Raw genomic sequence first — 41,982 nt, forward strand, 5'->3', positions numbered from 1 at the left:
GGCGACGTGCTGTCGGGCATCGTCACCGGCTTGCTGGCGCGCGGCTTCGCGGCGCTGCCGGCCGCCGCCATCGGCGCCTGGCTGCATGCCGAAGCGGCCCGCCACTTCGGTCCCGGCCTGATCGCCGAGGATCTGCCCGACCGGATTCCGGCGGCGCTGCGGGGCCTCGGCGGCTGAACTTTCCGCTCGCAAGCCGGAAAGGGCTTTGCTAAGAGGGGCGCCGATCCGCCGCCCGGCGCGGATCGCGATGCGGGTGTGGCGAAATTGGCAGACGCACCAGATTTAGGTTCTGGCGCCGCAAGGCGTGGGGGTTCAAGTCCCTCCACCCGCACCAAGCAATCCCAGGCGGGATCCCACCGATCAGCCGGACCGGCCCGATTCCGCCGCCCGGCCGCACCGGCTTGCGCGGCTATTCGCCTTTGCCCGGCCGCGGCGGCGGGCGCGGGTTGATCGGCGCCGGGCCTCTGCGGTAGCCAATGGGAAGCGGCTTGCCGGCCGCCATGATCCGGCCGCGCCGTGATCGCGCATCCGGGTGCCGGACCGTTCCGGAAAAAAAGCCGTCTCGACAGGATCAGAACATGCTGGACGCCGTCGGAAGAGCTTGCAGGATCCTTGCCCAGGAAGGGGTTTCCGGGGCCGTCAACCGGCTCAGATACCGCCGCGACGGGCGGCTCATGCAGGGGCGGCGGGTCGGCGCCGGGCGGCAAGGCTTCGTCCTGCTGGGCGAAGGCAGGCTGATGGCGGGCTTTCGTCGCGAACTGGCGCGCCGGGGACTGCTTGGGCAGGTGTCGCGGCCCGGGGCGACGCGCAAGATCTTCTTCAACCCGCATCCGGCCGAATTCCACGATCCCAAGCTGGCGGCGGCGGTGCTGGACGACGATTATTTCGCCGCCCTGCATCCGGGCGACGAGGAGGCGCGGGCCGGGCTGTGCTCGGGCTGCCCGCTGATCGTCACCTCGGTGGCCGGGCTGCATCGCGTACAGGCCCTGGGCGCGGCGCTGCGCGACGTCACGCTGATCCCCGGCCAGACCCGGCGGCACGGGCTGCGGCTGGCGGTGGGGCGCTGGCTGGTCTATGCCGACGCGCTGGCGCCGGACGATTACCTGGCCGACCTGCTGGCGCTGACGCCGCCGATCCGCAGCCGCGACCGCATCTGCATCAGCCTGCCGGAATATACCGGACGGCGGGCGCATTTCGAAAGCGCCAATCCCTCGGACTTCCGGCTGTTCAACGGCATCCGGCTGCTGCCGGCCTGGCAGGGCTGCGCCTGGAGCTACAAGGCCATCGCCGTCAAGGCGTTGCAATCCGGCGCCCGGCGGCTGACCATCTGCGAGGACGACGCCTGGTTCGCCGCGGATTTCTCGGCCTGTTTCAAGGCGATCAACCGCTATCTGGACCGCAGCCGCTGGGACGTGTTCAACGGCGTCATGACCCGGATCGAGGGCGAGCCGGACATCCGCCTGCGCCGGCGCCTGGGCCGCAACCACATCATCCACACCCCGCACATGATGGGCATGGTGTTCAACGTCTACAACCGCACGGCGCTGGAATGGATGGCAGACTGGAGCCCCGATGCCGGCGGGGCCGGGACCAACACCATCGACGAATGGATGAACGCCATGCCGGGGCTGAAGGTGGTCTCGGCGGTGCCCTTCATCGCCGGCCATCGCGAGGATGCGCATTCGACGATCTTCGGCTTCAAGAACGCCCGCTACAGCGGCATGATCCGCGCCACCGAGCGCGAGATCCTGTCGCGGATCGAGCCGGTCTGAGGGCGCGGCGGCCGCGGCCGGCGGCGGATCATTCCGCGGCCAGCGCCGCCTCGCCCAGCAGATGCCGGCGCAGCGCCAGCGCCACCTCGGGGATCTGCGCCAGCCGGTGCAGTTCGGCGGGCCGGATCGGCTCGCGCCTTTCGGGCAGCTGCGACAGGTCGCGGTCGTAAAGCGCCAGGCCCATGGCCTGCTCCAGCGCCCGGGTCTCGGGCTCCAGCGCCCCCATCAGCGTCTGCGCCTCGGCCCGGGTCAGGAAATGCGCGCTGCCCTTGCCGTGTTTGAGCAGGGCGCGCTGCGCCGTCCGGATCTCGGCCGAGGCGCCGGCGCTGCGGGCCATGTCGGTCAGCAGCGAATGCAGATACAGCGCCTCGCGGCTTTGCGAGGAATTGGCCATCTTCGGCCGCTGGACCAGCCCGCCGGTCAGGCCGAGCGCGGCGAAGAAATCGTCCACCACGTCGCCCTTGTGCAGCAGCGCCCGGTCGAAACGCCGGATCAGCACGTTCTCGGGGCCGAAGACCTCGACATAATGCAGCAGGGTGCGGGCGAAGTTGACCTTGCCGCCGGCCACGATCCTTTTCAGGATGTCTTCCTGCCGGGACAGGGTGAAGGTGCCGCCGGCCTTGACATATTCGTTGGTCAGGCTGTGGACGAACTGGTCGGGCCGCCGCACATAGGCCAGCACCGTCACCCGCTGGCCCAGGCCGCGCAGGAAATCGGCCAGCCGCGCGATCTCCTCGGGCTCGGTCAGCTGCGAGGACAAGTGCTCGGCCGAGAAGACGATCTTGCGCACCGAATCGAAGGGCAGGCCCCCCTCATAGGCATAGTCCCCGAAGCTGGTCCGGGCCTGCCAGCGCGAATTGTCCCGCCAGCGCCGGCGCTGCGGCGTCTGGGCGGCCAGCACCAGCCCGACGCTGTTGCCCGAGGAACCCGGCGCGCTGGAGGCGAAATGGCAGTCGAAATGCACGCCGATCCGGGCGAGACCGGCGCTGTTGGCCTTCAGCGTCTGCTGGATCGAGGTGGTGCCGGTCTTTTCCAGCCCGATATGCACCACCACCTCGCGGCCGGCCGCGCCGGCGGGGGTTTTCCTGACTCTGGCGAACTGTCCCAGCATGGTCTTACCTTCCCGGCAGAAGATGGTGCTTTTCGGCGGTTTCCAGGACGCCGTTCCTGATCTTCTGGCGCGACAGGGCGTGCAGCGTGCCGCCGGTCCTTTGCGCCAGGGCCACCGCGACGCCGGCGCTGGCGCCGAGCGTCATCCAGATCGGCTCCATGCGGATCGAGCCGAAGGCGACGTGGCTGGCCGAGACGGCATTGACCACCAGCAGGTTGCGCGCCTCCTCGCGCCGGGGCAGGATCAGCTCCATCGGCAGCTGGAACTTCAGGATCTTCTTCGAGAAGAACTGCCCCTCGCGCACCGGGCGGGTGCCCTGGGCGTTGACATACCAGCGCGCCGGCTTGCAATCGAGGTGATAGGCGCCCTGGCCGAGCGAGCCCTCCTCGTCGGCGGTCTCGTCCATCAGGTCGTGCACGGTGACGACCTTTTCGCCCGAGAGCCTGCGCCCCTCGCGCACGTAAAGCGCCGGCGGGAAGCCGTCGCGATATTCGTCCAGCGGATACCAATAGCGGCGCATGATGGTCTGGATCTCGGCCGGGACGGCGGGGTCGGTGCGCAGGAACCAGATCACCCCCTGGGTATAGTCGCGGAATTCCTGCAGGATGTGTGCCCTTCCGGCGGCCGAGGCGGCGATCCAGCCCTGCGACAGCAGCGGGTTGTTGGTCGGGACCAGGTTGCCCGAGTTCAGGTCCACCTTCTGGTTGGGCAGCTGGGCGATGTGCAGATAGCCGTTGCGGATCGAATCGTTGCGAGCCGTGTTCACCAGCCCCGAGCCGGTCCGGTCGGCGCCGATCAGCCGCCGGAACAGCTCGTAATTCGCCGGGTCGTAGTTTTCCGGCGGCGCCAGTTCGCGCATGTTGGCCGGATCGCCGGTCAGCGTGACCCGAAAGCAATAGGCCTGGACCCGCCAGTCGCCGGCGCCTTGCTGCAGTGGCTCATAGGGTTCCAGCCAGGGCAGGGGCTTGCCGTCGCGGAACGGATCGACCGGCGCGGCAAGCCCGCCATACATCGGTCCCGGCTTGCCGACGCCGCCGCGGACCTCGTCATAGCTGTCGCGGGGTTCGCGGCCGACGACATGCGAGATCTGCGCCAGGGGCATCAGGTCGCCCTCATAGGTGCCGTCCACCCACCAGGTCGCGGAAATGCGCTGGCCGGTGCTGGTTTCCGCCTCGACCACCCGACCGCCGAGCTTGCGCAGCCGGTCCAGCCGGCAATCCGTCAGCACCCGCACCCCGGCCTCGCGCAGCAGGTCCTGAAAGATCTCGCCGCAGATCTTCGGCTCGTGCCGGATGGTCATGATGCGCTGGCCGTAATGGGCGCTGCAACGGGAAAAGAACTCGCGCACCAGCCCCTTGATCAGGCTGGGCACCGGCGCGTCCGTGGCGTTCAGCCCCGAGGTCAGCAGCCCGCCGACATGGCCGGTCGGCTCGACCAGAACCACGGACAGCTCCGAGCGGGCCGCGGCGATCGCCGCCATGATCCCGGCCGGGCTGGCGCCGTAGACGCAAAGATCGGCGGCGATCTGCCGTGGCCCCCGCGACGAGACCGCAGCCGGCTGGCTTGCGGCGGCGGCGGCCGGCGGGACGGGTTGGGCGGACTCGGCCGCTTCCCTGTTTGCCAGAAATCCCTGGCCCCGGAAGATGTTGCGAATGTTCATGTCTTTCCTGCTTCCGCCGTTCCGGAACCGTCCCGGCCAAGTCGCGCGGCTGCGCCTGTTTCGGTAAGGACCGCGTTTCGCGGAACGGTCCGGCTCAACCCTTGATCAGCACGCCGAAGCGCTTGTTCACGATGCAGACGAAATCGTGCAGCTCCATGCGCATCATGCAGCGGAAACCCTCGCGCGAGGATTCCGAGTAATAGAGGTCGTCCACGATGATGATGGATTGCGGCGCCATCCAGCCGATCAGCGACTTGAAGGCGCGCAGCATGCTGTCCTTGTCGTGCATGGCGTCGATGAAGGCCAGGTCGATCGCCGCCGTCCCGGCCAGATGGCCGGGAAAGCAGGCGAAATCGCCCTGCACCACCCGCGAGCCGGGATCGACCAGATTGACCGAGGCCTGGGCGATCTGCGCATAGTCGGAAATCTCGAAAGAGAGCAGCGTGCCGCCTTCGGCCCGGCGGGCGGCGGCGGCGAGATACATGGACGAGATGCCGAAGCCGGCGCCGTTCTCGACCAGCAGCTTCGCGTCGATGCTGCGCGCAAGATTGTAAAGCACCGCGCCATAGGCCGGCGAGACCGAAAGCAGGTCCGCCGTGACCTGCCCCTCGGCCCCGCCGCCGGCGTGATACTGGCCGGCATAGCTGGGATGCAGCGGCGCCGGCGCGTAATGGCGCAGCGCGATGCGGCGGCGGCCGATCTCGGCCAGTTCGGCCGGGTCGACCGGGGCCTCGAGCACCTTGCGAAACCGCGCGCGGTTCCAGCGGGGCGAGGATTCGCGCAGATAGGTGACCGCGACGCGGCTGCCCTCCGCCGCGGCCTCGGGGGCGCGGTTGGTTTCGGACGCACGGTTGTCTTCGGGTGCGCGGTTGTCTTCGGGGGTGGGTTCCGCATCGGCGGGCTGGGTCATGTCGGGCCTTTGTTCCGCGGCCGGGCGCCAGTCGTCATGCATCGGCGCGCCAGCTTTCCATCCATTCCTGCGCCGCGTGCCGGATGGCGGGCGCCGCCGCGAAGGGGGCCGCATCCAGCAGCGCCGCGATGTCTATCGGCTTGCGGGCGGACAGGAAGCGGTCCGGCGCGATGCTGTCCTCGTCGAGGCGCAGCAACTCGGAAAGATCCACCGCCTCCGGCGCCTTCTCGTGGCCGATGGAGCGATAATAGTCGTCGAACTTGATGCCGTCACCGTGGATCTGCGTACTGGAGCCGGTCACCGTGGCCAGGCAGGCGGGAATGCCATAGGCCTGCGCGATGATCACCCCGTGCAGCGAGGAGGAGATGATGCGCTCGCAGTCCAGCATCTCGTCCAGAAAGGCCTCGATCTCGTCATAGCCGATGCGGCGGATGTCGATGCGCTTGATGCCGGGGGCGACGGGCGTCGCCATGTCCTCATGGGTGAAATGCAGGATCAGCCCGGTCTTGCAGCGCGGCGGCGCCTTGCGCGGATACAGGACCGGCAGCAGCCAGGCCGGGTCGCCATAGATCTCGGGGCAGGTGCCGCCATTGGCCAGCACCAGGTCGCGGGTCAGCGGCCCGCGCACGGCGTGGTAATGCGCGCCGGCCGCCAGCTTGTCGCCCGAGTTCGGCGTGCCGCTGCCCCAGACATCGCTGCCGTCGCGGGCATATTTGATCACCGAGCCGATGGCGCAAAGGCCGACGCCGCGCCCCTCCCATTGCGGCGGGATGCCGGTCACATGCTCGACGATATAGGGGTTCACGATATCGCCCAGATTGCCCGGATAGGGCTGTTCCCACCAGAACAGCTTCACCCGTTCCCCGGGGGCGATGCCGCGCTCCTCGGCGCGTCGGTCCAGCGAGGCGCGGAACAGGCGGCTGCGCGAGAAGCTGATCACCGCCTCGTTGCCGGTGGCGGCGATCGCCTCGGCCAGCGCATCGGTCTGCGCCCAGTCCTTGGCGTCGATCGCCTGCAGCAGCCGGAAGCGCAGCGCATAGGGGTGCAAGTGCTCGTTGTCGCGATAGCGTTTCAGGTTGGCGGCCAGAATTTCGGGATCCGGGAACTTGGCCGAGATCTCCAGCAGCCGGTGATAGCTGGCAAAATCCTCGGGGTCGCGGGCCAGAAGCGCGTGGTAATAGTCGCAGACCAGGTTGCGCCGGCCGGCGCGGGCGGCGTCCGAGATCAGGTCCAGGATCACCGCCTTCTGGCTTTCCGGGCGCAGGATGTCGGGCCGGTGCTGCAGCACCTTGCCCTTGAACTCCTTCACGTTGCCGCTGTCGCCATGCAGGAAATAGGCGCCGGGATTTTCCGGGTCCTGCGGGCGGGCGATGTCGTTGGGCGACAGCACCAGCAGCCGCGGGCGGGCGGTGGTGCGGCGGAACGCTTCCTCCAGGATGTAGTCGTCGGTGAAGTCGCCGCGGGTGTCGCGCTCGACCCGCTTGCATTCATAGAGCAGCTCCAGCGTCTCGCGCGTGTAGTTCAGGATCAGGTAGCCCGGATGGAAGCGGCGGGCGTAAAGCGAGAAGTTCTCCTGCGGCAGGAAGCGGAAGCCGCGCATGAAGACCGCAAGGTCATAGGCGCGGCTGGCCAGGTTGTCGACGTTGCGCAGCAGCCTGGTGTCGACATCCACCCACATGATGGTGCTGCGGTGCTTGAGCAGCATCTTGCGGTAGAAGCGGACCTTGGCGCGGCAGATCTCGCTCCAGCTGGCGTTTTCGGGGAAGCTGATCGGCTGGATGTCGTGCAGCATGCCCAGCTCGTCGCAGCGGGCGCGCAGCTCGTCGGCCTTTTCCTCGTAATAGCCGCCCTCGGTATAGAAGCTGACGATGGTGATGCGCTGCCTGGGGATCTCGCGCCGGCGCCGCAGATAGCGCAGCACCGATTCCGGCAGGATCTTCTTGGCCAGGGTGATGGACAGCGGGGCCGGGGTCGCGCGAAAGAGATTGGTCTGGATATTCGTCTCGGTCATGGCTGCAGCTCTTTTCAAGAGGCTTGACCGCCGCGGAAAGTGCGGCCGGTCGGGAAGGCGGGACGGTCGGAACCGGAAACTCGTTGCACAACAGCGCCGGATCGCTCCGGCAGGGCCCCGGCGCGCCCGAGGAGGCGGCGGCGCGGCGCGGGCCCTTCCGGCCCCGGCATCCGGGGCCCTGAAGTCCGACCGTCGCGGCCGGGTGGAAGCGGGGGCCGGACCCCGGGGGATCGGCCGGCGGTCATCTTTGCGCCAGGTCGCGGTGCCATTTCGTCAGCAGCGCCAGGCCGGCGCCGAACAGCACCGCGGCCAGCAGCGCGACATAGAGCGGCTCGACATAGCCGGCCCGGTAGGTCGAATAGAAACCCGAGCGGCTGGTGCCGACGATGTGGATCAGCGGGTTGAACCAGAGATAGTCCCGAAACGGCATCGGGATGCTCTCGAACGAGATGAAGATGCAGGAGAGCAGGAACAGCGGTCGGGTGATGATCGCCCAGACATTCGCCCAGACCGGGAAGCGCCGCATCAGGAAGCAGTTCATGCAGCCTACGCCCAGGGCCAGGCCGGCCGACATCAGGAAGGCCAGCACCACCTTGGGCAGGTCCAGGATCAGCTCGATATTGTCGTAATAGATGATCCCGCTGACCACGATGACGAAGACCAGCGCGTGGATCATGCAGGCCAGGACGAAGCGGGCGATGATCGCATCGACGAAGGTCACGCCGGGATAGAACAGCAGCTGCTTCGAGAAGGACAGCGATTGCGCGATCTTGCGGCTGATGTCGAGGAACATCATGAAGGGCAGCAGCCCCGAGGCATAGAACAGCGCGAAGCTGGAGCCGATCGGCGGCACCCGCACCGCCAGCGAGAAGATGACCGTCAGCAGCGCGATGCCGCCCACCGGCTCGAGCACGGTCCAGATGAAGCCCCCCGGCGACTTGCCGTACGAGGTGGACATCTCGCGGAAGATCAGCGCCCCGATGGTCCGCAGGGCGGGCATCCGGCGCAGCGGGTGGGACTGGGGCATCAGGCCTTGCATCATCGGCTAGTCCTCGTCCTCTTCGTCGCCGCTGGTGCCCATGTTCGCCTCGTGCACGCGGATGGCTTCCTCGACATCGTCGAAATAGCTCAGCCGGCCCTGGTGCAGCACCGCGGCCGCGTCGCAGACCTTGCGGATCAGCCCCATCGAGTGCGACACCATGATGGCGCCGCTGGTCTTCAGCCGGTTGCGGAAATAGGTCTGGCTCTTGTCGCGGAAATTGCCGTCCCCGACCGAGGTCACCTCGTCCACCAGATAGGTGTCGAAATGGATGCCCATCGAGACGCCGAAGGCCAGCCGCGAGCGCATCCCCGAGGAATAATGCCCGAAGGGCAGATACAGGTGATGGCCCAGATCCGAGAAATGCGCGACGAAGGCCAGCAACTGCTCGGGATCGACATTGTAGACCCGGGCGATGAAGCGGGTGTTCTGGGCGCCGGTCAGTTCCGGGTGGAAGCTGCCGGCGAAGCCCACCGGCCAGGATACCGTGCCGGTGGTGACCACCCGGCCGCGATCGGGGCGCACCACCCCGGCGATCATGCGCAGCAGCGTCGACTTGCCGGCGCCGTTATGGCCCAGCAGCCCGACGCTGCGGCCGGCGGGGAAGGTCATGTTCAGATCGCGCGCGACGACGGTGGTCCGTCCGCTGACCGTGAAGCTCTTGGAAAGGTTTTCCAGCCGGATCATCAGTGGCGGTCGCGGTTGCTGTAGCCGATCAGCACCAGGCTGAGCCAACCGATGAAGATGAAGGTGACGGCCAGGACGGTGATCATCAGCCGCCGCGGCCGGGTCGCGGTTTCCGACAGGGTCGGCTCCACGAAGGTCGCCAGGTAGCGGCTGTCCTGCTCGGATTTCGCGCGCGCCGCCTCGACCCCCGACAGCGCCAGGCTGTAGCTTTTCTCGGCCAGTTCCAGGTCGAGCTGCAGCTTGGTGTACCTGTCCAGGATCTTGCTGAAGCTGGCATCCTCCGATCCCGGCGCCTCGCCGACGAAATTCTGCCGTTCCTGCTCGATGCGGCGCTTGAGCACGTCCACCCGCAGCTCGGCCTGGGTCAGGCGCACGTCGGCGGTGCCCTGCTTGCGCAGCGTCTCGACCTGGATCATCGCCTCGGTCAGTTCCTGCGACAGGCTGGTGACGACGCTGGCATTGATGCTCAGCACCGATTGCGGGTCGATCAGCTTGGACTGGTCGCGGAACTGCGCCAGCGCCACCCGGGCCTCGGCCAGCCGCGCCTCGGTCTGGGCCAGGTCGCGCTGCGCATAGCGCAGCGAATTCTCGCGCGCCTCGTCCGAGATGGCGTTGACCAGGTGGCCGGCGGCCTTGTGGATGCCCCTGGCGATGCGGTTGGCGTCCTCGGCGGTGAAGGCGCGCACCTCGATCTCGATCATGCCGGTGGCGGAATCGACGCTGATCGTCGCCATGCGCCGCCAATATTCCACCAGTTCCTCAAGGCTGGCGCCGTCATGCAGGGCAAAGACCGGGTCCATGCGCGGCTTGGTATAGATGGCGCGCAGGTCGATCTCGCGGTCGAGCTGGGCGACGAAATTCGGGCTGCGCAGGTGCTTGTAGACGATCTGCGCATCGGTGGTGGCATTGCCGACCGAAGACAGGCCGATCCCGGCCAGCAGGCCCAGGTTCGGGCTTTCCTCGTCGCGGACCACGAACGAGACCTCGGAGACATACTGGTCGCGCGCGATCAGGAACATGTAGCTGCCGACCAGCAGCGCCGGCAGCAGGAACAGCAGCAGGAAGCTGCCCAGCACCAGGCTGTGGACGCGGGTCCAGCCGGCCCGGCCGACCGGCGGCAGCACGCGCGGATTGGCGGCCGGGGCGCTGGCGGGCTTGCTCTCGGCGGGTTTGGCCGGAGCGGGATTGGCCGGCGCAGGTTTGGCCGGTGCGGGTTTGGCCGGCGCGGGCTTGCCGGGCGTCGGCTTGCTTTTCCCGGGCCGACCTTCGCCGGGCCGACTTTCGCTGGGCCGACCCTCTCCGGGCTTGCCTTCCCGGGCCTTGGTTTCCCTGGCCTGGCCTTCCTTGACCGGCGGGTTGCGGTCCGGCGTTTCAAGATCTTTCACGAAGACCACCGATCATTGTTTCCCAGCGCTGCGCGCCGCGCAATCATAGGCCGCGACGGCTTCGGCCAAGGCCGCCTCGACCGCGTCCATCACCGGGGCGGGGATGCGGTCATGTTCGACCAGCGCCGCCAGGTCGCGGTGGCGCAGGTCCGGACCGACGGCTTGCGGCAGGCGTTCGGGCAGGCCGACGCCGGCGGCATAGTCGCGGTATTTCATCTGGTCGCCGCTGACCGCGTCCTCGAATCCCTCGAAGGTGATCAGCCCGACCGGGATGCCATAGGCCTGGCAGGTGATGTAGACATGCATGGCGCTGGTCAGCACCGCGTCATAGCCCAGCAGTGTGCCGATCAGCGCCTCGATCTCGGGGCGGCGCGAGACCAGCACCGAAAGCTCGTCCACCTGTTCGGGAAGCCGCAGCGAGATCTTGCGATGCGCGAAATGCCGGATCAGCGCCAGGCGGCCGTTGGTCCGCCCGGACCGCGCCAGCGGGATGAGCCGCGGCAGGATCGCCGCCGGATCGCCGAAGCGGTCGATGCGGGGGCCGCCGGCCTCGGCCAGCAGCCGGGCCGAATGCGGGCCGCGCAGCGAGACATAGGTGGCGTCCGGCGCGATCTCGGCATCGGCGCGGCTGAAGCCGGCGCCGACCAGGATCGAGCTTTTCTGCGCAAAGCGCCCGATCGAGCCCACCGCCATCAGATGCGGCCCGGCCTTGATCTCGTCATGGCGCTGGAAGCGCACCGGCCGGCCCGTCACCTGCTGCACGATCAGCGGCGACAGCCAGTCGCCGTAATTGCCGGGATAGGGCTTGTCCCACCACAGCAGCGGCAGCGCCTCGCCGGTCCCGGCCTCGGCATGGTCCAGCAGCGCCCTGGCGGCGCCGATCACCGCGCGGTCGGCGTGGTTCAGCAGCCGGCGCGCGGCGATCTCCTCGATCCGGGCGTTCACCGCCTCGGCCCGGCCCTGGCGGGCGTCGTGGACCAGGTTGTAGATGCTGCGCTGCGAGATCCCGCGCGACGCCGGCAAGCTGGGCGAGAGATATTCGGTCAGCCCGATCTCGTCCGACAGCCGGCGCAGCGGAATGGCGAGGCGTTGCGGCAGCGCGCCCTGCACCCGGCGCGCGGCGCGCAACGCCGCCGAGCGGGCGCCGGCCGTGCCGCGGGGCTCGGCCGCGCGGCGGTTGCGGTCGTGCTGCGCCGCCTGTCCCTTGAAGGTGGCGACATTGCCGCTGGAGCCGAAATAGAAGAACGGCCGGCGCCCGGCCTCGGGCAGGTCGGCGCGTCCCAAGAGCATCGAGGAGGGGATCATCTGGAAGGTCAGCCGGTCGGCATTCTTGCGCCAGGCCTCCTCGAAGAAGAAATCGTCGGTGGCGCGCAGCCGCATGCTGTCGCAGGCTTCGCGCGCGTCGCGGATATAGCCGCGCGCCGCCGGGGTGATGTTGATGCCCCAGAAGCAGGGCTCCCAGAAGCGGGCGCTGTTGGCATAGCCGATGCGCATCGGATGGCCGAAGCCGCGCTGGAAGCCGATGATGTCGGCCGAAAAGCCGGAGACGAAATCGGGCAGGTAGTCGATGTCGCAATCGACGTCGATCCAGAACACCTTGCGCTGCGGGTTCCGTTCGCAGACCGCATGCAGGAAGGGGATCTTCCTGCGGCAGATCTCCAGCCATTCCTCGCCCGGGGCCTTGTCGACCTCGACGATCTCATGCGCCAGGCCCAGCCGGTCCAGCGACTGGCGCAGGTTCCGGGCGGATTGCGCGTAATAGTCGTCCGGAGTGTGGAATGAGCAGAAAAGCACATCTTCTGGAAGCGGCCCACCGAAAGCCATGATCTGATCTCGTTCTTGTTCTTGGTGCCCGTCAGGCAAGGACAAAAGGGCTGCAGCCGACCGTCACACAGTCGGCAGCCTTGCTAAACCGTCGCGTTCAGTTGGCGCAACCGGGGGTGGCGACCGTGGGCAGGATCGGGCGGATGCGGTCGATACGCCGCTTAAAGAATCGGCATCCCGCCGATGGCGGGGCTTGTCCTTGCCCGGCGGGCAGTATGGCAGAGCCCGGTTTTTGCGGGCCCGATGCGTCGCCGCCGGGGCTTTCCGGCCATAGGCGGGAACCTGCGCGAGCGGCGGGCCGCCACCCGGAAAAAGGCCGGGTCAATGCCCGGCGTAAAGCCGGAAAACCGGCGACGGCCGCCCCGAACCGTCGAAAAACGCCGAGGTGGACAGGCTGCGGCCGTCGCCGAACGTGCCGCCCGAGAACCAGCAATAGCCCCGAATCCACGGCGTGCGGTCCATATAGGCGAGGATGTCGGTCATGAAGCGCAGGCTTTCCTCGACCCCGTAACGGTTGCGCTTGCGCCCCTGGGCCGAGCGCCAGTCGGCCACGCCGATCTCGGTCACCCAGATCGGCCGGCCGTAAAGCCGCCAGGTATCCTCCAGCCGCTCGACCACCTGTTCCAGGTTCGGCGCCGAATAGGAATGGAAGCCGATGGAATCGATCTTCAGCCTGCGGCGTTCGGCCTGCAGCATGAAATTGGTCATCCAGCGGCCGCGCGAATTCACGCAGGAGGGCGAGACGATCTCGTCCGCCCGGTCCTGGAATTTCGGCCATGCGTCCAGCGCCTCGGGCACCGACAGGTTCGCCTGGTTGCGGCCGTCGGGCTCGTTGAAGCCGAACAGGATCGGCGCGCGGCGGTCGAGCAGCCGCAGCCGCTGCGGCGTGCGTTTGGGGTTCCAGCCCCAGACCATCGGCGCGAAGGGAATGTCGATGTCGGGATGCGGCGACAGGCTCCAGTTGTAATACCAGTCGCAGCCCAGATCGGGGCGCCAGGCGTGGGCGGGACCGCAAAAGCCTTTCTTGCCGGCGGGGCGGAAGGCGGCCCCGGCCGGCGCCGCGGCGAGGCTCAGCGCCGCGGCGGCGCCGATCTTCAGCAGCGCGCGACGGGAAAGGGGAAATCTGTGCTGCACTGTCCTGAACCGCTGACCTGTGGCATCATCGGCCCCATGACTTCGGCAATGGCGCCCCGGCGGTCAACCGCGGATTGAGAGGAAGGCGGCCGCTTCGCCAAACCGGCGGATATCCTCTCACACCGGGCCGGGGAACGGGCCGGCTTTCGCCGGCGCAGCGGCCCGCCGTTTCCAGCGGGCCGCGAGGGTGTCACTCCAGCTCGACCATCAGGTCTTTCGCGTCGATCTGCTCTCCCGCCCTGACGTGCAGGGCTTTCACCACCCCGGCGCGGTCGGCATGGATGCCGGTTTCCATCTTCATCGCCTCGATGGTCAGCAGCAGGTCGCCGGGATTGACCTTCTGGCCCTGCGTGACGGCGACCGAGGCGACGACGCCGGGCATCGGCGCACCCAGATGGCCCTCGTTCGCCGGGTCGGCCTTGGGACGGGCGGCGGTCTGCGACTTCACCAGCCGGTTCGGCACCCGGATCACCCGCGGCTGGCCGTTCAGCTCGAAGAACACCTTGACCTCGCCGGTCTCGTCGGTCTCGCCCACGGTCTGCAGCCGGATCTCCAGCGTCTTGCCGGGGTCGATCTCGGCCTCGATCTCCTCGCCCGGCTCCATGCCGTAGAAGAAGCTCCGCGTCGGCAGCGTCCGCACCGGGCCGTATTGCCGGTGCCGGCCCATGTAGTCCAAAAAGACCTTGGGATACATCAGATAGCCGTTCAGATCCTCGTCATCGACCGCCTTGCCTTCCAGCTGGCGGATCAGGTCGGCGCGGGTGGCCTCGAGGTCGACCGGCGGCATGGCGGCGCCGGGACGGGCGGTCAGGGCAGGCTCGCCCTTCAGCACCTTCTTCTGCAGGGCGGCGGGCCAGCCCCCGGGCGGTTGGCCCAGATTGCCCTTCATCATGTCGACGACCGAATCGGGGAAGGAGACCTCGACCGCCGGATCCTCGACCTGCGCCCGCGTCAGCCCCTGCGCCACCATCATCAGCGCCATGTCGCCCACCACCTTCGAGCTGGGCGTGACCTTGACGATGTCGCCGAACATCCGGTTCACCTCGGCATAGGCATGGGCGACCTCGTGCCAGCGCTCTTCCAGGCCAAGGCTGCGGGCCTGGGCCTTGAGGTTGGTGAACTGGCCCCCCGGCATCTCGTGCAGCCAGACCTCCGAGGCCGGGGCCTGCAGGCCGCTCTCGAAGGCGGCATATTGTTCGCGCACCGCCTCCCAGTAGTTCGAGATCCGGCGGATCGCCTCGATATCCAGGCCGGTGTCGCGCCCGGTATGGCGCAGCGCCTCGACCACCGAGCCCAGGCAGGGCTGCGAGGTATTGCCGGAAAACGCGTCCATGGCGCAATCCACCGCATCCACCCCGGCCTCGGCCGCGGCCAGGATCGAGGCGCCGGCGATGCCGCCGGTGTCATGGGTGTGGAAATGCACCGGCAGGCCGATTTCTTCCTTCAGCGCCCGCACGAGAACCCCGGCCGAGGCGGGCTTCAGAAGCCCCGCCATGTCCTTGAGCCCCAGCACATGCGCCCCGGCGTCGCGCAGCTCGCGACCCATCTTCAGGTAGTATTGCAGGTCGTATTTCGACCGGGCCGGGTCCAGCAGGTCGCCGGTATAGCAGATCGTGCCCTCGCAGATCTTGCCGCTCTCGATCACCGCATCCATGGCGACGCGCATGTTCTCGACCCAGTTCAGGCTGTCGAAGACCCGGAACACGTCCACGCCGGTCTTGGCCGCCTGGCGGACGAATTCCTGCACCACGTTGTCGGGATAGTTGGTATAGCCGACGCCGTTGCTGGCCCGCAGCAGCATCTGCGTCATCAGGTTCGGCATCCGCGCCCGGATGTCGCGCAGCCGCTGCCAGGGGCATTCCTGCAGGAAGCGATAGGCGACGTCGAAAGTCGCGCCGCCCCAGCATTCGACCGAGAACAGGCCGGGCAGGTTCGCGGCATAGGCCGGCGCCACCCGGATCATGTCGATCGAGCGCATGCGCGTGGCCAGCAGCGACTGGTGGCCGTCGCGCATCGAGGTGTCGGTGATCAAGAGCCGCTTCTGATCCAGCATCCAGTCGGCGACGGCTTTCGCCCCCCGTTCCTCCAGAAGCTGCCTTGTGCCCGGCGCCGGTTCGGCCTTGGCCACGGGCGGCACGGGAATGCGCGCCTCGGCCGGCGGCAGCGGCCGGCCGGCGGTCTCGGGATGGCCGTTCACGGTGATGTCGGCGATATAGACCAGCAGTTTCGTCGCCCGGTCGCGGCGCTTGCGGAACGCGAACAGGTCCGGCGTGGTGTCGATGAACTTGGTCGTATAGGTGTCGTCGAGGAAGGTCGGGTGTTTCAGCAGGTTGATGACGAATTCGATATTCGTCGCCACGCCGCGCACCCGGAACTCGCGCAGCGCCCGGTCCATGCGCGCGATGGCCTTCTCGGGCGTCTGGGCATGGGCGGTGACCTTGACCAGCAGAGAATCGTAATAGCGGGTGATGACGCCGCCGGAATAGGCGGTGCCGCCGTCGAGGCGAATGCCGTTGCCGGTGGCCGAGCGATAGGCGGTGATGCGGCCGTAATCCGGGATGAAGTTGTTCAGCGGATCCTCGGTCGTGACCCGGCATTGCAGGGCATGGCCGTTCAGGTGCACGTCCTGCTGGCTGGCGACGCCGGTGGCCTGCGCCAGCGTCGCGCCCTCGGCGATCAGGATCTGGCTCTGCACGATGTCGATGCCGGTGACCTCCTCGGTCACGGTATGCTCGACCTGGACGCGCGGGTTCACCTCGATGAAGTAGAACGCCTGGCTGTCCATATCCATCAGGAACTCGACGGTGCCGGCGTTCTGGTAGCCGACGGCGCGGCCGATCCTCAGCGCCAGCTCGCAGACCTCGGCGCGCTGCTCGGGGGTCAGATAGGGCGCCGGGGCGCGCTCGACCACCTTCTGGTTGCGGCGCTGCACGGTGCAGTCGCGTTCATAAAGATGGTAAAGCCCGCCATGGCCGTCGCCCAGAAGCTGCACCTCGACATGGCGGGCGCGCAGGATCATCTTTTCCAGGTAGCCCTCGCCGTTGCCGAAGGCGGCCTCGGCCTCGCGCCGGCCCTCGCGCACCTTCTCGGGCAGCTCCTCGGGGCCCATGATCGGCCGCATGCCGCGCCCGCCGCCGCCCCAGCTGGCTTTCAGCATCAGCGGATAGCCGATGGTCGCGGCCTCGGCCTTGATCGCCTCCATGTCCTCGCCCAAGACCTCGGTGGCCGGAATGACCGGCACGCCGGCGCCGATGGCGACGCGGCGGGCGCTGGCCTTGTCGCCGAGCGCCCGCATGGTGTCGGCGCTCGGCCCGATGAAGGTGATCCCCGCCGCCTTGCAGGCATCGACGAAATCGGGGTTCTCGGACAGAAGCCCATAGCCCGGATGGATGGCATCGGCGCCGGATTCCTTCGCGACGCGGATGATCTCGGGGATCGACAGATAGGCCGCCACCGGCCCCAGGCCGCCGCCGATGCGGTAAGCCTCGTCCGCCTTGAAGCGGTGCAGGCTCAGCTTGTCTTCCTCGGCATAGACCGCGACCGTCTTCTTCCCAAGCTCGTTTGCCGCCCGCATCACCCGGATCGCAATCTCGCCACGGTTCGCTACTAGAATCTTATGGAACATCCGTCCCCCCATGTTCGCCCGGCGGGCATCCTATCCATGCTGCGGTGCAGCGCAAGCACCCTTCGCGACGCTTTCGTGACACGGGGTTTCTCATTTCAGCGGCGTTGGCGAAAGAATTCTTGCAGCAGGCGGCGCGATTCTTCTGCCGAAATGCCGTCGATGATCTCTGGCCGGTGGTGGCATTGCGGATGGTCGAAGACCCGCGCGCCATGGCGCACGCCGCCCATGCGGGGATCCTCGGCGCCGTAATAAAGCAGCGCGATGCGCGCGGCCGAGATGGCGGCGGCGCACATCGGGCAGGGCTCCAGCGTCACCCAGAGCCGCGCGCCCGGCAGCCGTTCCGAGCCGATGGCGGCGCAGGCGGCGCGGATCGCCAGGATCTCGGCATGGGCGGTGGGGTCGCGCATCTCGCGCGTGCGGTTGCCGGCGCGGTCCAGCACCGCGCCGTCGGCCCCCACCAGCACGGCGCCGACCGGCACCTCGCCGCGCCGGGCGGCGGCACGGTCCTCATCAAGCGCTGCGGGCATGTGCGAGGCGAAATCCATGCGCGCTTTTCGCGCGGCGGCGACCGTCGCGCAAGAACTGCTTTCCATCTTCATGCGTTGGGCGTAGAGAGCCCGCTTTGCCACCGCAGCGATGCGCAGGAGATCGCCATGACCGAAGACCGTCCCGAAGACCGCCCCGAATCCGTCCCCAATCCGCAGACCGACCGCATCGCCAAGGTGATGGCCCGCGCCGGCGTCGCCTCGCGCCGCGAGGCCGAGCGCATGATCCTGGAAGGCCGGGTGTCGGTGAACGGCCAGAAGATCGACAGCCCGGCGCTGGACGTGACCCCGCAGGACAAGATCCGCGTCGACGGCAAGCCGCTGGACGAGCCGCAGGAGACGCGGCTGTGGCTTTATTACAAGCCGGTGGGGCTGGTGACCTCGGCCTCGGACGAGAAGGGGCGGCAGACGGTGTTCGACGCTCTGCCGCGCGACCTGCCGCGGGTGATGACCGTCGGCCGGCTGGACCTGAATTCCGAAGGGCTGCTGCTGCTGACCAATGACGGCGAGCTGAAGCGCCGGCTGGAGCTGCCGACCACCGGCTGGCTGCGCCGGTATCGCGTGCGGGTGAACGGCCAGCCCAATGACCTGACCTTCGCGCCGCTGCGCCGCGGCGTCACCATCGAGGGCGAGGAATTCGCGCCGATGGAGATCAATCTCGACAGCCAGCAGGGTGCCAATGCCTGGCTGACCGTCGGCATCCGCGAGGGCCGCAACCGCGAGATCCGCCGCGCCATGTCCCATGTCGGGCTGATCGTGAACCGGCTGATCCGCATCGGCTACGGCCCGTTCAAGCTGACCGGGCTGGAGGAGAACGAGGTGCGCGAGGTCAAGCGCAAGGTGCTGCGCGACCAAATGGGCGGGCTGTTGACCGGCGAGGCCGAGGAAAAGCCGCGCAGCTTCCGCGAACGCGGCGCCGCCCATGCGGAGGAGGGCGAGCGTCCGCGCAAGCCCTGCGCCGAGGCCGGCCGCAGGCCCTTCGCGCCGCGCGAGGACGGCGAGCGCCGCCCCTTTGCCCGCCGTGAGGAGGGCGACCGGAAGCCTTTCGCGCGTCGCGAGGACGGCGAGCGCAAGCCCTTCGCCCGGCGCGAGGACGGCGAGCGCAAACCCTTCGCCAAGCGGGCGGAGGGCGACCGCAAGCCTTTTGCCCGGCGCGAGGATGGCGACCGCAAGCCCTTTGCCAAGCGCGAGGACGGCGAGCGCAAGCCCTTTGCCCGCCGTGCGGAAGGCGATGGCAAGCCGGCCCGCGACGGGGCCCGCAAGCCCTTCGGCAAGGGACCGCGCGACGAGGCGCGGCGCGACGGCGATCGGCCGCAGCGCGGCGGCAAGCCGGCTTTCAAAGGCGGCGTGAAGGCCGAGGGCGAGCGCGGTTTCAAGCCGCGCGGCGACAGGCCCGAGGGTGGCTTCAAGCCGCGGGGCGAGGGCAAGCCCGACCGGCCCTTCAAGCCCGGCAGGCCCGGCCCGAAACCCGGCTCGAAACCCGGTGCCCCCAGAACCGGGCGCGCGCCCGGAAAAGGCCCGCGACCGGAGGGGAAAGGCCCGCGGCGCGGCTGATCGCGCCTTTTGGGGATAAGGTCAGGCTGCCTGCGCCGCTTTGCAAAGAGCGGCGATCACGGCGATCTGCCGGCGCGGCAGCGTCGCGCCAAGGGCGCCGGCCTCATGCGGCTGGCCGGGCCGCCCCTTTGCTGTTCACTTGGTCAGGATAAGTTTGCCGGCGCGGGTGATGCGCAGGTTGTAGACCTGATCGCCCAGGACGATCAGCGCCTGATTGCCGCCAGCGGTCAGCATTTCCGCATGATATTCGGGAAGGCGCTGCAGGGCGGTCACGCCGGGACGCGTGAATTCGGCGGGGCGGGTCGCGGTCATGTCCAGTTCCTCGTTTCTGTCGCGGTGATCGTAACCTGACAAATTTCCTAAGGGATGTCAAAGAAAAATAGTCGGGAATTGCCGCGCCGGTTAGGAAGTTGATTTCGAAACCGAAAAAGCGGGCGACTCTGCGTCGCCCGCCTGATCCGTCCCCCGGCTGCTGGTCGCGATCTGCCAATGCGATTCCGGTGCTAGCCCTGTCCCAGACAGTCGGTCAGGGTCTGGGCCATGCCGCGCAGGATCACCCCGTAAAGCGCCGCGCCGGACTGGCTGCCGCGGCCCTCGGGATCCAGCGGCGCGCCCTGGCGGACCGGGCTGCCCTCGGTCACGGCGGCGATCAGCTTGGGGTCGTGATTCGCCTCGGGGAAGGCGCAGACCGCGCCCTGCTCGGCGATTTCCTCGCGAATCGCCCTGAGCCGCGCGGCCGAAGGGGTCGAGGCATCGCCCAGGCTGACCGGGATGGCCGGCTCCAGCCCGTAATGGCCGGTGAAATAGCCATAGGCGTCATGGAAGACCACGAAGCGCTTGCCCTGCGCCGGGCCGAGGCCGGCCTTGAGCTCGCCATCCAGCGCCGCGATCTCCGCCGCCGCCTTTTCGGCATTGGCGGCATAGGCGGCTGCATGGTCCGGGTCGCGCTCGGACAGCGCGGCGGCGATGGCCTGCAGCCAGGCCTGGCCGTTGGCGGGGTCCAGCCAGGCATGCGGATCGGTGCCGGAATGCGGGTGGTCGTGCCCGTCCCCGGCATGGTCATGCGCCCCGCTATGGTCGTGGCCGTTCCCGCCGTCATAGTCGCGGCGATGCGTCTCGGGCCGGTCGAGCAGGGTCAGCGATCGGCTGCCCTTGGGCAGCGCCGAGGCGCCGCGTTCCAGCCAGGGCGTCAGCGCCGGCCCGACCCAGATCAGCAGCTCGGCATCCTGCAGGCTGCGGGCCTGGCTGGGGCGCAGCTGATAGTGATGCGGGTCGCCGCCCGCCTCCAGCAGCACCTCGGGGGCGCCCAGATCGCCCATCACCTGCTGGACGAGCGAGCCGATGGCGGGAATGTCGGTCACGACGCGCGGCACCTCGGCCCGGGCGGGCAGGGCGGTGGCGCCAAGCGCGGCGGCGAGAAGCAGAGAGGGATATCGGATCATGTCAGGCTCACTTGCGGAAACGCGAGAGTTATTTATGTTATATCGTAACTCGTCAAGCAGAATTGTAATGGTATAACATCATGCCCACCGATCCCGCCCCGGCCGATCCCTTTCACGAGCACGACCACGCGCATTGCGCCGCCGCCGTGCTGCGCCGCGCCGAGGAGCAGGCCAAGGCCGAGGGCGTGCGCCTGACCCCGGTGCGGCGCCGCGCGCTGGAGATCCTGCTGGAATCGCATCGCGCCATGGGCGCCTATGAGGTGCTGGAACGGCTGTCGGCCGAGGGGTTCGGCAAGCAGCCGCCCGTCGCCTATCGCGCGCTGGATTTCCTTGTCGAACAGGGACTTGCCCATCGCGTGCAGCGGCTGAACGCCTATGCCGCCTGCCTGTCGGCCGAGCGCGACCATTCCCCCGCCTTCCTGATCTGCCGCGGCTGCGAGCAGGTGGCCGAAGCCGACGGGCCGGAATTGCGCGCCGCGCTTCAGGGCCTTGCCGGCGCCGGGGGTTTCCGCATCGAGCGCTCGACGGTGGAACTGCTGGGCCTCTGCGCCCGCTGCACCGAAGCGGGGCTCTGATGGTCGACCTGATCCGCGCCGCCGATCTGTCGGTCAGCCATGCCGGGGCCGACCTGCCGGTGCTGAACCGGGTCGATTTCCACATCCGCCCGGCCGAGATCGTCACCGTGGTCGGCCCGAACGGCTCGGGCAAGTCGACGCTGGTGCGGGCGCTGCTGGGCCATGTGGCGCTGTCCTCGGGCCGGGTCGAACGGGCGCCGGGCCTGCGCATCGGCTATGTTCCGCAGCGCGTGCATGTCGAGCGCGCCATGCCGATGACCGTGCGCCGCTTCCTGTCGCTGCCGCACCGGGTCGGCGACGCCCAGGCCGCCGCCGCGCTGGCGCGGACCGGGGTGCAGGGGCTGGAATCGCGGCAGATCACCCAGCTTTCCGGCGGACAGTTCCAGCGCGTGCTGCTGGCCCGGGCGCTGCTGGGCGATCCGCAGCTTCTGGTGCTGGACGAGCCGACCCAGGGCCTGGACCAGCCGGGCATCGTCGCCTTCTACAAGCTGATCGAGGAGGTGCGGGCCGAGACCGGCGCCGCCGTGCTGATGGTCAGCCACGACCTGCTGGTGGTCATGCGCGCCTCGGACCGGGTGGTGTGCCTGAACGGCCATGTCTGCTGCGAGGGCACGCCGCAGGCGGTCAGCGCCGCCCCGGCCTATCGCGCCATGTTCGGCGCGGAATCGCAGGGCACGCTGGCGCTTTACCAGCATCACCACGATCACGACCACGACCATGTCGCAGAGGGCCACCTGCATGGCCCGGCCTGCGCCCATACGCATTGAGGCCCCATGCTTGACGATTTTCTGACCCGAGCCGTGCTGGCGGGGCTTGGCCTTGTGCTGGCGACGGGGGCGCTCGGCTCCTTCGTGGTCTGGCGCCGCATGGCCTATTTCGGCGATTCGACCGCGCATGCGGCGATTCTCGGCGTGGCGCTGAGCTTCGCCTTCTCGCTGCCGATCTATCTGGGCACGCTGGGGGTGGCGGTTGCCATGGCGCTGATCGTGGCGCAGCTGACCGCACGCGGCCAGTCGATGGACACGGTGCTGGGGGTGTTGGCGCATAGCGCGCTGGCGCTGGGCCTGGTGGGGGTCAGCTTCGTGCCCTCGCTGCGCACCGGGCTGGACGCCTTCCTGTTCGGCGACATCCTGGCGGTGACGCGGGCCGACCTGGCCTGGATCTGGGGCGGCGCGCTGCTGGTCCTTGGCCTGCTGGTCTGGCGCTGGCAGCGGCTGGTGACGGCCTCGGTGAACGAGGAACTGGCGATGGCGGCGGGAATCGATCCGGCGCGCGAGCGGCTGATCCTGTCCCTGGCGCTGGCGCTGGTGGTGGCCATCGCGATTCGCATCGTCGGCGCGCTGCTGATCTCGGCCATGCTGATCGTGCCGGCTGCGGCCGCACGGGGATTCGCAGCAACGCCCGAGCAGATGGCCGGTTCCGCCACCGCCATCGGGGCGATCGCGGTCCTGGGCGGGCTGGGGGCCAGCCTGTGGCTGGACACGCCCGCAGGCCCGTCGATCGTCGCGGTTTCAGCGGTGATTTATGCTTTCAGTCTGGTGGTTTGCCGGAAATAGCCCGCAGAATCCAGGGGCAGGGAACCGGCAGGTTTCGGCCGGTTCGGCGGCGGTATCTCGCCGAACTCGTAAGGTGTTGGCTATTATGCAACAGTTGCCTGTGACGCGCATGATTCCCCGATCAAGACCGCTTTCCAAGTCCTTGGGTTTATGCGACTGTCTCAGCGATGTTGCTGGAAACGGCAGCCTTCAAAGTACTGAACGGAGCATGATCATGACCAAATTCGCTACCTTCGCCCTGGCCCTCGGCCTGACGGCTTCGTCGGCTCTCGCCGGCGGCTACGTTGCCCCCGTCGTGGAAGTCGAGCCGGTCGTCGTCGACGAGAAGCCCGCTTCGTCGAACGCTGGCCTCGTCGTTCCGGCCCTGCTGCTGCTGGGCGTCATCGCCGCCGTCGCTTCGGACGACGACGACAGCTGATAACTGAGCGGGACTTCGGTTCCGCAAGGTTCTCAAAGGGGCTGACCTTGGGTCGGCCCCTTTTTCATGCGTTCTGCCGCCGGCATGGCAGGCCATTCGGGACAGGGCCCGGTGTTCCGCCTTTGGCCTGTCTGGGGACCGGTTTTCGGGCGCCCGGGACGGGTGCGGAAGCGGCCGGCCGTTCCGGGCGGCGGCGCCGTGCCGGGGCCGCGGGGCCATGGGATCGGGGAGCCGGAATGCGGCTGCCTGTGCGCCAAGCTGCATCAGACACGCAAGAAGCCGGCCCGGGGGCCGGCTTTCGCGTCCTTGCCGTCGCCTGGGGCCTGTTCAGGGCCGCAGGGTCTGGATGGTGACATAGCCCAGACGCGGCCCCAGCCATTGGCGCGAGACCGGCAGGTGGCCGCCCTGCGGCATGTAGCTGTTCTGGAAGCTGGCGCCGTGGCCTTCGCAGCTTTCCGCCACCACGCCGGCTTTCGGGCCGGGACCGACGGTGCAGTCGAAGCGCAACGGCCGCTCCAGCCCGTCGCCGCTGTAATAGCGCATCACCCGCGGGGCCGAGCCGGCGCGGCCGGCGCGGATCAGCGGCTCGGTCTGCGGCTCGGCCACCGACAGGTCGTTGCCCAGGCCGCGCGTGCCGACGACCAGGCCGTCGCGCAGGATCAGCGCCTCTTTCGAGGGCGCCATATAGGTCCGCATGGCGCCGTTCTGCCCGGTCATCGCCAGGACCTGGCTGCGGCCCAGCGATTCGAACCCGACCAGGATCAGCGGCGCCGGGTTCACGCGCAACGCCTCGGCGGCCATCTGCTCGGGCGTGCGGGCGGGGGCGGGGGCCTCGGCCTCCTTGTCGCCGCGCACCCGCGCCACGGTGCCGCCGGCCGCCTTGGCGGCGATCAGCAGCGGGTTGGTGTCGTTGCCGCTGTCGTCGTTGCCGCAGGCGGCCAGTCCGGCGACCAGCAGCGCCGACAGCGCCGCCTTGTGGATGCGGGTCGTGATCATCGCCAGAAGCCCCCCCAGCCCTGATAGAGTTTGACCGATTGCGCGTCGCGGACCTTGTCGTAGAGCCGGCCGTTCACGTTCACCCGGGCGCCGCCGTCGCGCGACAGCGAACGCAGGGTGCTGCCGGCCCGGTCGCGGGTCGGCGTGCCGATCGCCCAGGAGACCGGGATCGAGAGGGTGATGCCCTTGTCGAACGAGCCCTCGCCGAATTCCTCGTCGCTGAGGTCGGTCTTGGTGGCGAAGGCGCCGATGCGCCAGCCATTGGCGAATTCGCGGGTCAGGGTGAAGGTCGCGCCCTTGTCGCCGGCCAAGTACTTGCCGACATCCAGCTGCGCGGTGAAGCCGTTGGCGAATTCGTAATAGGCCGAGACATGGCCGGTGGTGACCTCGTAGTCGCGGAAGCCGAAGACATCCTCGAAGTCGCGCTTCTTCACCCGGTTGACCTCGGCGCCGAAGGCCAGCGGCGAGTTCGCCGGCTTCCACAGCACCTCGCCCGAGACGCCGCCATAGGCGCGCTCCAGCAGGCCGACGGTCATGCGGGTATAGACCGCCTCGGTCGGCTGGGCATACCAGGCCAGCGTCAGCTCGGGGATGGTCGGGCTGTCGTTGCCGGTATACATGCGGGTGTCCGACCGGACCCGCGGCACGCCGTTCAGGTATTCGTTGGCCGGGTCCGAGACATAGTCCTCGGGCGTGTAATGCTCGCCGCGCTGGCCGGGAATGCCCGGCCCGCGCTGTTCCATGCTGCCGAAGGCGCGCTGGCGCACGGTGCCCGACAGGATCAGGCCCGGCATCAGCTCGTAGCTGGCCTTCAGCTGCGCGCCGACCTCGTAGCGCAGCGGGTCCTGCGGGTCGAAGACCCCGATGTCCAGATAGGGCGCGAGGTTCCAGCGGAAGCGCGGGAACAGGCCCGGCGTGGTCACCAGGTCGCCCGGCCGCGGATCGGCATCGACCAGTTGCGAGGCGCTGGCGATGCGGCCGGCCTCGGTATTCTCCAGCCGCTCGACATCCGAGCGCTTCAGCACCACCGAGGAGGTCGCCATGCCCTCGGAATTCGAGGTGATGACCAGCGTCTCGACCGAGGGCGGCAGGGCGCGGCTCATCAGCCGCGCGGTGCGGCCGATGGCCTCGGATTGCTGGATATAGCGGGTGTTGCGGATGCGGACCTCGGCGCGGCTGCCGGACAGCGCCATGGATTCCAGCATCTGCCCCTCGTCGGCCAGCGCGTCGGCCAGCGCGGTCTGGATCGCCGGCTGCGCGGTCGGATCGGCCGACCAGGCGCCCGACCAGCCCTCGGGATCGGCCGAAGGCGCGGGGCGCGGCCGCACCGGCGCCGGGGCCTTTTCCAGCCCCGAGGGGAAGGGCGCGTTGCGCGGGTTCAGCGCAAAGCTGAACTGCGCCCCGAAGGTGTCGCCGCCCAGCGTGTACAGCCCGACCTGATAGCTGGGGCTGAAGGTGTAATAGGCGCCGACGTTGAACCGGCCCGGATCGCCGTCGCCCTGGGGCGCGTCGAAGACGTTGCCGTCGGCCCGGCGATAGAAGGCGGTGTATTTGTCGTTGGAATATTCGGCGACCAGCCGCAGCTTGTCCGTCGCCTGCCAGGTGACCGAGCCGAAGGGCCGCGCCTTGCCGCGGAACCACTGGTCCACGTTCGGCTTGCCGCCGGTGTCGGTGATGTCGATCACCCGCGAGTTGCCGGCCATGGTGCCCCAGCCGATGCCCAGGCTGGCGCGGATTTTCGGGGTGATGGTCTTGGTGGCGACGATGTATTCGCCGGAATAGATCCCGGTGCCCAGGAAGTCCTGCAGGCCGACCGCGACGGCCGGGCGCCAGCCCGCCTCGTCCAGGACCTGGAAGCGCAGGTCGAAGGAACGGTCCCAGAGATGGCCCAGTTCGTTGTGGTCGTTGATCCCCTCGACCCGCGAATAGCGCAGCGCCGTGGTCAGCCGCGGATGCAGCTGGAAGACGATGTTATGCCGCCGGCTGCGGTCGGTATAGGACACCGTGCCGCCCAGCGTCGCGTCCGGCAGCATCTCGGCCGTGGGGGTATCGACACCGCCGGGCAGGCCATAGCTGTTCAGCACATCGCCGATCATCGGATCGGTGCGGGCCGGGCCGCTGCCAAGGCCAAGCAGAAGCGCCACCGGCACGGTCGAGGCCAGCAGGCGACGGGTAAGGATCGAATGGGCGCGCATCGGCGGGTCCTTTCAGGTCGTGGCCCGCAGCCTGTGCTGGCGGGTTGGCCGGCGCCGCGCGGGGATCGGCCCGCGCGGCACCCGGATCTTGGCTTATTCGCTGTCGGTATCGGCGGCGGGCGGGGTCGCCGGCAGCACCAGCGCCGGCGCGGGAACGCCGCCGGTCGTGCCGGTGGTGCCGGTGCCGGAGGTTGCGCCGGCCGTGGTCCCCGAGGTCGTTCCCGTCGCCGTCCCGGTCGAGGCGTCCGAGCCGCCAGCCGCGCCGCTGCCGGTCGCGCCGGAGGGGGTGGTCGCGATCGTGCCCTCGGTGCCCGAGGCGCTGCCCGACCCCGCGGCCGGGGTCGTGCTGCTCGGCGGCGGGGTGGTCGGCGCCCCTGTCGTCGGGGTGCCGGTCGTCGGGGTGCCGGTGGACGGCGTTTCCGCCGCCGGCGTCGTGGTGGTGGTGCCCGGCTGCGCGGTGGGCGCGGTTCCGGTCGCGGGCTGCGTCTCGACCGGCTTGCTCTCGGCCGGTTTCGTCGCCGGCGCGGCCGGCTTCGGCTGGGTCTTGGGCTTCGGCGCCGCCGAGGAGGCGCGGGTCTGCGCCTTGGGCATGGCGTCGGTCGGGATGGCGCAGCCGGCCAGGCGCTGGCTGCCGACGCGCAGATTGGCGGTGAAGGGCGTCTTCCGGTCGCCGCTCTCGCAGGACTGGGCGCGGATGTTCAGCGCGAAGATCTGGCCGTTCATGTTGCCGATGAATTCCACGCCGCTGGCATAGGTCATGCGGCGCACGGTCACGCCGACGGATTTCGCGCCGGGCCGTTCATAGACCGCGGTCTTGTCGGCGGCTGTCACCGTCCAGCCGCTGCCGGCGGCGCGGAACATGGCGGTGGCCATGGTGCTGGCCTCGGCGGTGGCGACGGGCTTTTGCTCGGTCCCGGTCTCGATCGGCTGTTCCAGCGGCGAGACGCCCGGCGGGCCGGTATGGCCGGCGGCCTCGGGTTCCGCGGCTTTCTGGAAGGGCAGTTCGCCACAGGCTGCAAGGGCGACTGTCATCGACAGCACGGCAAAGGCCGAACGGAATTTCATCTGCTCTGTCCCGGTTCCATGGGTTTTGCTTATGATTATTGGCTACAGGAAGCCCATGGTTTGGGCAAGCGCCGAGAGGCCCCCGCAGCTTGCGGGGGCGGCGTTTGCGCGAAGTTTCGCAACCGTTTCAGCAGTTCGGCACGTTGACGGCGAGTCCGCCGAGCGAGGTCTCCTTGTACTTGTCGCTCATGTCGCGGCCGGTCTGGCGCATGGTCTCGATGGCGGCGTCCAGCGGCACGAAATGCTGGCCGTCGCCGCGCAAGGCCAGGCTGGCGGCCGAAACCGCCTTGATGGCGCCCAGGCCGTTCCTTTCGATGCAGGGCACCTGCACCAGCCCCCGCACCGGATCGCAGGTCATGCCCAGGTGATGTTCCAGCGCGATTTCGGCCGCGTTCTCGACCTGGGTGACGCTGCCGCCCATCGCGGCGCAGATCCCGGCCGCGGCCATGGCGCTGGCCGAGCCGACCTCGGCTTGGCAGCCGCATTCCGCGCCCGAGATGCTGGCATTGTGCTTGATCAACCCGCCGATGGCGGCGGCGGTCAGCAGGAACTCGTCGAGCTGGCGTTCCGAGGCGCCCGGCACATGGTCCAGCCAGTAGCGGATCACCGCCGGCACCACGCCGGCCGCGCCGTTCGTCGGCGCCGTCACCACCTGACCGCCGGCGGCGTTCTCCTCGTTCACCGCCATGGCATACATCGACATCCAGTCGTTGATGACATGCGGCGCGGTCAGGTTCATGCCCGCCTCGGCCTGCAGGGCCTCGCGGATGCCGGCGGCGCGGCGACGGATCGACAGCCCGCCGGGCAGGATGCCGCGGGCTTCAAGGCCCCGGTCCATGCAGTCGCGCATCACCTGCCAGATCCGGTGGATGCCGGCGGAAATCTCGGCATCGCTGCGGAACACCCGCTCGTTCTCGCGCTTCATCTGGGCGATGGACTTGCCCGATTTTTCGGCCATCTCCAGCATCTCGGCGGCCGAGGCGAAGGGGAAGGGCACCTTGGGCGAGGCGTCGGTGCGGGTGTCGTCGCCGCGCGCCGCCAGCTCGGCCTCGGTCATCACGAAGCCGCCGCCGATCGAGTAATAGATCTCGCGGAAGATCACGTCGCCCTGCGCGTCGGTCGCCATCAGCACCATGCCGTTGGCATGGCCGGGCAGGGCGCGATCGTAGTCGAAGATCAGGTCGCTTGCCGGGTCGAAGGCCAGATCGCCCAGATCGCGCGGCGACAGGATCTTCGTCTCGCGGTTCTTCTCCAGCGCGGCCTCGGCGGCCTCGGCATCCATGGTTTCGGGCAGGAAATCCGCCAGGCCCAGGATGGTGGCGCGGTCGGTGGCATGGCCCTTGCCGGTAAAGGCCAGGCTGCCATGCAGGCTGGCGCGCAGCCCATGGGCGCGAAACGGCTGCTCGCGCAGCGCGTCGAGAAAACGCCCTCCCGCAACCATCGGGCCCATGGTATGGGACGAGGACGGGCCGACCCCGATCTTGAAGATGTCGAAGACCGAAAGAAACATGCCGCGGCTCCTCTTGTCAGTGGCGTTGCAGTCTATCCGCGGGGCCGGCGGCGGACCAGAGCGGCTGCGACGGGAGTTAAGCAGCTTCGCGACATTTGACGAGTCGTGACCTGCACGTTATTTAGGCAGGCGGCACAAACAAGCGGCAAAACCGGTCGCGACGCCAAGGCCCGGAACGCGGGCAGAGGCCGTTTTCTTTCGCATCCCCTGAAGCCGGCATACGAGTTTTTCCATGACGCTGCCCGAACCCATCACCCTTGGCACCACGCGGCTTGGCCCGCCGATCTTCCTGGCGCCCATGGCCGGGATCACCGACCTGCCGTTCCGCCGCGCCGTCCTGCGCCATGGCGGGGCCGGGCTGATGGTCAGCGAGATGGTCGCCTCGACCGAGATGGTGACGCCGCGCCCGTCCACCCGCGCCGCGGTGCGCGCCAAGGCGCTGACCGAGGGCGCGCTGCCGGTCTCGGTCCAGATCGCCGGGCGCGAGGCGCGGGCGATGGCGGAAACCGCGCGCATCGTCGCCGGCATGGGTGCGCGCATCGTCGACATCAACATGGGCTGCCCGGCCAAGAAGGTGACGGGCGGGCTGTCGGGGGCGGCCCTGATGCGCGATCTCGATCACGCGCTGGGGCTGATTGAGGCGGTGGTCGCCGCCGTGCCCGATCTGCCGGTGACGCTGAAGATGCGGCTGGGCTGGGACGCCGATTGCCTGAACGCGTCCGAGCTGGCCGCCCGCGCCGCCGGGGCCGGGGTCCGGATGCTGACCGTGCATGGCCGCACCCGGGCGCAGTTCTATACCGGCCGCGCCGACTGGGCGGCGATTCGGGCGGTGGCGAATCTGCCCGGCCGGCCGCCGCTGGTCGCCAATGGCGACGTGGTGGACGCGGCCAGCGCCCGCGCCGCGCTGCGCCAATCCGGCGCCGATGCGGTCATGGTCGGACGCGGCGCCCAGGGCGCGCCGTGGAAGCTGGCGCAGATCGCGCATGAATTGTGGAACACCCCGGCGCCCGAGGTGCCGCAAGGCGCGCGGCTGGCCGAGGCGGTGGCCGAACATTACCACGACATCCTGTCGCTTTACGGCCGCGAACTGGGCCTGCGCGTCGCCCGCAAGCACCTGGGCTGGTATGCCGAGGCGAACGGCGCCCCGAACCGCGCCGAGCTGCTGCGCGCCCCCACGCCCGAGGCGGCGCTGACCGCGATCCGCGCCGGTTTCGGCGATGCCGATGCGGCGCTGGTCGATGCCGTTCATGCCAATGCCCAGGCCACCGAGGTGCCTTCATGACAATCCGGGGCAGGTCCGACATGCTGCCCGATCCCGAGATGGAAGCCGGCGGCGGCTTCGTCCCGGCCGAGGTCGGGCCCAACTGGTCGGCGCTTCCCCTGCCCGCGATCATCCTGGACGCGCAAGGCCGCATCGCGGCGATGAATGACCTGGCCGAGGCGTTCCTGAACATCTCCTGCCGCTCGTCGCTGGGCCAGGCGCTGGAGGGGGCCGAGATGCGCAAGCGTCTGCGCATCGTGCCGATGCTGGGCTCGATCCTCGCGCGGATGCACGAGGGGCACGAGGCGCTGAACCGCGCCGGCGTGCGCTTCGAGATCGGCGACCGCTCGGGCGGGCATTCCGACCGCATCGCCACCGTCCATGCCGGCCGGGCCCCCAGCCCGCGGGGCGGCACCGTCATCCTGCTGGCGCCCGCCGATGGCGGCGGCCGGCTGGGGCAGGGGCAGGCGGCGCGCTCGGCCGCGCGCTCGGCCATCGGCATGGCCGAGATGCTGGCGCATGAGATCAAGAACCCGCTGGCCGGCATCCGCGGCGCGGCGCAGCTGATCGGCATGAACCTGACCGCCGAGGACCGCGACCTTGCCGATCTGATCGTGGCGGAATCGCGCCGCATCGTCGAATTGCTGGACCAGGTGGAACGCTTCGGCGACACCTCGGCGCCGCGGCTGTCCGCCGTGAACGTGCATGACGTGCTGGAGCGGGTGCGCCGCTCGGCCGCCGTGGGTTTCGGCAAGGGGCTGCGCATCGTGCCCGATTACGACCCCTCGCTGCCGCCGGCGCTGGTCGATGCCGATCAGCTGGTGCAGGTCTGCCTGAACCTGGTCAAGAACGCCGCCGAGGCCATCGGCCGGGCGGGCCGGGGCGGCACCATCCGGCTGCGCAGCTTCTACGACGGCACCCTGCGCCTGGCCCCGACAGAGGCCGAGCCGCAGGGCCGCAGCCTGCCGCTGCAGATCGAGATCGAGGATGACGGCCCCGGCATCCCCGAGACCATCGTCGCCGAGGTCTTCGAACCCTTCGTCTCGGGGCGCGAGAACGGCACCGGCCTGGGGCTGGCGCTGGTCTCGAAGATCATCACCGACCATGGCGCCTGGATCGCGCTGGACTCCCGTCCCGGTCGCACCGTTTTCCGCATTTCACTGCCCAAAGCCTGAGGTTTTCCCATGGATGGCACCGTTCTGATCGCCGACGACGACCGCACCATCCGCACGGTGCTGACCCAGGCCCTGACCCGGGCCGGCTGCCGGGTCCATGCCACCGGCTCGCTGGCGCAGCTGCAGCGCTGGGTCGAGGAGGGGCGCGGCGATCTGGTCATCACCGATGTGATGATGCCCGACGGCAACGGCATCGAGCTGATCCCGGCGATCCGCAAGGCGCGGCCCGACCTGCCGGTGATCGTGATCTCGGCCCAGAACACCATTGTCACCGCCATCCGCGCGACCGAGGCCGCGGCCTTCGACTATCTGCCCAAGCCCTTCGACCTGCCCGACCTGATGACCCGGGCCGGGCAGGCGCTGTCGCGCCGGCTGCGCCGCGCCGATCCTGCCGCCGCCGGCGCCCCGGCGCCCGAAGCCGGCGCCGATCCGGCGCTGCCGCTGATCGGCCATGCCCCGGCGATGCAGAACCTGTTCCGCATGGTGGCGCGGGTGCTGAATGCCGACCTGCCGGTGATGATCGCCGGCGAGGCCGGGGTGGGCAAGACCGTGGTCGCGCGCTCGTTCCACGACCTGTCGGACCGGCGCGAGGCGGGCTTCGTGGTACTGACCTCGGCCGACCTGTCCGAGGAGACCCTCCATCATGCCGATGAACGGGCGCAGGGCGGCACGCTGCTGATCGAGGATCCGACCGGTTTCGACGCCGCCGCCCAGGCCCGGCTGATCGGCATGATCGAGGCCTGGGAGGCCGGGCCGGGCCGCCACCTGATGCCGCGCCTTTTGTCCACCACCGGGCCGGACCCGCAGGCCGATGTGGCCGCGGGCCGGTTGCGGGCGGATCTGTATTACCGGCTGGCCGGGGTGACGGTGACGGTGCCGCCGCTGCGGGCGCGGGTGGACGACATCCCGCCGCTGGCCCGGCACCTGCTGGCCCGCGCCGCCGCGCAGGGCCTGCCGCAGCGCAGCCTGTCCGAGGGCGCGACGGCGCTGATCCGCGCCTATCCCTTTCCCGGCAACGTGCGCGAGCTGGAAAACCTGATGCGCCGGCTGGCGCTGACCGCCGCGGCGGCCGAGATCGCCGAGGCCGAGGCCCGCGCCGCCCAGGCCGAGTCGAGCCCGATCATGCCGCCCGCCCCGGCCGCGGCCCCCGCCGCCCGGCCGGCGGCTGCGGCCGCCAGTCCCGCCGCGTCGGTCACGCCGCTGGGCGAGCCGGCGAATATGCGGCTGGCGCAATCGGTGGAAATGCATCTGCAACGCTATTTCGACCTGCATGGCGACGATCTGCCGCCGCCCGGCCTTTACGACCGCATCCTGCGCGAGATCGAAAAGCCGCTGCTGGAGATCGCGCTGGACGCCACGGGCGGCAATCAGCTGCGTTGTGCCGATCTTCTGGGCATCAACCGCAATACCTTGCGCAAGAAACTGACCGATCTGAATATCGAGGTGACACGGCGCCGCAAACTGATGTAAAACGGCCACAGATGGCCTTGCGAGAGTCGCTGAACGGCCACAGAACGGCCGCGGCACAGCGGCGAAACCGCGAGGACGGGCAAGTGGCGGGAACGCTGTCCAGGGATGCATGGGAACGTGTCGCGCGGCTGCGGCGGATGCGCTTTTATCGCAATGCCGCGACCTTGGGTCTGGTGGTGCTGGGTCCGGTGCTGGCCGGGCTGACCTTTGCGGTCATGGGCCCCTTCGCCAATGCCATTTCGGGCGGCTCGGTCTTGCGGCTGGTGCTGCTGGCCGACCTGCTCTACCTGATCGTGCTGACCGGGCTTGTCGTGGCGCGCATGGCGCAGATCGTCGCGGCGCGGCGCAAGTCGGCGGCCGGCTCGCGGCTGCACATGCGGCTGGTCGGCGTCTTCGCCACCATCGCGCTGGTGCCCACGGTGCTGGTGGCGCTGTTCGCCGGGCTGACGGTGAACATCGGCCTGGAAGGCTGGTTCTCGAACCGCGTGCAGCAGGTGGTCTCGACCTCGCTCTCGGCCGCCGAGGCCTATCAGGAGGAGCACCGCCGCGACCTGACCAATGACGCGCGGCTGCTGGGCGGGGCGCTGACCCAGGCGGCGCGGCAGAACCCGATGCTGGATGACGGCGACCTGCGGCTGCTGCTGACCGACTACCAGAGCCAGATCCAGCGCGGATTGCGCGAGGCCTATATCATCGACGGCCGCGGCACCATCCGCGCCCGCGGCGAGCGCAGCTATCAGTTCTGGTACGAACAGCCTTCGCCCGCCCAGTTCGACGAGGCGGCGACCCGCGGGCTGGTGCTGATCGAGGACTGGCAGAACAACGAATTCCGCGCCCTGGCGCCGCTGACGCCGCTGGCCGACCGTTATCTCTATGTCACCCGCGACGTGGACGGCAGCCTTCTGGGCCTGCTGGACGACACCCGCCAGACCGTCGGCGAATACCAGCGCCTCGAGCAGGAGCGCGGCCGGGTGCTGTTCGAGTTCTCGCTGCTTTACCTGGGCTTTGCGCTGCTTCTGGTGGCGGCGGCGATGTGGTTGGGGCTGTGGTTCGCCGACCGGTTGTCGCGACCCATCGGCCGGCTGGCCGAGGCCTCCGAGCGGGTGGGCGAGGGCAATCTGGACTTCCAGATCCCCGCCCCCGACACCGGCGACGAGATCCAGACCCTGGGCGAAAGTTTCAACCGCATGACCCGGCAGCTGAAACAGCAGCGCCAGGAGCTGGTGGAAAGCTACCGCGCCGCCGACGACCAGCGCCGGCTGTTCGATTCCGTGCTGTCCTCGGTCACCGCCGGGGTGATCGGACTGGATGCGGCGGGCGAGATCGACTTCCTGAACCGCTCGGCCACCCGGCTGCTGGGCCTCGATCCGGCGGCGGCGCATGACCGGCTGCTGTCCGAGGCGGTGCCGGAATTCGCGCCGCTGTTCGAGCGGCTGTCGCAATCGGTGAACGAATCGGTGCAGGACGAGATCCGCCTGACCCGCGAGGGCCGCGTCGAAAGCCTGCTGGTGCGCATGGCGATCCGCCGCGGCGCCGCCGGCGGGCTGGAAGGCTATGTGGTGGCGCTGGACGACGTGACCGATCTGGTGTCGGCGCAGCGCATGGCCGCCTGGGGCGACGTGGCCCGCCGCGTCGCGCATGAGATCAAGAACCCGCTGACCCCGATCCAGCTTTCGGCCGAGCGGCTGAAGCGCAAGTTCGGCCCCATCGCCGGCGAGGAACGCGAGGCGCTGGAGCAATATACCGAGGTGATCATCCGCCAGACCAACGACCTGCGCCGGATCGTGGACGAGTTCAGCCGCTTCGCCCGCATGCCGGAACCGGACCGCAAGGAAACCGACATCGTCAAGCTGCTGCGCGATGCCGAGCTGATGCAGCGCGACGCGCTGCAGGGCGCGCTGGTCTCGGACATCCCCGACGAGCCGGTGATCGTCGATGCCGATGCCGGGATGATGCGGCAGGTCTTCACCAACCTGTTGAAGAACGCCGGCGAGGCGCTGGACGAGCTGCGCGCCGCCCCGCCCGAGGGCTGGGCGCCGCAGGTCCGGGTCATGCTGCGCGCCGCCCCCGATGCGGTGACCATCCGCATCACCGACAACGGCCCCGGACTGCCCGAGGACCGCACCCGGCTCTTCGAGCCCTATGTCACCATGAAACCCGGCGGCACCGGCCTGGGCCTGCCGATCGTCAAGAAGATCGTCGAGGAGCACGGCGGCAGCCTGATGCTGACCGACGCCCCCGAGGGACGCGGCGCCATGGCCGAGATCCGTCTGCCGCGCGAGCGCCAGCCGGTGCGCCTGTCCGCGCGCCGCCAGAAACACGAGCAGGAAACATTCAAATGAGCGATATTCTGATTGTCGATGACGAGCGGGACATCCGCGAGCTGATTTCCGACATCCTGCGCGACGAGGGCTTCTCGACCCGCCTCGCCGCCAATTCCGACCAGGCGGTGGCCGAGCTGAACGCGGCCGAGCCGGCGCTGATGATCCTCGACATCTGGCTGAAGGACAGCAAGATGGACGGGATCGACATCCTCAAGCAGGTCAAGCGCAACAATCCCGACGTGCCGGTGGTCATCATCTCGGGCCACGGCAATATCGAGATCGCGGTGGCGGCGATCAAGCAGGGCGCCTATGACTTCATCGAGAAGCCCTTCAACATCGACCAGCTGCTGGTGGTGATCCGCCGCGCCATGGAGACGGCGCGGCTGCGGCGCGAGAACTCGACCCTCAAGCGCGGCGAGGCGCGGGCCTCGGAAATGCTGGGCAATTCCGCGCCCTTCCGCCGGCTGCGCGAACAGCTCGACAAGGTGGCGAAGTCGAACGGCAGGGTGATGCTGACCGGCGAGCCGGGGGCGGGCAAGGAGATCGCCGCCCGCTATGTCCACGCCCACAGCCCGCGGGCGCGCGAGCCCTTCGTCACCGTGCCCTGCGCCACCATCGAGCCCGACCACATGGAGGAGGTGCTGTTCGGCCGCGAGACGCCCGAGCGCGGCATCGAGCCGGGGCTGCTGGAACAGGCGCATGGCGGGGTGATCTATTTCGACGAGGTGGCGGACATGCCGCTGGGCACCCAGCCCAAGATCCTGCGGGTGCTGACCGAGCAGCAGTTCCAGCGCTCGGGCGGCACCGACAAGGTGCGGGTGGACCTGCGGGTGATCTCCTCGACCAACCGCGATCTGGCGGCGGAAATCGCCGCCGGCCGCTTCCGCCAGGAGCTCTACGACCGGCTGAACGTGGTGCCGGTGGCGGTGCCGTCGCTTGCCGACCGCCGCGACGACATCCCGATGCTGGCCGGGCATTTCATCGAGCTGTTCCACGCCGGCCAGGGCCTGCCGCTGCGCGCCCTGCCCGAGGAGACCTGCGCGGCGCTGCAGGCGATGGGCTGGCCGGGCAACATCCGCCAGCTGCGCAACGTGATCGAACGGGTGCTGATCCTGGGTGACGGCATCGGGCCGATCCAGCCCTCGGAACTGGAGACCCAGAACGGCACCACCACCACCGGCGAGGCCCTGGCGCTGGGGCCGCAGATCACCAGCCTGGCGCTGCGCGAGGCGCGCGAACTCTTCGAGCGGGAATACCTGCTGGCGCAGATCAACCGTTTCGGCGGCAATATCAGCCGCACGGCGCAATTCGTCGGCATGGAGCGCTCGGCCCTGCATCGCAAGCTCAAGTCGCTGGGCGTCGTCGGCGGCATGCGCGTCGAGGAAGAGGTGATGGGGAAATGACGGTGCCGCCGCGTTTGCGGCGCGGTCGCCGGGGTATTTGGAAAACGGTGAAAGCGTTAGGCTTTTCTTAACTTCACCGGGGTATTCAGGTTGCGCGGGACAGGCTGGGGAGCCGATGACCGCAAACGGTGAAAGCGCCCCGGACCGCCCTGGAATGCCCGGGGGTTCCCGGTTGTCCGGGGCGCCGCCTCCGCCCTTCACCGTTTTCCAAATACCCTGGCGACGGCGAAGCGCGCAGGGTGACCGCCGATCAGGCCGCGGCGTTTTCGCTGTATCCGCCACGCGCGGCGCGCGTTAGGATCGCGCTTCACGAAGGGCATGAACCGGGGCCGGAATGAAGATCATCATCTGCGGGGCGGGGCAGGTCGGCTGGCACATCGCGCGCCATCTGGCGGGCGAACGCAACGATGTCACCATCATCGATACCAATGCCGAGCTGATCCGCCGCGCCACCGATGCGCTGGACGTGCAGGGCGTCACCGGTTTTGCCAGCCATCCCGACGTGCTGGACCGCGCCGGCGCCCGCGATGCCGATCTGATCATCGCCGCCACCCATTCGGACGAGGTGAACATGGTCACCTGCCAGGTGGCGCATTCCGTCTTTCAGGTGCCGCGGAAGATCGCGCGGCTGCGCAGCTCGGCCTATCTCGACGCGATCTGGTCCGATCTCTACCGCACCGACCATCTGCCCATCGACGTGGTCATCAGCCCCGAGCGCGAGGTGGCGCGGGCGGCCCTGCAACGGCTTTCGGCGCCCTCGACCTTCGATGCCGAGACCTTTCTCGACGGGCGGCTGCACCTGCTGGGCATCCTGCTGGATCCCGACAGCCCGGTGCTGAACACGCCGCTGCGGCAATTGAACGAGATGTTCACCAGCCTCAGCGCCATCGTCACCGGCGTGCGGCGCGGCGGCCGGCTGTTCGCGCCCGAGCCGGGCGACCAGCTGTTCGAGGGCGACCAGATCTATGTCTTCACCCTGAGCGAGGACGTGCCGCGCACGCTGGAGATCTTCGGCAAGCCCATGGCCAAGCAGGAAAGCGTCGTCATCATCGGCGCCGGCAATGTCGGCCTTGCCGTCGCGCAATCGCTGGAGGCGCGGCCCGAGCGGGTGCGCGTCAAGCTGATCGAGCGCAGCCGCGGCCGGGCCGAGGACGCGGCCGACGCGCTGAACCGCACCATCGTGCTGAATGGCGACGGGCTTTCCGCCGAGCTGCTGGAGGAGGCGGCGGTGCCGCGTGCCGATGCGGTTCTGGCGATCACCGACGACGACAAGACCAATATCCTGGCCGCGGTGCGTGCCAAGCAGGCCGGCGCCAAGCTGGCGATCTCGCTGGTCAACGACCCGACGCTGATGTCGCTGATGGAACCCCTGGACATCGACGCCTTCATCAACCCGCGCGCCAGCACCGTGTCCACCATCCTGCGCCATATCCGGCACGGCCGGGTGCGCGACATCTATTCCATCGGCGATGCCGAGGCCGAGGTGATCGAGGCGCAGGTGCTCTCGACCTCGCCGATCTCGGGCCGGGCGGTGCGCGACATCGAATTTCCCGAAGGCGCGCTGATGGGCGCGGTGCAGAAGGGCGACCGGGTGGTCAAGCCCACCGGCGACCTGCGCATCGAAGAGGGCGATATCGTGGTGATCTTCGCCCTTGCCTCCGACATTCCCGAGGTCGAGCGCCTGCTGCAGGTCTCGATCGACTTCTTCTGAGGCCCGGGATGCGGCTGCTTCTGCGACTGCCCCTGATGGTGATCCTGGCCGGGATCGGCGGCGCGGCCATGGTGGTGCCGGGGCTTTACGCCCATGCCATCGACAGCCACAAGATCGGCGCGATCTTCCTGGGCTGCGCCGGGCTTTTCGTCCTTCTGGCCGCGATCCTGGGCCTGGCCACCGCCGAGGAACCCGAGGGGCCGCGGGCGCGCAGCGTGCTGCTGACCATGCTGGGCACCATGCTGCTGCTGCCCGCCATGCTGGCGGTGCCCTTTGCCATTTCCCTGCCCGATACCGGCTTCTTCAACGCCTGGTGGGAGATGATTTCCTGCCTGACCACCACCGGCGCCACGCTTTATGCCGCCGACCTGCTGCCGGCGCCGCTGCATCTGTGGCGGGCCGTGGTCGGCTGGCTGGGCGGGCTGTTCATGCTGGTCGCGGCCATCGCCCTGCTGGCGCCGCTGCGGGTCGGCGGGTTCGAGATCCTGTCCTCGCCCTATGGCCGCAGCGAGCGCTTCGAGCGGCTGCCGCGCTCGGCCGAGAGCGTCGCGGTGGTCACCCACCTTTCCACCCCGGCCTTCCAGACCGAACTGGTCGATCCGGTGCATCGGGTGATGCGGGCGGCGCGGGCGGTGTTCCCGCCCTATGCCGGGCTGACGCTGCTGATGTGGACGATCCTGCTGATGCTGGGCGAGAACGGGCTGGTGGCGCTGACCCGCGCCATGGGCACGCTGTCGACCAGCGGCATCAGCCCGGTGGGCGGTCCGGCCGGGCAGGGCAGCGGCATCGCCGGCGAGGCGGTGATCTTCCTGTTCCTGGTCCCGGCCCTGTCGCGGCGTTTCTGGCCCGGCGGCGGCGAGCTGAACACCAGCGAAAGCTGGACCGGCGATCCCGAGCTGCGCATGGCGGCGGGCGTGGTGCTGCTGGTCTCGGCCATGCTGTTCCTGCGGCATTTCGCCGGCGCCATCGGCGTCTCGCCCACCGGCGCCCAGGGGGTGCTGGACACGCTGGACAGCGCCGCCTCGGCCGCCTGGGGCGGGATCTTCAACGGCCTCAGCTACCTGACCACCACCGGCTGGAACTCGGTCGAATGGCAGGGCGCGCGCAACTGGTCGGGGCTCAGCTCTCCCGGGCTGATGCTGGCCGGGCTGGCGCTGATGGGCGGCGGCGTCGCCACCACCGCCGGCGGGGTGAAGCTGTTGCGGGTCTATGCGCTGGCCCGCCATGCCGAGCGCGAGCTGGACAAGATCGTGCATCCCAGCTCGGTCGGCGGCGGCGGGCTGATGGCGCGGCGGCTGCGCCGCGAGGGCGCCTATCTCGCCTTCATCTTCTTCATGCTGTTCGCCAGTTCGATCGCGGTGACGGTCATGCTGATCTCGTTGCAGCGGATCGAATTCGATTCGGCGACGATTCTGTCCATCGCGGCGCTGACCAATACCGGGCCGCTGGCCGGGGCGATTCCGCTGACCCCCAGCTTCCAGGGCTCGGCCGGCATGGCCGGCGCCCCGTGGGAGGGCTGGGCCGGCCTGCCGGCGCTGACCAAGGCGGTGCTGGCGGCGGCGATGGTGGTCGGCCGGGTCGAGACCCTGGCCATCCTGGCGTTGTTTTCACCGGAATACTGGCGCCGTTAGCGCCGATCACATGCTTGCAAGCCGCTGCCTGCTCGCCTAAGTCTTGAAAACCAGCGATAAGAACAAGGTGCAACGAATGGCCGGCGACAAACAGAACCTCCAGGACGCTTTTCTGAACCATGTCCGCAAGGGCAAGGTTCCGGTGACGATTTTTCTTATCAATGGTGTGAAACTGCAGGGTGTCATCACCTGGTTCGACAATTTCTGCGTGCTGCTGCGCCGCGACGGTCAGTCGCAGCTGGTCTACAAGCACGCCATCTCGACCATCATGCCGGGGCAGCCGATCAGCCTTTATGAGGGTGAGGACTGATTGGCCGAACCCTCGGAAACCCGCGAGCGGCCGACCCGCGCCTATGTGATCCATCCCGATCTGGGCAATTCGCGCACCCGCCGCTCGCCCGAGCTGGCGCTGGAGGAGGCCGTGGCGCTGGCCCATGCCCTGCCCGCCATCGAGGTGACCGGCGCCGAGGTGGCGCGGCTGCGCAATCCCGATCCGGGCATGCTGTTCTCCAAGGGCAAGCGCGAGGAGATCGGCCAGCACCTGCAGGCCGCCGCCGAGGGCGAGGGGGCGGAGCTGGTGCTGATCGACGGGCCGGTGACGCCGGTGCAGCAGCGCAACCTGGAAAAGGACTGGGGCGTCAAGATCCTCGACCGCACCGGGCTGATCCTCGAGATCTTCGCCGACCGGGCGCAGACCCGCGAGGGGGTGCTGCAGGTCGAGCTGGCGGCGCTGGCCTATCAGCGCACCCGGCTGGTCCGGGCCTGGACCCACCTGGAACGCCAGCGCGGCGGGTTGGGCTTCGTCGGCGGTCCGGGCGAGACGCAGATCGAGGCCGACCGCCGCGCCATCGACGAGCAGGTGATCCGCCTGCGCCGGCAGCTTGGGCGGGTGGTCAAGACCCGCGAACTGCACCGCAAGGCGCGCGCCAAGGTGCCCTATCCGATCGTGGCGCTGGTGGGTTACACCAATGCCGGGAAATCCACGCTGTTCAACCGGCTGACCGGGGCCGAGGTGCTGGCGCAGGACCAGCTTTTCGCCACGCTGGATCCGACCATGCGGCAGATGCTGCTGCCGGGCGGCCGGCGGGTGATCCTGTCGGACACGGTGGGCTTCATCAGCGACCTGCCGCATGAACTGGTCGCCGCCTTCCGCGCCACGCTGGAAGAAGTGCTGGCCGCCGACCTGATCCTGCATGTGCGCGACATCAGCCACCCCGAAACCGAGGAGCAGGCCGGCGACGTGGGCGAGATCCTCGATTCGCTGGGCGTCGAGGAAGACGTGCCGCTGATCGAGGTCTGGAACAAGATCGACGCGCTTTCGCCCGAAACCCGCGCGGCGCTGCAGCGTACCGATGCCCGCACCGCCGGCGTCCAGACGATCTCGGCCCTGTCCGGCGAGGGGGTGGACGCGCTGCTGGCCGCCATCGAGGAACGCCTGGCCGAGGCGCTGGACGAACCGCGCCTTGATGCCGAACTGCTGCTGCCGCATTCCGACGGCCGCCGCCGGGCCTGGCTGCACGAGCACGGCGTGGTGGTGGCCGAGGAGTCGGCCGAGGAGGGCGTGCATCTGCGCCTGCGCTGGACGGAACGGCAAAAGGCAGCCTTCGAGGCGCTTTGACCGGGCCGGTCCCGCGGGCGGCGCGGGCGGCAGGGGTATTTGGAAAACGGTGAAAAGCCGCGGTCCCGAGAGTCGGGCGCGGTCGATTCCCGGTTGAATGGCCGCGATCTGAGCATTGGGAGACGGCGGCAGCCGGTCCGGTCCGCAGGGCGCGGCCTTTTCGCTTTCACCGTTTTCCAAATACCCGAATCTCTTCCTGACGGTCTGTTCCGGGCCATGGCGGCTTCGCTGTTCCCCGGACACCCGTGTCGCGCCGGGCGGCCGGGGCGGGTTTTCCGCCCGGGGGGCGTCAGGCCGGCAGGGCGGCGAGTTCGCCCGCCCAGGGCGGGTTGGCGCCGGGGCGCGAGACGGTGATCGCCGCCGCGCTGGTGCCGA

32 protein-coding genes, 1 tRNA gene and 1 pseudogene are annotated in these 41,982 nt (G+C 69.1%); 17 read left to right on the forward strand and 17 right to left on the reverse strand.

Annotated features, from left to right (window positions below; all coding sequences use genetic code 11):
• The 3 genes and pseudogenes from ACFOMP_RS07860 to ACFOMP_RS07870 form a co-directional block, all read left to right on the forward strand.
• Positions 1-177: pseudogene (locus tag ACFOMP_RS07860) on the forward strand (bifunctional ADP-dependent NAD(P)H-hydrate dehydratase/NAD(P)H-hydrate epimerase); the annotation flags it as partial.
• Between the two features lie 72 nt (positions 178-249).
• Positions 250-334: transfer RNA gene (locus ACFOMP_RS07865), tRNA-Leu, on the forward strand.
• Between the two features lie 244 nt (positions 335-578).
• Entirely contained in the window at positions 579-1,772 is a 1,194-nt protein-coding gene (locus tag ACFOMP_RS07870; protein WP_379029242.1) for a hypothetical protein, read from the forward strand.
• A gap of 28 nt (positions 1,773-1,800) precedes the next feature.
• On the opposite strand, the gene ACFOMP_RS07875 is transcribed toward ACFOMP_RS07870, so the two are convergent.
• From ACFOMP_RS07875 to ACFOMP_RS07925, 11 genes are all read right to left on the reverse strand, one after another.
• Complete coding sequence (locus ACFOMP_RS07875; RefSeq protein ID WP_289895789.1) at positions 1,801-2,883, reverse strand: hypothetical protein; 1,083 nt, start codon at positions 2,881-2,883, stop codon at positions 1,801-1,803.
• A 4-nt stretch (positions 2,884-2,887) separates the two neighbouring features.
• Positions 2,888-4,543, reverse strand: a complete 1,656-nt coding sequence (locus ACFOMP_RS07880; RefSeq protein WP_379029245.1) for an FAD-dependent oxidoreductase — start codon at positions 4,541-4,543, stop codon at positions 2,888-2,890.
• A 94-nt stretch (positions 4,544-4,637) separates the two neighbouring features.
• Positions 4,638-5,453: an O-methyltransferase gene (locus tag ACFOMP_RS07885; RefSeq protein ID WP_379029248.1), complete on the reverse strand. Its 816-nt coding sequence runs from the start codon at positions 5,451-5,453 to the stop codon at positions 4,638-4,640.
• Between the two features lie 34 nt (positions 5,454-5,487).
• A complete protein-coding gene (locus ACFOMP_RS07890) occupies positions 5,488-7,464 on the reverse strand; it encodes a polysaccharide pyruvyl transferase family protein (protein ID WP_379029251.1) in 1,977 nt (658 codons plus the stop codon).
• Positions 7,465-7,705: 241 nt separating this feature from the next.
• A complete protein-coding gene (locus tag ACFOMP_RS07895) occupies positions 7,706-8,506 on the reverse strand; it encodes an ABC transporter permease (protein WP_019352681.1) in 801 nt (266 codons plus the stop codon).
• 3 nt (positions 8,507-8,509) lie between these two features.
• Complete coding sequence (locus tag ACFOMP_RS07900; protein ID WP_289895784.1) at positions 8,510-9,190, reverse strand: ABC transporter ATP-binding protein; 681 nt, start codon at positions 9,188-9,190, stop codon at positions 8,510-8,512.
• A complete protein-coding gene (locus tag ACFOMP_RS07905; RefSeq protein ID WP_379029256.1) occupies positions 9,190-10,575 on the reverse strand; it encodes a hypothetical protein in 1,386 nt (461 codons plus the stop codon). Before ACFOMP_RS07905 ends, ACFOMP_RS07900 begins: the two co-directional genes overlap by 1 nt.
• A 12-nt stretch (positions 10,576-10,587) precedes the next feature.
• The gene (locus ACFOMP_RS07910; protein WP_379029259.1) at positions 10,588-12,369 is read right to left on the reverse strand and encodes a polysaccharide pyruvyl transferase family protein; all 1,782 of its coding nucleotides are present in this window, start codon (positions 12,367-12,369) and stop codon (positions 10,588-10,590) included.
• Between the two features lie 351 nt (positions 12,370-12,720).
• Positions 12,721-13,533 carry a glycosyl hydrolase gene (locus ACFOMP_RS07915; RefSeq protein ID WP_289895781.1) on the reverse strand — a complete coding sequence of 271 codons (813 nt, stop codon included), beginning with the start codon at positions 13,531-13,533 and terminating at the stop codon, positions 12,721-12,723.
• 190 nt (positions 13,534-13,723) lie between these two features.
• Positions 13,724-17,158 carry a pyruvate carboxylase gene (locus tag ACFOMP_RS07920; RefSeq protein ID WP_379029262.1) on the reverse strand — a complete coding sequence of 1,145 codons (3,435 nt, stop codon included), beginning with the start codon at positions 17,156-17,158 and terminating at the stop codon, positions 13,724-13,726.
• 95 nt (positions 17,159-17,253) lie between these two features.
• Complete coding sequence (locus tag ACFOMP_RS07925; protein ID WP_379029265.1) at positions 17,254-17,703, reverse strand: nucleoside deaminase; 450 nt, start codon at positions 17,701-17,703, stop codon at positions 17,254-17,256.
• Positions 17,704-17,811: 108 nt separating this feature from the next.
• On the opposite strand from ACFOMP_RS07925, the gene ACFOMP_RS07930 reads away from it, so the two are divergent.
• Complete coding sequence (locus ACFOMP_RS07930) at positions 17,812-19,257, forward strand: pseudouridine synthase (RefSeq protein ID WP_379029268.1); 1,446 nt, start codon at positions 17,812-17,814, stop codon at positions 19,255-19,257.
• A 135-nt stretch (positions 19,258-19,392) separates the two neighbouring features.
• Here the strand turns inward: ACFOMP_RS07930 and hemP are convergent, their stop codons facing one another.
• Positions 19,393-19,569, reverse strand: a complete 177-nt coding sequence (gene hemP / locus ACFOMP_RS07935; protein ID WP_289895778.1) for a hemin uptake protein HemP — start codon at positions 19,567-19,569, stop codon at positions 19,393-19,395.
• A 191-nt stretch (positions 19,570-19,760) separates the two neighbouring features.
• Positions 19,761-20,699, reverse strand: a complete 939-nt coding sequence (locus ACFOMP_RS07940) for a zinc ABC transporter substrate-binding protein (protein WP_379029271.1) — start codon at positions 20,697-20,699, stop codon at positions 19,761-19,763.
• 80 nt (positions 20,700-20,779) lie between these two features.
• On the opposite strand from ACFOMP_RS07940, the gene ACFOMP_RS07945 reads away from it, so the two are divergent.
• From ACFOMP_RS07945 to ACFOMP_RS07960, 4 genes are all read left to right on the forward strand, one after another.
• The gene (locus tag ACFOMP_RS07945; RefSeq protein ID WP_289895776.1) at positions 20,780-21,274 is read left to right on the forward strand and encodes a Fur family transcriptional regulator; all 495 of its coding nucleotides are present in this window, start codon (positions 20,780-20,782) and stop codon (positions 21,272-21,274) included.
• Complete coding sequence (locus ACFOMP_RS07950) at positions 21,274-22,041, forward strand: ATP-binding cassette domain-containing protein (RefSeq protein ID WP_289895775.1); 768 nt, start codon at positions 21,274-21,276, stop codon at positions 22,039-22,041. The genes ACFOMP_RS07945 and ACFOMP_RS07950 overlap by 1 nt, the downstream gene beginning before the upstream one ends.
• Positions 22,042-22,047: 6 nt before the next feature.
• Complete coding sequence (locus tag ACFOMP_RS07955; RefSeq protein ID WP_289895774.1) at positions 22,048-22,830, forward strand: metal ABC transporter permease; 783 nt, start codon at positions 22,048-22,050, stop codon at positions 22,828-22,830.
• Between the two features lie 214 nt (positions 22,831-23,044).
• Positions 23,045-23,248 carry a hypothetical protein gene (locus tag ACFOMP_RS07960; RefSeq protein WP_379029276.1) on the forward strand — a complete coding sequence of 68 codons (204 nt, stop codon included), beginning with the start codon at positions 23,045-23,047 and terminating at the stop codon, positions 23,246-23,248.
• A gap of 327 nt (positions 23,249-23,575) precedes the next feature.
• Here the strand turns inward: ACFOMP_RS07960 and ACFOMP_RS07965 are convergent, their stop codons facing one another.
• The 4 genes from ACFOMP_RS07965 to ACFOMP_RS07980 all read right to left on the reverse strand — a co-directional run bounded on the left by ACFOMP_RS07965 (position 23,576) and on the right by ACFOMP_RS07980 (position 29,014).
• Positions 23,576-24,244, reverse strand: coding sequence for a YjbF family lipoprotein (locus ACFOMP_RS07965; protein WP_289895773.1), 669 nt, complete (start codon positions 24,242-24,244; stop codon positions 23,576-23,578).
• On the reverse strand, positions 24,241-26,439 hold the full coding sequence (locus tag ACFOMP_RS07970) for a YjbH domain-containing protein (RefSeq protein WP_379029279.1): 2,199 nt from the start codon (positions 26,437-26,439) through the stop codon (positions 24,241-24,243). The genes ACFOMP_RS07965 and ACFOMP_RS07970 overlap by 4 nt, the downstream gene beginning before the upstream one ends.
• A gap of 93 nt (positions 26,440-26,532) precedes the next feature.
• Positions 26,533-27,504, reverse strand: a complete 972-nt coding sequence (locus tag ACFOMP_RS07975) for a hypothetical protein (protein ID WP_379029282.1) — start codon at positions 27,502-27,504, stop codon at positions 26,533-26,535.
• 127 nt (positions 27,505-27,631) lie between these two features.
• Complete coding sequence (locus tag ACFOMP_RS07980; RefSeq protein WP_379029285.1) at positions 27,632-29,014, reverse strand: L-serine ammonia-lyase; 1,383 nt, start codon at positions 29,012-29,014, stop codon at positions 27,632-27,634.
• A 232-nt stretch (positions 29,015-29,246) separates the two neighbouring features.
• On the opposite strand from ACFOMP_RS07980, the gene dusB reads away from it, so the two are divergent.
• From dusB to hflX, 9 genes are all read left to right on the forward strand, one after another.
• Positions 29,247-30,296, forward strand: a complete 1,050-nt coding sequence (gene dusB, locus ACFOMP_RS07985) for a tRNA dihydrouridine synthase DusB (protein ID WP_379029288.1) — start codon at positions 29,247-29,249, stop codon at positions 30,294-30,296.
• Positions 30,293-31,450: a two-component system sensor histidine kinase NtrB gene (locus ACFOMP_RS07990; protein WP_379029291.1), complete on the forward strand. Its 1,158-nt coding sequence runs from the start codon at positions 30,293-30,295 to the stop codon at positions 31,448-31,450. The genes dusB and ACFOMP_RS07990 overlap by 4 nt, the downstream gene beginning before the upstream one ends.
• A gap of 9 nt (positions 31,451-31,459) precedes the next feature.
• Entirely contained in the window at positions 31,460-32,920 is a 1,461-nt protein-coding gene (locus ACFOMP_RS07995; protein WP_379029294.1) for a response regulator, read from the forward strand.
• Between the two features lie 137 nt (positions 32,921-33,057).
• Positions 33,058-35,262, forward strand: a complete 2,205-nt coding sequence (locus ACFOMP_RS08000) for a sensor histidine kinase NtrY-like (protein ID WP_379029479.1) — start codon at positions 33,058-33,060, stop codon at positions 35,260-35,262.
• Positions 35,259-36,647, forward strand: a complete 1,389-nt coding sequence (ntrX, locus tag ACFOMP_RS08005) for a nitrogen assimilation response regulator NtrX (protein WP_289895766.1) — start codon at positions 35,259-35,261, stop codon at positions 36,645-36,647. The genes ACFOMP_RS08000 and ntrX overlap by 4 nt, the downstream gene beginning before the upstream one ends.
• A gap of 334 nt (positions 36,648-36,981) precedes the next feature.
• On the forward strand, positions 36,982-38,358 hold the full coding sequence (gene trkA, locus ACFOMP_RS08010; protein WP_289895765.1) for a Trk system potassium transporter TrkA: 1,377 nt from the start codon (positions 36,982-36,984) through the stop codon (positions 38,356-38,358).
• 8 nt (positions 38,359-38,366) lie between these two features.
• Positions 38,367-39,989 (forward strand): TrkH family potassium uptake protein, encoded by a 1,623-nt coding sequence (locus ACFOMP_RS08015; RefSeq protein ID WP_289895764.1) that lies wholly within the window; start codon positions 38,367-38,369, stop codon positions 39,987-39,989.
• A gap of 76 nt (positions 39,990-40,065) precedes the next feature.
• Positions 40,066-40,299 carry an RNA chaperone Hfq gene (hfq, locus tag ACFOMP_RS08020; RefSeq protein WP_010394165.1) on the forward strand — a complete coding sequence of 78 codons (234 nt, stop codon included), beginning with the start codon at positions 40,066-40,068 and terminating at the stop codon, positions 40,297-40,299.
• Complete coding sequence (hflX, locus tag ACFOMP_RS08025; protein ID WP_379029301.1) at positions 40,300-41,607, forward strand: GTPase HflX; 1,308 nt, start codon at positions 40,300-40,302, stop codon at positions 41,605-41,607.
• Positions 41,608-41,982 lie beyond the last annotated feature (375 nt).

Origin of the sequence: Paracoccus simplex, from assembly GCF_042648325.1 — a bacterium.
GTDB classification, from domain to species: Bacteria; Pseudomonadota; Alphaproteobacteria; order Rhodobacterales; family Rhodobacteraceae; genus Paracoccus; species Paracoccus simplex.

Coding starts and splice junctions, on each gene's coding strand:
- ACFOMP_RS07870 (WP_379029242.1), top strand. CDS start 579: ATGCTGGACGCCGTCGGAAGAGCTTGCAGGATCCTTGCCCAGGAAGGG.
- ACFOMP_RS07875 (WP_289895789.1), bottom strand. CDS start 2,883: ATGCTGGGACAGTTCGCCAGAGTCAGGAAAACCCCCGCCGGCGCGGCC.
- ACFOMP_RS07880 (WP_379029245.1), bottom strand. CDS start 4,543: ATGAACATTCGCAACATCTTCCGGGGCCAGGGATTTCTGGCAAACAGG.
- ACFOMP_RS07885 (WP_379029248.1), bottom strand. CDS start 5,453: ATGACCCAGCCCGCCGATGCGGAACCCACCCCCGAAGACAACCGCGCA.
- ACFOMP_RS07890 (WP_379029251.1), bottom strand. CDS start 7,464: ATGACCGAGACGAATATCCAGACCAATCTCTTTCGCGCGACCCCGGCC.
- ACFOMP_RS07895 (WP_019352681.1), bottom strand. CDS start 8,506: ATGATGCAAGGCCTGATGCCCCAGTCCCACCCGCTGCGCCGGATGCCC.
- ACFOMP_RS07900 (WP_289895784.1), bottom strand. CDS start 9,190: ATGATCCGGCTGGAAAACCTTTCCAAGAGCTTCACGGTCAGCGGACGG.
- ACFOMP_RS07920 (WP_379029262.1), bottom strand. CDS start 17,158: ATGTTCCATAAGATTCTAGTAGCGAACCGTGGCGAGATTGCGATCCGG.
- ACFOMP_RS07925 (WP_379029265.1), bottom strand. CDS start 17,703: ATGGATTTCGCCTCGCACATGCCCGCAGCGCTTGATGAGGACCGTGCC.
- ACFOMP_RS07930 (WP_379029268.1), top strand. CDS start 17,812: ATGACCGAAGACCGTCCCGAAGACCGCCCCGAATCCGTCCCCAATCCG.
- hemP (WP_289895778.1), bottom strand. CDS start 19,569: ATGACCGCGACCCGCCCCGCCGAATTCACGCGTCCCGGCGTGACCGCC.
- ACFOMP_RS07940 (WP_379029271.1), bottom strand. CDS start 20,699: ATGATCCGATATCCCTCTCTGCTTCTCGCCGCCGCGCTTGGCGCCACC.
- ACFOMP_RS07945 (WP_289895776.1), top strand. CDS start 20,780: ATGCCCACCGATCCCGCCCCGGCCGATCCCTTTCACGAGCACGACCAC.
- ACFOMP_RS07950 (WP_289895775.1), top strand. CDS start 21,274: ATGGTCGACCTGATCCGCGCCGCCGATCTGTCGGTCAGCCATGCCGGG.
- ACFOMP_RS07955 (WP_289895774.1), top strand. CDS start 22,048: ATGCTTGACGATTTTCTGACCCGAGCCGTGCTGGCGGGGCTTGGCCTT.
- ACFOMP_RS07960 (WP_379029276.1), top strand. CDS start 23,045: ATGACCAAATTCGCTACCTTCGCCCTGGCCCTCGGCCTGACGGCTTCG.
- ACFOMP_RS07965 (WP_289895773.1), bottom strand. CDS start 24,244: ATGATCACGACCCGCATCCACAAGGCGGCGCTGTCGGCGCTGCTGGTC.
- ACFOMP_RS07970 (WP_379029279.1), bottom strand. CDS start 26,439: ATGCGCGCCCATTCGATCCTTACCCGTCGCCTGCTGGCCTCGACCGTG.
- ACFOMP_RS07975 (WP_379029282.1), bottom strand. CDS start 27,504: ATGAAATTCCGTTCGGCCTTTGCCGTGCTGTCGATGACAGTCGCCCTT.
- ACFOMP_RS07980 (WP_379029285.1), bottom strand. CDS start 29,014: ATGTTTCTTTCGGTCTTCGACATCTTCAAGATCGGGGTCGGCCCGTCC.
- dusB (WP_379029288.1), top strand. CDS start 29,247: ATGACGCTGCCCGAACCCATCACCCTTGGCACCACGCGGCTTGGCCCG.
- ACFOMP_RS07990 (WP_379029291.1), top strand. CDS start 30,293: ATGACAATCCGGGGCAGGTCCGACATGCTGCCCGATCCCGAGATGGAA.
- ACFOMP_RS07995 (WP_379029294.1), top strand. CDS start 31,460: ATGGATGGCACCGTTCTGATCGCCGACGACGACCGCACCATCCGCACG.
- ACFOMP_RS08000 (WP_379029479.1), top strand. CDS start 33,058: ATGCGCTTTTATCGCAATGCCGCGACCTTGGGTCTGGTGGTGCTGGGT.
- ntrX (WP_289895766.1), top strand. CDS start 35,259: ATGAGCGATATTCTGATTGTCGATGACGAGCGGGACATCCGCGAGCTG.
- trkA (WP_289895765.1), top strand. CDS start 36,982: ATGAAGATCATCATCTGCGGGGCGGGGCAGGTCGGCTGGCACATCGCG.
- ACFOMP_RS08015 (WP_289895764.1), top strand. CDS start 38,367: ATGCGGCTGCTTCTGCGACTGCCCCTGATGGTGATCCTGGCCGGGATC.
- hfq (WP_010394165.1), top strand. CDS start 40,066: ATGGCCGGCGACAAACAGAACCTCCAGGACGCTTTTCTGAACCATGTC.